This is a genomic window from Clostridium paridis, assembly GCF_016765615.1.
Lineage (GTDB): Bacteria > Bacillota > Clostridia > Clostridiales > Clostridiaceae > Clostridium_T > Clostridium_T paridis.
This window is the reverse complement of record NZ_JAESWA010000027.1, coordinates 1-57,671: the sequence shown is the minus strand read 5'-3', so window position 1 is coordinate 57,671 and position 57,671 is coordinate 1. Positions and strand designations below refer to the sequence as shown.

The following is a 57,671-nucleotide window of genomic DNA, read 5'->3' as shown; positions in this document are numbered from 1 at the left end:
TTAATTCTCTTGATTATCTCTATGATATCAGTCTTATTTGCCCCGACGGTAGATTCATGAGATGACTTGATCCTCTCAATGTGATCAAGTCCGTCTATTATTATGACAATTTCTTTATCAATGTGATCAATTAGTGATTGAAGTTCGCTTTCGTCAACACCAAACCTGGATGTCTTTATATCCTTTAAATGCGGACAGACGAGCATAATATCATTAATCAGATTTGCCAGGAATATATTGGAGGTAATTCTTCCTGTGTAAAATATATCATCCAAACTTGTATAGCAATAATGCCTAGCAAATAGAATATTTTGTGATTTAAGGTACTCGATAAAATTAGTAACAAACCACGACTTCCCCGATCCTGGCTCACCAATTAATATAGTCTTGTTGTTCTTGCAGATGTTTGAGTAGAACTTTTCAAATGCATTTTCATCATAGATATTGCTACTTGAATCAACAGGAAATAGTTGCTCTATGTTTCCATAACCAACAACTAAACCCAAAGCACTAACTATCTGATCCGTTTTTAGTGTTCTCTGGTTAGCCCTTGCATTCTTAACTATATTCATCAACTTCAGAAGAACACCCTCTGGAGATATTTCATGGTTCGGATAAGTTCCTACTCCAAAATCCTTTAGGCACTCTATGGTTATTCTTTCCATTTCGCCTTTATTTACTATATCTAAACTTGCTTTTGGTAGGCATAGCTCTACTTTCAACTCTTGTAGAAATTCTTTAAAATTATCTCTAGATATATTTGCCACGTTATTTCTTAACCGTCTCCAAGAACTTATGGGCTTTTCTTCGCCCATAACCCAAATTTTATCTATATTAATCTTGTATTGTTTCACATTTGGAGATGTAAAATCATTGCTTGCGCCTACCTCTTGAAAAAAATCAATATCATCATTATAATCCCATGCAAGTAGTATTTTTATTGATACCTCTTTATCACGATCCAATTTTTCCCATGAATTGTATAGTACATCTAGTGCAAGGTCATAATCTATAGATGAGAAATCACCTTTTGCTACCGTTTTATCATCACTATACTTGATTTGTCGTTTGACTATCTCATTATTATTAATCACGGTAAGATCATCGAATTTATCATCATCATATTCCTTGATGTCAACCTTGAACTCTGAAGAATTGCCTTTGAGAAGGTCATTGATAATAAAATATGAAGTTAGTAAGTCTTGGTATTCATACCCCTTATGTGCATCTGATAGTCCCATATGATCCCCCCCTTTTATATTTTCATCAGATATTCATAATTATTAAAGTCTTGGCTCCCTACGAACTTCCCATTATAGATATAGTTACACCAAATAATAACTGACTTTTTAATTAACTGAGCAGCCTTATTATCACTTCAATATAGACTAAATTCTACAAATTTACTTAAATCCCTCCTATTGTTAATAACTTTACTATTACTTATATTTTATTATAAATAAAAAAGGTAACAAAACCTTCGTTACTTTAATTAATCAATATTTATAGAAATAATGCATATTGTATGTAATTTATTTTATTTGTAATAAATCAATTTTTCTAAAATTGCCCTAACCTTAGATATATCAGTGCTTACCAGATAAACCTCATTTACTTATGATACGGTACCGTTTATAATCCTATAACAAATTCAAAAAACCAAGTATTAGCTTAAATAATTGCTTTGTTCAGCGACCCTGGCACCACTGCGCATACCGGTCAGTACACAGTAGTTCATTAAGTTGATATCTTATAGGAATGTCATAGTTAAGTCTTAAAATTACTTATTTTTAAAACTGCGCTAAGAATTGGGTTGTTAGATATTTCCCAGCAGTCTTTCCTATTATGCATATGCCACTAAATAAATTTTTTAAAGATTTACTAATAAATCACAATAAACCCTTATATATGATCTCAATAATAAGTAACAATCAATTAACGATTCATGAAAACTCCTCTTTACTTATAACATGACTTATCATACATAATTCTTAAATAAAAATCCCTACTCATTAGAATCTCCAAGGTCAACTTTTAATAATGTCTACTCTATGGGGTATATCTTAATCTTTTACATACAATATTTATCCACTTCCCTGAATAAAAAAAAGCTTAACCTCTACGGCTAAGCTTTTTAATAAACAACTGGTACCCCCGGCGGGAATCGAACCCACAACGGTCCCTTAGGAGGGGACTGTTATATCCATTTAACTACGAAGGCTTATATATAGTTTAACTGTGAAACTTAGTTTATACATGTTAAAAAATTGTGGTTTCTAACAATTTCTTTAACGTGAATAAACTGTAGTTGAACTTAAACTATAATTTGTACGTGAAACTTAATTTATACCTGTTATAAAATTGTGTCTTCAAACAATTTTCTGGCACGTGTAAATTCTAGTTGAACGTAAATTTTAAATATGAAATTTTTATTTAGTGGTCTAACTTCGTTAAACCACTTAAAATCACTATTAAATTTTAATATATTAGGGTTTTACTGTCAACTTACAAATTATATCTCAGAAAGCTCTAATAACTCAAATTCCTCCATAATTAGCTCTCTCATGAAGCTTTCTAGTGGTAAGCCTTCTCTTATATCCTTAACCTTGCCATTGCTCTCAGTTATCATCTTATATATAAAGCTGCAGGACTTACGCAAGCTTTCCTTAAAGCCTTCTTCCTTAAGCATATATCCAACCACAAGTGAAGCAAAGGTATCTCCTGTTCCTGGGAAGGATACATCTACATGAGGATTTTCTATTTTATAGAATCTTTCCTCTTCTCCATCATAAGCCAAGGTTAATACCTTATCATTACCCTCTTCCTTAGCAGAAGTTAATACTACCTTTTTTGCACCCAGTTTTGATAGCTTTATTAATATTTCCTTCCACTCAGCTATATTTCTACAGCCTTTATATTCTATATTCAGCAGCATTTGCGCCTCTGTAACATTTGGAGTTATTATGTCACCATGAGCTATAAGTTCTCTCATTTCTTTAACCATATCCTCAGTTATTGACGGATATAGCTCCCCATCATCCCCCATTACGGGATCAATTAACACCAAGTTATCTTTTCTTTCAAAATACTCTATAAAATCCTTTATAAGTTCTACTTGTTTGTAAGAACCTAAATATCCTGTATATATACAATCAAAATCTAAGTTTAGCTTTTTCCAATGTTCTATATGTTTCCCCATATATTCTGTTAAATCCTCAAAGGCAAAACCTTCATATCCACCAGTATGCGTTGATAAAACTGCTGTAGGTAATGCACATACCTGAACTCCCATAGACGATAATATAGGAACTATTGTATTTAAGGAAGCTTTTCCAAAGCCACATAGATCATGTACTGCTGCTACTCTTTTCATAAATTATTCCCCCAAATAAAAAGTGAGCTTTTTATTATATAAGCCCACTATTTAAATTTCTATATTAAATTATATCATAGTTAGTGATTTTTAGAAGGCACTACTTCCTCCGCCACCTCCAAATCCTCCCCCATCTCCTCCTGTGAAGCTGGAGCTTGAACTTGTATTAGGTGCACTTTGGCTAAATTGATCATTAAAGTTATCCTGATAAGACATGCTATAGAAATATAAGAATCCGTAATTATACATAGGATTATATGCATCATTATATCCTGGAGTTTTTCTTATATGCTCTGATATATTATCAAATACTTCTAATGAAATAGCGTAAGGAAGTATTCTTTGCCATACATCTAACTTTTTTAGTCCTTCCTTATCATCTAGATCTACTAAATATCTCTTAAAGGCTTTCCATTTAAGTCTTTCATTTTCATATTCATTGGTTAATCTATCTTTTCCTGCTAGATGGACATACATATTAAGGTCATAAGCATCTTCATTTACTCTGCTAACCCATTCATTATATCTATCCCTAAAGCTTTTCTCCCCTGCATCTTCCATTAGCGTAGAAAAATCTACTCTACCATTTTCAGATAACTTATTTAACCAGTATAATAAATACTTTTCACTCTTTAATAAATAAGATTTATCTACTCCATTTACTAGGTTAAAAGCAACTTCCTCATAATTATCTTCATCTATCTTTTCTTCAAATTTAATAAATCCCTTATTAGCTAAATATAATATACTTGCTAAGAAATCCTTCATCTCTAGCCTATCATCAAGTAAGACAGTTACTAAGGCTGGAGTTATATCTGCTGGTATATCCTCATAATGATTTCCATTAAAGAATATATAGTCTTCTCTATACTTTGCTATTTCTTTTTTTCTCTTATTACTAACAGCATATATTGAGCCACCTATTAATATCATTCCTAGAGTTATTGCTACCATTATTGCTATGTTTGTTTTATTTTTTTCTTTAAGTGATTCATTCATATATTCATCATAGTTTTTATCTATAATTTTTGAAGTGTTTACCCAAGCCACTGGAAAGTGTATAGCTGCTCCTATTACTTCATTTTTCCCCATATCACTTAAGCTTAGCTTAATAAACTTATTATCACTATTCTCTGCTACTCCTCTATTAGGTCCTTCACCATTGAAGCTAACCTCACCTGTAATACCTTTTGGCAAAGTAATATAAACATTTATACTATCTATCTTAACATCCTCTTCATTTTTATAAAAAACCCACTTAAGCTCAGACAAATCCTTATATTTTGTAACTACATTTTTTACTGTATAGCTAATATTAAATACCTTTTCTTCGTCTTGGCTCTTACTAAAAATTTTAACCTCTTCACTATTTCCTGACTCACTTAACTTATAGGTATTATTATTTTCACTATCACTTTGGCTAACATCTTCTTTGTCATTAATATTAACCTTAACATTTTCTATCCCGTCTGAACCATTGGTTTCTATATTTCTCTTTATTCCATTAAAGCTTCCCGTAAAGTTATATTTATAAGTTTCCTTAACCTGCATATTTCCTTTATCATCTACTGTTGCTTTAATATCAATATTAGATATATAATATTCCTTCGATGCCCCAAAGGCATGAATTGGATTTATAAACAAAATGCATATAAAACTTATTGCTAAAACCTTAAATACTTTACCTGCTTTTCTCATATTCTCCCCCTATATATCTTAAGAACTTGATGCTGCAGAAGATGCTGCCGCTGCTGAGGCTGCCGCCATCATAGCTTGCTGCTGCGCTACCGCTATTAGTTGCATTGATAACCCTGTAGATATATCTGCCATCTTATTTTCTCCTTCAGTATACATACTTGTAGCTAATATACAACTAAACATGGTTTTTATATAGCTTTGAACCCCATACTTATATCCTTTCATACGTTTAAGCTCCTCATATATTTCAGAAACTTCACTACATATAAGATTTGCATCATCAGTTATTAATGCCATTAAAGCTACTGATGGAAGTGTATAAGTTTTAACTTTGACCTTCTTTTCCTCTAATTCTGATACCATATGATCAAATAAACTTATTCTATAGTCAAAATCTTCACTTAAGGCTAAAACATGAGATACTGTTTGAAGTCCATTGCTTTTGCTATATCTCATTTTACTTAACTTATTATAGATATATTCTATTCTTTCAGTAGTCTCTTTAACATCTAAATCCGTACATCCAAGAAGTGCTGCATATACATAATCATCCTTGGAGGTTAAAAACATATGGTTTCTTTTCATATCTTCATAAAAAAGCTTAGTTCTTTCTATTTTTTCTTCTCTATTATCAAAGCTTGTGTTCTTTAAAATGGTATAAGCTATCATTGGACTATATTCATAAGAAGATATTCCTTTATCCTTAAGCTTTTGTGTCCATTCTTCTATATCCTTAAATACTTCCTTATAGTTATCTTCAAAAGATAATAATAAAGACATCAAAGATAGGTTATTTCCTCTAAACTTTGAAAATACTCCTGTTGTATCTTTAATGAAGTCTCTTATTTCTTTAATTTTTTTAGCTTCTATTCTTCTGTTTCTTGAAGCATAACTCAATGCTATAAAGTGATTGAGTATAGCCATATCCCACTTAAATTCTTTTTTTGCTTCAAAATAATTATAGGTCATTAATTCTAATTTACCTTGTAATTCTACTCTCATTAAATCCACCTCAAATTATTATATGGTATCAAATAACCTTTTATACGTTAATACTATCATTAGGGTTCACCTATGTCAATATTTTCCGGGAAATTTAAAATGAACTAGCTTTCTTCTTTTTAGCTAGTTCATTTCAATCTCAAACGCTATTTTTACTTTAATTCATATAGATATAACCAACATCATTAAATTGTCCAAAGCTATCAATACATATTATATTAATATATCTTCTTATTTTTCCGTCAGTTCCTACTACTTCTCTTAAAACTTTCATATAATAGTCTTCAATATACCATTCTCCGTATGGTGAACCTTCAGGAAGTCGAGTTTCTCTATGAATATGATAGTACTTACCATCATAAGGAAGTTTATGTTCATTTATCATACCACCATCAATAATAGAATTATCCGCTGTTACAGAAATTGAATTCATATATTCTAAGGAAGGCTTACCTATCACTGGTTGATATATTGGACCTGTTGAATCTGCATTTATAAGTTCTTTTTCTGCTGCTTGACTTACAGCCCCATAACTACCTAGGAATATTAATCCTGTAATATGGGTTGCATCATTATCTAAATAATTTTTAGTAGTTGTTGTATCATTTGAATTAACTAGTAGAATTGGAGCCCTTAGCTTTGATGCTAGTACACTTCCACTTAATGCATCTGGAAAATCAAAACCAGTTGCAATAAGTAAATTTGTAGAATTTAGTCCAAATGACTTTGCAATAAGTGTTGAAGTTTCAAATCTATCCTTTCCACCAAATCTAAAAACATTAGAGCCTACAGATGGTGTTGCTGATTTAACTTGATTAACAACATTATTTGAAACAACACCTTCACTTCCTATTATATAAACATTACTTGGTTGTATATCTTTAAGTGTTTGAATTGAAGCAGATGGTAAACTATCTTTATAAGATAGCACAATTGGGTATTGATAAACTCCTGCTACACTTGAAATAGATAATGCATCTGGAAAGTCAAGCCCTGTTACTACTACTACAGTAGTTCCCTTTGGTACGTTTAGATTTTGATTTATAATTCTTGCAGTTTCTTCTCTATTATTTCCACCTAATCTAGTTATATTGTTATATCCATTTGCCTTAATTTGATTTATAAGCTTATCAGGTATTACCCCCGAACTACCTAAAACATATATATTCCCTGACTTAGGTAAATTCTTATTTATAAAATCTAAATCCTTAGCATTGTTGCTATCATCTCCAGTAAGTAATATCGGAGCTTTTAATTTGGCTGCAAGTACACTTCCTGTTAATGCATCTGGAAAGTCACTCCCTGTTGCTAATATTACATTATTTACAGTTGAATCTTTAATAACTTCATTACTTATGGATATAGCAGTCTCATACCTATCTTTTCCTTCAAGCCTTTTGTTAGCCAGTGTCTGAGCTTGTACTTTTATTAAACTATTTGATACTAAAATACTTGAAACTAATGCCAATCCTAATAATATTCTTAAAATTTTTCTTTTTGACATATTAAATCATTCCTTTTTTACTCTTAATCTTAAGATTTATTAATATATAAATACCATTAAACTTTACCATATTATTTCATATATTTGAAGTATATTGAAATAAACCTAATATCCTACAAAATATTTTTATATAAAAAAGAGGCTGTTGCACTTAAATATAAATGCTCAGCCTCTTATTAATTACTCTTCTATGCTGCTTGTTTTACTTCTTCTATCTTATCTGATATAAAATCGCCTTTTTTCTTAAATACTATAGTTAGTGATACAAATACTACTGAAATTAATGCAAATACACCTGAACACTGAGCTATTACAGATACGTCTGTTCCTGAAATAGCTTCTCTTAATGCTTTTACTGCATAAGTGAATGGCATATATGGATTAAGTACTTTGAAGAAGTTTGGTACTACTTCTAATGGGAAAGTACCTGCACAAGCTGTTAATTGAAGTATTAATAACACTATTGCTATTAATTTTCCTCCATCTCCTAGTGTAGTTATGAAGAATTGAATCATAGCTACAAAAGTTAATGACATTAGCATATTAAACAAGAAATATAGTGCCATGTTTTGAGGACTTAAGCCTAATGCTAATACTATTAAGCTTGCAAGTATTGCTTGAACCATACCTATAAGTCCTAGTGTCATATATTTACCTAAAACTACTGAAATTGAACTCATCTTCTTTCCTTCTCTTTCAGCCTTTGACTTAGGTGAAAGTACAAAGAACATCATAAGAGCTCCTACCCAAAGAGATAATGGTATAAAGTATGGTGCAAAGCCTGTTCCGTAATTTTTTACCTCATCAATTATCTTATTATCCATGTTTACTGGATTTGAAATAAATGTACCCATTTCATCTGGAGTATTAACTAATCCTTTATCTAAGTCACTTGCTCCATCTTTAAGTTTAGAGGAAAGTTCATTAGAACCATCAGAAAGCTTAGTTACCCCATCTTTTAATTCAGGAACACTTCCTTTAAGGTCTCCAAGTCCACCTTTTAGCTGAGTTGATCCATCATATAATTGACTAACTCCACTTGTTAAGGCAGGTAATCCATTAATTAATGCCTTAGCTTCCTCAATCTTTCCTTGACTTATTGCTGTATTTGCCTCAGCTAATATCTGATCATTTGTCTTAAGATCCTTTTGAAGTCCCTTTACCATACCTACATATTTAGGACTGTTTTGTAATAACTCCATAGTTTGTGGAGAAGATAAATCACTTAATATAGGTTTTGCATTATTAATATCAGTTTGAACTGACATTAATTTTGGAATTAGAGCCTTTACACTTGGATCCTTTGATACTCTTGATACATCCATTAGTAGATTTAAGTTGTCTTGATTATTTGCTATATCTGTTTTTAGTGTTCCTACGTTTGCCATAAGTCCATTAATTTCTCTAATATTATCTGGTGTCATTAACTGACCTAGTGAATTTAATAATGGAACCTCATTATTTATAGCAGTCATTGTAGGATTATAATTGTCTAACAAATTCTTTAAAGCTGTTACGCTATTTGGGTTTTGAGCCATTACGTATGCTTTTGATTTAACTAAAGTATCTAAGCTTGTTAACTGAGTTGATGCATCAGTTAATAAGGCTTTATTAGATAGTAATCCTTCAGTTAAGGTTAATGAACCTGCAATTAATGCTGCTGAGCTTGTTGGAACTTGTATAGTTGGTGCATTTGTACTTGCTGCAGCTGCTGCTTGAGTTCTTATTGAATTTATTAATCCTTGAATATTAGTATTTAATGCATTTATAGCTTGGTCATCTGTCATGCCTGCATCTTTTAAAGGTTTAAGCATTTGATCTAAACCAGCATTTATATTTTTTAGTTGATTATTTGTTGTTTCAATTTTTGTAATTAAAGCTTGCACAGAGCTTGGATTACTTAAAAGTGCAGATAGTTTAGTTATATCGTCATTAGTGATAAGCTTACTTGCACTTTGTAGATTGTTTGCTGCAACAGTTAATACTTTTAAGTTCTCTAATTGTGCATTTGCATCAGCATTTAATAATTCCTTTGGAATCTTTCCTTGTAGATCTGCTAGGGTTCCTTGAAGAGTTGTTGCATCTGCAAGTAGTTTATCAACATTTTGCATTCTTAAAGCTATCTGCTGATATCCATCTGGATTATTAGGATTCATTTGGACTACTAACTTTTGTATTGATGGCTGACTAAGAATTACCTTTAATCCATTTGAATTAGTTACAGCTTGTAAATCAGTAAAGCTCTTATTAACCTGATTTATAGTCTCTGGTGTTATTTTATCTAAAGAAGATAAATCCTTGTTTTCAAATTGTCTTGCTGTAGCTATTATATTTGTGATTTTGTCTTTATTTTCTGGAGTCAAATAACTTGAGATCTTGACTAGCTCAGCAGGATTTATAGTTGAAACATTTTTATTAAGTTCAGCTAATCCTCCATTTAATTGATTTGATCCATCATAAAGCTTATTAACTCCATCTTCTAAGGCTGGAATATTTCCTTTTAGCGTGGTTAATCCATCTGCTAACTTACCGCTTCCATCCGCTGCATCATTCATTCCAGATTTTACAGTATCAAGATTTTCATAAGTAACCTTCACATATTCCTTAGAAATCTTTTCATTAATTGTTGCCTTTAGCTTATCCTCTACCTTACTTCCTATTTGAGATGCTAAGAAGTTTTTTCTATTGTTTGATGTATAAATGATATCTGCTTTTACTGGTGTAGAGTCCTTTGCAGTAACTATATTCTTTGAAAAATCCTCTGGGATTACAAACATGGAGTAATACTTATCTCCCTTTGTTCCGTCTACTGCATCCTGGTAACTAACAAATCTCCACCCCATATCCTTGTTATCTTTAAGTTCATCTGTAATATCTTTACCATAGTTTACTTCTTTTCCATCCATTGTGGCTCCCGCATCGAGGTTTACAACTGCAACTGGAAGTTTATCCATTCTAGAATATGGATCCCAGAATGCCGCCAAGTAAAGTAAGCTATAAAGTAACGGTACTATAATTATTCCTGCGATAGCAAATCTTAAGAATCTATTCTTATAAATTGAAGAAAGATCCTCCTTTGCAACTTTTAAAAATTTCATAACTTCACCTCATTCACCACTTTTTGTACTGACTAGTCAGTTCTATTTTGAAGCTATTTTTTGTTTTTGTAAAATATTTCTTTGTACTGTGTAGTCTAGTTTTAGGTGAAGTATAGGATTTCATGTATATTTTTCTCTATTTTTCATTGTTTTTCATGGTATCTTAATTTTTTGTAAAAAAATAAGAGTTTATATGAAAATCTCATATAAACTCTATATTATTTATTTTGCACTTAAGCCGTGAAAAGTATATTCAATTAAGTTATTTACCACTTCATCTATCTCTTTATCTTGATTTACTAATTCATAAATTGCAGCAGAAACTAAGCTTCCAAAAAAGGTATAAGCAATAAAATATGAATCACCATTCTTAATAAATCCTTTATCCATTGCATCTTTTATATAAACTTCTATATTCTTTATATACTTTTGCAAATGTTCTCTAAGCTCTATTTGTCTTATTTCTTGTCCCCAAAGCTGACTCATTAAGACCTTGAAAAAGTCTTTATTTCTATATAAAACAGTAAGCTGTGTTATACATATTTCCCTAAGATTATCTTCAGGGTTATTATCTATATTTGCTACTACAGATATTTCATCAGTAAGAACACCAATACCTTCGATTATTATAAATCTAAATATCTCTTCCTTACTTTTAAAATGGTAATATAAAGTTCCTTTTGCAACTCCAGCCTCTAGAGCTATTTCATCCATAGTTGCTCCCTTATATCCATTATTAGAAAATATTTTTATAGCTGCCTCAAAAATTCCTTTTTTCGTCTTATTCATAGTTATCCTCTCCATATGTTTTTTGACTAGTCAATACACTTAAACATACAAGTAATTAAATTATAGCACTATATCCTTTTAATAACTATCTCATTTACTTACAATTTAAAAATTTAACATATAAATGTTAATATTTTAATCTCTTTGTGCTAAAATTAATCACGTAATTATAATTCAAAGTGAGGATTATTTAATGATTAAAATATATAATAGAAAAACAAAAAGCTATGAAGTAGAAAATGTTGCAGGAGGAAAATACATAGAATGGTCCTATGGTTCTCCTATTGGAAAGAGTATAACTGAACTTTTCGTAAAGAAAAAATTATTTACAAAAATATATGGAGCTCATTGCGATACTAGAGGCAGTATAAAAAAGATTCCTGCATTTATTAAAGACTTCGATATTGATATGAGAATTTCTAAAAAGAGACCTGAAGAATTTACTAGCTTCAACGACTTTTTTGTAAGAGAATTAACTGAAGATGCTAGACCAATAGATAAAAATCCTGATATTTTAGTATCTCCTGGTGATGGAAGATTAAGTGCCTTTGAAAATATTGATATGGATAATGTTGTTCAGATAAAAGGATTAACATATTCCTTAAAAGAACTTCTTTTAGATGAAAAAGTTGCTAACGAATATAATGGAGGAACTTGTTTGATTTTAAGATTATGCCCAGTTGATTATCATAGATATCATTTTGTTGATAACGGGGTTTGCTTAGAATCTAAAAAAATAGAAGGCCATTACTATTCAGTTAACCCTATTGCTTTAAAGAATATTCCTAAACTATTCTGCCAAAACAAAAGGGAATGGAGTATATTTAAATCTGAAAACTTTGGCGACATAATTCATGTTGAAGTAGGTGCTACTTGTGTTGGAACAATAATTCAAACCTATAAACCTTTAGAACCAGCTAAAAAAGGGCAAGAAAAAGGCTACTTTAAGTTTGGAGGATCTACTACTGTATTATTCTTCAAAAAAGGTATGGTAAAGATAGATAAGGAAATCGTAGAACAAACTGAATTAGGTTTTGAAACAAGAGTCCTAATGGGCGAAACCATAGGAAAAAGAAGTGAGTAAAGTTCATGAATAATAAATTAATAAAAGTATTTACTTTAGTGATTATACCGCTAATTACTTTTACTATATTTTTTATTATCGGGAAACATCAATATACTATTTATCATCAAAATAATATATTGTATCCAACTATGACAGGATCACTTATATTGTTCAAATACATACTTTTTGGTATTTATTTTAGTGCTATTTCACTTTCTTTATGTTTTTTATATTTTAGTAAGATGAAAAAACGCCAAAAAGTATTGTTTTTATTTATTGCAATCTCTTTATTATTAATAGGTTATATTATCTTTTCATTTTTTTCAGTATTCCTTAATTAATAACTTTTTAACTTTAAAGGTGTTGTCGAGATTTTTAAGAATCTTATAATGACAACACCTAAGTTTACATATTTATTAGCTACATTCTATTTTAAGCTTTTTTCTAAAGCTTTCTTAAACTCACTTCTATTTCCGTCAAAAATTATAATGTCTATATTCATTTCCTTTGCTCTTTCTAAAACAGAAATCTTTATAGGTGCCTTAGTTGCAACTAAAACTTTTTTAACCACCTGCCCTGCAGTTTTATTACTATATACATCTAGTTCATTTAAAGCCACATCATCATATTTTGCGCTATCCTTACAGGAAATACATATTAGCTTTGAATCCTTTATTGCCATAACATCAATTTCATTTTTAAGTCTTACTTCTTCATCTCCCCATAAAAATAAAACTCCCGTTTTCACCTCTTCAATTTCTTGTATCTCTTCAATAATATTTTGGGTATATAGTTCAAGCCAGCTTCCACTCTTAAATATAAAGCCTTTTATATAATTATTGGAGAACTTCACTGTAATTATGCCATCGCCCTCTTTATCATATTCCAGTTGATTTTTATCTTTTAGATATTCAATTGCCTTATCACATAAACTTCTTTCCTTATCTTCAAATAATTTTGTATCTATTCTTATCACAAAAGGGTCTTCAATATCATTAATAAATATTTTTTTATCATTTAATTTATATTTTATATCTTCCCAAAAGTTTAAATTATTAGCTATGATATTAGCCATTTCTTTTAAGGTACTATTTCTATTAATATCTGTTGTCTCGCATATTATGCTTACTCCATTGCTTTGTATTACCTCTTTAATATTTAAATCTTTAATATTAGTTTTTGTTATGCTTAAATTCCCCTTATCTAGTTTTAATAATTTTTCCCCTACTATGTCTAGGTATAAGCCTTCGATATTAAATTTTTCACATAAATGCACAAGAATAATCATTGACAAACTGTTTAAATCCTTAAGGTTTATTGCAATCTTTTCCTCTTTAAATTTTTCTATTAATCCACTAACATCTTCAAGAGATATAACTTCTAACTTTACTAATTCAACAATAACTTCCGGGAATTTTTCTTTATAAAGTTCATTTATATGATTAACTTCATTTTTTTCATTCTCTCCATGTAAAAATATAATCTTTTTAGGTTTAAAGGCCTCAGTAAGTAAGATTGCTTCTTGGTTATGTTCCTGTAATTTACTTATTAAAATATCATAACTCATTTTTCTCTTACCTTTCTTTTTTTATTAGTTTGCCACTTGATTATATTTTTATTAAAAAGAAAAAGAGTTTTAAGTCTATTCTTAAAACTCTTTTTAATATAAAGTTTATGCTATATTTCTTACATCGTCATTGCTATAGAACTTGTATATTGCAATTAGGAAGAATGCTACTGCAAAAGCTATTATTATTAATATATTCATGTATATACTTGTAATACTATTTCCATCCTGTAAACTACTTAGCCCAGTTAATATCCACTTTTGTGGCATAAAATCTGAAATTTTTTGAATATATTTTGGCATAATATCTATTGGAAAGAAACATCCTGAAAGCAAACATGTAGGTGTTATTAAAAGGTTTTGCATTGCTCCAACTCCACTTATACTCTTTGCAAAAGAAACAGTAAGTAGTGAGAAGCCTACTGCTACAAATCCAAATAAGAATAACATTCCAAACATTTGTATAAGTGGCATTCCTATATCTATCTTCACCACCTGAGTTAACACTAATAAGGTTAAAATTATTTCAATGGTTACAATGATCATGCTTAAGAAAACATTTGCCATTATATATTTTCTAGAATTTATTGGTGCACTAGATATTCTAAAGTAGGTTCTGTTTTGCTTTTCTTTAATTATTACTTCTGATAAATTTCCTGCTGACATAAGCACTATCATAATTAAAAATCCTATTGATTGTGCTGTCATGGCCTTAGATTTTGAAGTATCCTTTAAGGTATTTACTGATAAGTTAAAATCATTACTTCTATAGTTTGTATAAATCTTTTGGAAGGTTTCCTTATCTCCAGCTGATACCTTGCTTATATCACTGATATTATTTATATAATTATATAGATACGACTTAACATAGGTAGTTGCCTGAGCTCCTTTTATTGAAGTAACTTCTATATTACTTGGATTTCCACTTTCTACGCTTTTAGAAAATCCATCTGTAATTATTACCACACAGTCTAGCTTTCCTGAGGTTACTTTGTCATTTATATCCCCTTCATCTATATTTTCTATCTTAAAGTTTCCTGATTTTTGCATATAATCAACAGCATCTTTAGCTATATAATTACTATCCTTATTTAAAACTCCGACTCTTAAATTATTATCACCATTTCCACTATAAACAACTAGGGATATTAATATTCCAATCAAAGGAGCAATTATATATAAGAAGATATTAGATTTTTTTCTAAATGTGACCTTTAATCCATTTTTAACTAACCATAATATATCTTTCATCTTAAAGAGCCTCCCTTCTTCCAGCTATTACTCCGGATATTACTAAAAACAAGCAAGCTACTGCCATATTTATAACTATTGCTGGTATAACAGCATAACTATCTGAGGTATATATTAGTTTATTTATTGCTTCATTATTCCAAGAAAGTGGAGATAACTTTACTAAAAAGTTTAAAATTCCAGTGCTATTTTCTGATGTAATTGGGAAATATGCTCCTCCCAAGAAGGAAGCTACTTGTACCACAAGCATAACAATTGCTCTAGGCGCTTCTGGTTTTTTAGTTATATAACTTACTCCAAGCCCAAAACTTGTAGCTAATATAACTTCAGTTAAAAGAACTAATATAACTAATCCTATATTTGATCCCCAATTTGCCTTAAAGGCATATTTACTTACTAACATTACTACAAGCACACAAAGTAAATTAGCTCCTATTCCCCCTAGCACTTTTCCTATTAATATCTCACTTTTTCTTACAGGTGCCGCAATGAGCCTAGTGTCTGTTTTATTCATTCTCTCTCCTCTTATTAAGAAACAAGCTGAGATTGCTCCATATAGTCCTATCATAGTTGTCATTGCTATTGAATAATAATCTATAGCTCCAGGGGCGCTTTTTGAATTTAGTGAAGTTTCTTTAATATAGCTACCTTCACTATTATCATTAACTACTACTCCTACTCCCTGTGGTTTTACTTTTACCACTTCAGAAATTAGTTTATATTTATCAATAAAACCTTTTAACATTCCTTCTACGATATTTCCTTCAATAGACGTTCTATCATTCTCATATAACTTAACACTATCATTATTAATTTCAATAAATCCTTGATATTTTCGTTTTTCTACTTTATTCTTAGCATCTACTACATCATCAACCTTTTCAAACTTTATTCCTTCCCTTTCAGCTTGTTTTACAAATTCCCCAAAGTACTTAGAAAATTCACCTGTACTATTGTCTTTATATACTATACTTATCTTATCTAGTGATACTGTGTTATCACTGCTAAAAGCTCCAGATAAAGCTGTACCTAATATTAAGATTAATATTATTGGAAAAGCTAACATAAAGGTAAGTGTTCTTGTATCTCTTAATGTAGATTTTATCTCATTAATAGCAAAATTTATTATATTCACTTTTTCATCCTCCTATATTAATCCCTTAATGTTCTTCCTGTTAAAGTTAAAAATACGGTTTCTAAGTTAGGTGTTTTTGTTTCAACATTTCTTATTTCTATATCATTATTTATAAAATATTGAATTATTTTATTTAGGTTATTAACTTCAACTTCTGAATTTATTGTTACTGAATCTTCTTCAAGTGTTACTGCTTTTACTCCAATTATCTTCTTTATTTCTTCCTTGTTTAATTTATCTGTAGACTTAACTTTTATTAAATGCTCACTTGTATCTGTTACTATAAGCTTTAATTCTTCTTTTGTTCCGTCTGCAATTATTTTTCCATGATCAACTATTGCAATTCTTGAACAGATTTCTTCAACTTCCTCCATATAGTGGCTGGTATAAATAATTGTGCAACCCATTCTGTTTAATTCCTTAACTGATTCAAGAATATAATTTCTTGATTGAGGGTCTATACCTACTGTTGGCTCATCCATTATTATAAGTTTAGGTTTATGAGCTATAGCGCAAGCTATATTTAGTCTTCTTTTCATACCACCAGAAAAGTTTTTTGGATATTCCTTCATCTTGTCAGTAAGTCCAACAAATTTTAGTGCCTCTTCTGACTTTGCTTTAAGGACTTCTCCTCTTAAACCATATAACCCTGCAAAGAACTTTACATTCTCATAAGCAGTCAAATCTTCATATATTGCTATATCTTGAGGAACTATTCCTAGATTCATTTTTGTAAATCTACTATTCTTTTTAATATCTTTTCCAAGTATGCTTATGCTACCTTCATTACTTTTTAAAAGTCCAGATATCATATTTATAGTTGTACTTTTTCCTGCTCCATTAGAACCAAGAAATCCAAATATCTCTCCTTCCTCTACGGTTAATGACATATTATCTACTGCAATAAAATCTCCATATTTCTTTGTAAGATTTTTAATTTCTAACGCTTTCATTTAATCACCTCAAAAATTCATTTCTTTAACTTATGAGTTTATTATATAGAAAAAAGGTGGACTTATTTAGTATATAAGTTCACCTTTCATATATGAGAATATTCACTTTTTATATATGAGATTTTACATGGTCTATTTTATTGGTAGTAGTGTAGTTACAGAAAATCCATTGCTTCCATCAACAATTATCTTGCCGTCAATAGTTGCAGTTCTCTCTTCCATACCAACTATACCTAGGCCCTTTTTGATAAGAGTTGCTCCCTCTCCATTATCTTTTACCTCTGCTTTTATGAATTTATTTAATACATCAATATTAACTAAAATATTATCTGCATTAGAATATTTCATAGAATTAGTAAGGGCTTCAGATATATTCTCAATTATTATCTTCCACTGAATATAGGATATTTTATCAATATCACCTTTGTATATTAATGTAGTTTTAATTCTGCTTTTTTCAATAAACTCATCTATCATAAGCTTAAGCCTATTAATTCCTATCTGCTCTTTTGGTGGCTTTAAGTTTTTAAGAGTAATTCTAATATCCTCTATTCCTTCTTTAGATATATTTATTGAGTTTGATAAAAGCTCTTTTGCCTTTTCTTTATCTCTATCTATTAATGACTTTGCTGCCTCCATTTGAATTAAAGCTCCAGTCATAGAATGTCCTATCTTATCATGTATTTCCTGGGATAATCTATTTCTCTCCTCAAGCTTAAAGGTATACTCTGATTGTCTTAAATATTCCTTGTTCTCATTAAAGTTCTTTGTTAATCTATGCATATCTTTTCTCATACTATCTGCCTGATCTTCTAAGCTATCTAATCTACTTGTATAATTTCTTGACATTGTAAAAACAACAAAGCTAAATCCTAATATAAGAACATATATAGATATTATAGCCTTATCTAAAAACAATCCCGGAACTAAGGCTATTGCTAATGAGAAAATTCTTTTTTCTACATAATAATCTAATAATTCATATATATTTACGGGCAAAAACACAATAAATAGAGGGTTTATATATATGTAACCAAGAATGATAAATATCATAGAAAGCCCAATAAATACTTTTTTATATTTTTCCGGTTTTATTATATAAATGCTGCTATTAATAGAACAATATATAAGTAGCCACAATACTACTAATGCTCTGCTTTCCTTGCCATTATTAATATGCTCTATAATAATATATAAGGTAACAATAAATTTATTAACTATAATCCACTTCTCCATTACTTCACCATGCTATTCTAGCTTGCCTTTTAAATAATATATAGCTATCTGAGTTCTATGCTCAAGAGAAGTTTTATTAAGTATTGAGGTTATATAGTTTGCAACTGTACCTTCGGATATAAATAAATTTTTAGATATCTCTTTATTTGAGTATCCCTTAGCGATTAAACTCATAACATCAAGCTCTCTTTCTGTAAATAAGCTTCTATCTATTTTATCTTCTTTTTCACCTTTATCCTCTTTTAGATTTTCCTTTATCTTATCAAGAACCACATCCTGCATAACATTGTTTCCATTATAAACACTTATTATGGCATCCTTGATTCTTTCAGGCTCATTATTTTTAAGTAGATACCCTTTTGCTCCATTTTTTATAGCTTCAAGTATATACTCATCGTCATCAAAGGTTGTTAAAATTAATGGTTTTGTTTTAGTCTTTTCAGTAATTAGTTTTGTTGCCTCTACACCATTCATATTAGGCATTCTAACGTCTAGTATTGCAATATCCACTTCGTTGTTAATGCAGTAGTCTAGCGCTTCTTTCCCGTCATTTAGCGTCTCTACTACATCAAATTCTTCATAAGTATTTAAAATTATTTTCATTCCTTCTCTTATAAAGGAGTTATCATCTGCTATTATTATCTTTATCTTCATAGCTTAAGCCTCTCTTATCCATCTTATTATCATTAATTATATTTTACTATATAAAAAAATAAAAGCCCTAATAATAGGGCTCTTATGTATCAACTTAGGCTCATTTTCTTTAGCCTACTTCACCTTCTGAATTTTCATTTGCTAATACTATATCGCACGCTTGTCCATGATATGCAAGCTTAACTCCAAATATATAAATAAATACTCCTAGTACTAAGAAATAAAGAATTATATATAGTGGGCTGATCATCCATGCAGGTGCTATGTTATATAAGGTTAAGGTACCAAAGAACATAAATATAACTCCTGCAACCCATTTTATATATATTTCAGGTATATGTCTGCACATCCATGCTCCACCAATGATACCTATACCATCAGCAATTAACATACCTGTTGTTGTTCCCATTAATATAACTAATGGATTGCTGTTATCTGCTGCTATAGCTATTGTCATTAACTGAGTCTTATCTCCCATTTCTGCTAAGAAAAATGCTATTGCAACTGTTACAATTGGGCCAAACTTACGCTTTTTCTCATCATCTTCATCTATTTTATCTCCTCTTAGTGTCCAAAGACCAAATATCAAAAATGATATAGCTGCAACCATCTTAATTATTCCCATAGGTATTAATGAACCTATGTAACTTCCTACTGCTACTGCAAGGGCATGATTAAATACAGTAGCAACTAAAACTCCTATCATTACTTGCTTTACTTTGTATTTGCTAGCCATAGCCATTGCAAGTAATTGAGTTTTATCTCCCATTTCTGCAACTACGACTAAAAACAATGCCTTAATAAACTCCGCCATTTTTGTCCTCCTCTTAATTAATAATTAATAATTATAAAAATAAAAAAGACCTCTAACACAACGAAATCTCATTACTAGAATTAAAAACCTGTACATTAATATAAAGGTCTCTAATTCTAATAATAAAACCATTGTGCTAAAAGTCTCACTTGACTAAAATAAGCCACGATAAAGCCAGACCAAAGGTCAGTATGTTGACTTTATCACCAAAAAAGGCAGTTACTCCCTCTTAACATCTATAAAATATTATCATAAATTATATATATATACAATAAGTATTTTCAAACGCGAAAAGTGAATAAGTAAGCCCCCTTTGCAAACTTATTCACCTTTGTAAATCTGATTAAATATAAATTTCTCCCATTTTCTCTGCAGTAAATTCTAATGTCATATAAAATTATAGCACTGCACTTTTTAGTTTTTCAAATATAAAATATCGCAAATTAGTGTATAATATTACATTTTTTTATTATATTTTTCATTGCCATGTTTAAAGTTACCTGTTACCTTTGCCATGATTAATTGAGCTTCCTTAGTGTCAACATTCTTTATTCTTTGTAGAAATTTCTCACTTTCTTTACCTTTTAGAATCTTAATTAATTTCCCGCTCCAATATATAAATACTTTATTATCCTTTGAAATATTAAAATTAAAAGGTTCTTCATCTAACTTATTTCTTTTATCTATTTCACCCATTTTTCTATACTCCTCTTCCAATCAATATAATATAATTTCTTAATTAGGAATTGCAAGCCATACTACAATCAACATTACTACAGACATAACTCTAGTCATAATAAGATACAATGTGCTTGGCTCCACGCCTTTAAACTTCCATCCTTCAGATATCTTCCATGAAAGTCTAGGATTAATTATTCCAATAATTAAAATTATACTAACGATAACTTTTATAAAGATCATACTTTACCCCCATCACTAAAAAGCTTATCTAGATAAGTAAATGTGTTCATGAATTCTCCCATTTCTATTGCTTCCTTAATTTCTCCATCTGTGGCCCACTTAACTCCGCATACTTCTTCTGGCTGACAAGTAACACCTCTAATATCTATTTCGTGGTTAAATAACCATACATCTATGAAATCCATATGCTCTGGGCTATCTCTTTTAATTCTAAATAAATATTTCCCCTTGGATGGTGATAGTGTAATTCCTAACTCCTCTTTTACTTCTCTTAATGCAGCAACGAGACTCTCTTCGCCAGTGACTACTGCACCTACAGTAGTTTCCCACATGTTAGGGTATTTCTTATTTGGTGCACGTTTTGAAATCAAATAATCACCCTTACTATTTTTTATCCAAACATGTACTAAAAGATGATATTCGTCCTTCTCCATAACATCTCCGCGTTTAACTAATCTTCCAGTCTTTTCTCCATTCTCATCAAGGGCATCCAATAACTCTACTTCTTTAACCTCTTGCTTATTTTTCTTCTCACTAATTCCGACTAATACTAAAGCTAGTCCAAATAATGCTACAGCCAATATACAACTGAACATAAAAACTGATACTACCATATCTGTAGATATAGCATAGCCTACAAAACCACTATAAACAGAAAATAATAAAGTCCCAAGTACTGGGCTTAAAATTATTAATACTAATCCTATGGTTATTTTACTTAAAGATGGTTCTTTTAGCATCTCAGTAAATATATCTAAGTTTTCTTCTTGACTAAGGGGTTCTCTTCTCATTTAGCACCTCTCAATATTTTAACTATTATGGAAATTATATCATAATTGTGTAGCGCATAATAACATTATATAAACATTTTTTTCTAATATTGTTATATGATTGGTTTATATTTATTGGAGTGCATATCTGTAGATTATCTTTAGTGAAATTTTTACTTTTATGTTACTATTAACAATAATAATTCTGTTATTATTTTAGAGGGGGTCATTACATGAAAAAGCATCCTTTCATGACTACACTTTTATTTATTTTAGTAATTATAATATCTTTGATAATCTACAATAATTCTTTAAATACAGTTAACGTACCTAGTAATGTTATAGAAAATATAGTTAAAAATGATTTAGAACCTACAGCAGGTGTAAAATCCTTTGGTGGAAAAGTATTTTGTGATTATTCTATAGTTATATCTGAAGAAAAATATGGAGAAATAAATGTTTATCTATGGCTTTACAGTCAGGAACTTTATGTTGATTCTAATCAAATAAAAAGTGGAACTGGAACTATAGATCCCGCTGTTCTTCATCTAAAGAAAGAAAATAGCACCTATGCATTAAAGGATTTTTATATATCCACTGAAGCAGCTGGTTCAGATTCTATGAGAAAGTTTCCCATAAGAGTGAGAAACAAATTTAAATCAAATAACTATAACTTTTCATATGACACTAAGCTTTATGATAGAGCTAAGGAATATTTCAAAATTTAATTAAAATTAAAGGAGTGAATTTTTTGAATAAACGCTTTGCAATACTAATGTTAGTTTTGATTTTCTCTATATCATTATTTGTTGGCTGCTCATCGCAAAAACCTAATACTACGAATACACCAACTAATTCTAGCAAAAATGAGACTGCCGAAGATACTCATAGTTTAGCTGTGCCTGAAAAAATAATCTATTATGGTAAAGGTAATACAACCACATTTACAAAAGATGATAATAAATTTAATGCCCTAGTTAATGAAATTAACGCACGAACTAAGGGAATTAAAGGTTCATACTCAAGTATTTTTATGCTAGATGATGACTTAAAAAAGAAAGGCACTCTTCTAGAACTTGATTATACTGAAAAACACACTTTTGAATACACTAGAGATAATGGTGATAAGGAGACTTTCACTTATACCAAACTTTACTTTGATTTAGATAAAAATGATGACATTAGCAATGAAATGTCCTTTGAAGGTGATGGATATGGTCCTGTTGGTCCATTACTACCTGGTGATAAGTTGCTAGACATATTAAGTGCTATATGGGATTAGACTTTATGGAGGATTTTAAATGAGAAAAATTTCCCTCAAAAATAACTCACTTTCTGAACAATATACATCAATATTCCCAGTATCTATTTGTTAATTAAGTCCTTTTAAAATATCAGGTAAATCACCACCAGTTGGACTAAAACTTCCTTCTTTAATCCCCCAGCTTGTAGATTGGAAGTTTTTATTATCTATTTTTATATCTACATTTTCAATGGAATTAGATTGTACAGTAGCCTTTACTACTCCAGAATTTCCCCATCCGTCACCAGAAAACTTTGCTGTTACTGTACCATCTATAATTTGTCCATTTATATCAATCTTAGCTAATTTATCTATTTTATTATTCAGAACATTCACCCTATAAAACTTCGCAGAAAAATAATTGCCTTTTATTTGTTTCTTTAATGGAAACATGTACTCTCCATCTTTATTAAATTTCCCTAACTGGCTTATTTCTTCATCACTTGTAAGTGGAACATTTATTTTTAAATTTCCTGTAGCCTTAACACCTATAATTTTTATTACAGATTTTCCAGATGGTATTTTATCATTTATACTTCCATCTCCATTATTTTTTACAATATCAGTTACTTTTCCATCTGGCTTAACAAGTATAACTCTAACATCCCCACTATCAAACTTAGAATTATAAAGTATTGTAATGTCATTTCCATCTACAGAATATAAATTCATAACTTCCATACATCCATTTAAATCTCTATAATCCCTGTCTACACCTTCATAGTTTTGTTTACTATCTATACTAGCTAAATTGAACTTCTCCAATAAACCACTCAAACTATTTACATCTGCACTTATGTATTTTTGATAATCTTCACCAATGCTTTTTGTGCAACTATTTAAACTTAATGCTACAGAAATAATACTAATTGTATATAGAATATTGAGTTTTCTCATTTCTCCCCCATAAATCTATCTTTAAGTTAAATATCATTACAAAATTATCCTTTGTTTTGATAAAATTCCTTAAAATTATATTTAAGTTTATTTTATCATGTTAACCCATAAAAATACATATAGTGGGATTCTATAGATAATAAAAAAAGGCCTGCAAAAGCCTCATTTATCCAAAATAAAAAAGTGGATAAACAAGCACCCCTTTGCAAGCCTAACCACCTTTGGTTTTGGTGCGGCGAAGAAGATTCGAACTCCCGACCCTTTGATCCGTAGTCAAATGCTCTATCCAGCTGAGCTATCGCCGCAAATATTTAATTCACAAGTTTTATAATATCATATATAATTTTATAAAGTCAATACATGAAGCTAGTAAATATCTGAAAATTCGATTTCTAATACTTGCACCTTAGTATTTGCTTTTATTTTTCTGCTGCATCCGCATTCTTCGTCAATGCACCTAGGTAATGTTACTACAAAGTTACATCCCTTATCTGTATTATTATATACAGATATATTTCCATTGTGAGTTTTTACTAAATTATATACTAAATTTAGCCCAATTCCATTTCCCTCATACTCTGAAGTAATATTTTTTACAACCTTGTGGAATCTATTAAATATTAACTCCATTTCCTCTTTTGGAATTCCAGGCCCTTCATCCTTAAACTCTATCTTTACCTCTTCATCACTAACAGTTAGATTAACTAGAATTTCTGAATTTTTTGGAGAAAACTTAATTGCATTTGAAAGTAGATTCATAACTATTCTGTCAATAACTTCAGGGTCTACTGACATTTTGCATTCCTCTTCATTTGTATCGAAAATTATAGATATATTTTTACATTTAGCATATTCGTTAACAGAGTTAACTATGCTCTCTACTAAACATATGATATCTAGATTTTCCTTATTACATATAAAATAGTCATTTTCTAATTTCGTCACATCAATAAGATTATTCACAAGCTTTAACATCTTGTAACAACTCTTTGTAATAGTTTGTGTATACTCTTCCCATTTTTTGTCGCCCTCATTTACTGATTTATGTTTAATTTTAAGTAACTGAATAACACTTAAAACTACATTTAAGTGAGTTCTTAGGTCATGTGCTATATTTAAAATAAAATCTTCTCTTACCCCTTGAAGATCCTTGCACAAGTTTACTTTCTTTTCATAATCAGTTAAGGTATTTCCCAAAATTTCATAAAAATTAGTCTCTTCCCTTAATTCAACCATGGCATATACTCCTCTATCATAGTGCATACACTTTATATAATTTTCTCCCCTTACAATTTTACAGTAAATTGGAAAATTTGTCCATATATTTGTGTCTTCTAAATTATTCCCTTTATTTATAAAATATATGCAGTTAAAGCTTTTCAATAAAATTAGTGCATTGAATAATTAATTCTAATACATTAGAATTAAATAGATATTATAAATGTATTATCCTAAGTTTATATTTTATACATATACTTTACTAAAAAGTATATATTAGGTTTATAAGCTAAAATCCTATATATTAAAGGAGAGTAGATATGAAAGATTATGTTATCATAACTGATTCACCTAGTGACTTATCAGCAGATTTACTTAATGAAATTGAAGTCACATCACTTGGATTAGTTTGCTTATTTAAAGGGAAAGAGTATGTAGACGATGGCGGTATAACATTAAAATACAAAGACTTCTATGATGGTATAAGAAATTTAGAGCAACCAACAACTGGACAAATTAACTCATATAGATTCGCAGAAGAATTTACTAAACATGTTAAAGAAGGAAAAGGAATTATATATATAGGCTTCTCCTCTGCCTTAAGCGGAACTTTCAATAGCTCAGTTATGGCAAAAAATGAAGTATTAGAAGAATACCCTGATGCAGATATAACCTTAATTGACTCCAAAGCTGCCTCTGGTGGTGAAGGTCTTTTGGTTTACTTAGCTGCTAAGAAAAGACAAGAAGGATGTTCAAAGGAAGATTTGGTTTCTTGGATAGAAGCTACTATACCTAAGGTTAATCATTTCTTCTTTGTTGATGATTTAAACCACTTAAAAAGAGGTGGAAGAATATCCTCAACAACTGCAGTTGTAGGTGGAATATTAAATATTAAGCCTATTATGTATATTAATGATGCGGGGTCCCTTGTTCCTTTTGCTAAGGCTAAAGGTAGGAAAAAAGCTACTGCTCACTTATTAGATGATATGAAAAAAAATATTGTTAATCCAGAAGAGCAAACAATCATGGTAACTCATTCTGATTGCCCTGAAGATGCTGAAGCTTTAGCTAAGTCTATAAAAGAAATTTTTAATGTAAAAAAAGTAATAATAAATTATATTGGAACAGTAATAGGAAGTCATACAGGTGCTGGAACTCTAGCATTGTTCTTCTTAGGTGAACATAGAGAGCCTTAATATCATAAAAAACCCCTCTAGTCTTGAACTAAAGGGGTTTTTTTATATTAAATATTTAAATTTTAAACCCAGCCTTACTACCTTCCTTAGCAGGTGTTATCTCTAATCTAGCATCTATTCTCTCTTTTAGTTCTGGTACGTGAGATATTATTCCTACTAATCTTCCATTATGCTGAAGTTCTATCAAACAGTTTATTGCATTATCTAATGATTCAGGATCTAATGTTCCAAATCCTTCATCTACAAACATAGTATCTACCGTTACCCCTCCAGCATAGCTTTGCACCACATCTGCTAAGCCTAATGCTAATGATAATGAAGCCTTAAAGCTTTCTCCTCCTGATAAAGTCTTTACATGACGTGCTTTTCCAGTGTAATTATCAAACACCTCAAGCTCCAAGCCTTCCTGCTTTCTTCCCTTACCCTTTTCTTCTTTTCTCTTAAGTAAATATCTGTCTCCAGTCATCTTGGTAAGCCTTAAGTTAGACGCTTTTATTATGTCATCAAAATATGCTGCAAGGACATATCTTTCAAAGGTGATTCTTTGACGATTATCTCCATTTGCTACTCTTGCTATCTCTCCTACAATGTTATACTTGCTTTCTTCCTTTTCGCACTGTAGATTGATTGCTTTTACTCTTTCTAATATAGCCTCATTATTTGATATTCTTGTATATAATTCTTTTTCATTATTAAATATATCTTCTTGTACCTTTTTCTCCTCTTCAATAATTTCATTTAAGACCTCTAAGTCTTCAAGCTTTAAGCCCTTACATTCTTCAATACTTTTATTTAATCTATCACTTAAGGATTTTATATTCTGATAATAGATTTTTATTTTTTCTTCTAGTGAATTTATAGTTTCTTCTGCTATAAAACATTCTCTATATTCCTCTTCAGATAAAAATCTATTTTCCTTAAGTTTATTTTCAAATTCACTAATTACTTCCTTTAGTTCTTTATCTGTATCCTCTATTTGCTTTTGCTTTAATACTAAACCCTCATTCGCAGCTGACAATTTAGCCTTTAAGGAAGTCACCTTTTCTCTTGCTGACTTAATTTCTTTATCTATATTATCTATCTCAATATTTAGCCTATTAATACTTTTATTTAAACTCTCTAAGGATCTTAATTCTTCTGGAATTTCTTCTTCAATGGATTTAACTAATTTCTCTTCTCCTTGAATCCTTCCAAATAGATTTAATATTATACTTTCTCTTTCCCCTTGTTTTTTCTTTAACTTCTCAACTTCTTCAGATAATAGTGTTTGACCCTTTTCTAACTTTTCTTTATTTGAAATCTTAAGCTTAACTTCTTTAAGTTTTTCTTCTAAGTTCTTCGCTTCTTTAGCTAACTCCTTACCTATAACAGCAATTTCTTTTAAGGCCTCTGTCCCCTCTAAGTTCCATATCCCCTCTTTAAATAAAGCTTTTAGATTTTGTTTTTTACCTTCAATATTTTCTCTTTGCTCTTTTATTGATGTAAATACAACAGTTGTTTTATTTAGCTTTTCTTTTAGTCTATTATTAATTAATTCTAAGCTTTCCTTTGACTCTTTGAGCTCCTTTTCAGATGGAACCCCTTCATGTATAATTGCTTTTTTAGGATGATCAGTAGACCCACATACTGGACATGGTTCCCCTTCAATTAATACACTAGCCAATAGTCCAGCTTGGCCCTTTTTGTAGGCTTCATCAAGCATGTCATATCTATTCTTAGATTTTTTATATTCTTCCTCAACTTTAGAATACTCTTTAGCTAGTATATTGTGTTCTTCTAATAGTTTAGTTACTTTATCCTCTGCTGAATATAACTCTCTAACTTCTTTTAGTGAGTTGTTTATTTCTCTATATTTACTTTCTAATCTCTCTTTTAATGTTTCAGCTTTTAATGCTTCTTTAAGTTCTTCATCTATTTTAAGAATCTCTGCATTATTTAAATCTAGCTTCTTTTTTAATGCTTCATTCTCTTCTTTTTCTTTTGCTAAATTTATATTAAGACTTTGAAGCTCCTTCTTTTTCTCTCCATAAGCAACTATCTTTTCCTTAATAGAATTAAGATTAGCTACTTTTTCTTGCATTACTTTCTTATTCTCTTCCTTCTTTTCCTCTATTTCTAGAACTTTTGCTGCATTGGTTAATTCTATTTCTCCGTCCTTAACTCTATTGGTATTTAAAATAAGTTCTTCCTTTAACTTAGCTAATTTTTCTTTCTTTTGATTCCTATCTTTCTCTATGAAACTTACTTCTAGTGCTTTTTTAGCTAGGGATACTTTCTTTTCTATATTTACTATTTCTTCTTTTTGATTTTCTAGAACTTCTTTTTCTTTTATTAGATTTTCTTTCTCTCGTAGTTTTAAATTTCCTTCTTGAGCTTTAATATATTTTTCTCTTAAGTTATTAAGCTTTTCATTAATGTTATTTTTATCTTGGGATATCTTTTCTAAGCTTTCTTTATCCAGCACTAACAATGTATCTAATAAACCTAATATTTCAGTTATATTAAGTTCTTTTTCTTTAATTTTTTCCTTTAAGAAAATATCTTCACCTGGATTTATATTTCTTAAGTTAGTTGCTCTTCTTTCATTTATAGCTTTTAATTCTTCCTCTAGTTCTTTTTTCTTTATATTTAATAGAAACTGAATTCTATTAAACTCCTCTGTACCAAATATTTCTCTAAAAATCTTTTCTCTTTCTTTTGATTCTGATTCTAGTAGCTTCCTAAATTCTCCCTGAGGAAGCATTACTATTTGTCTGAATTGATTTTTATCTATTCTTATTAATTCTATTACTTCTTTAGTTACATTTGTTGCTCCAGTTACTATGGAACCATCAGGATAAATAAGTTCAGCAGAAGTAGTTCTCTTTTTAGGTTGAACAGGAACTCTCTTAACATAGTAAACTTTTCCTCTTAGTGAAAATTCAAGTTCAACATAGGTTATATCCTCTTCTTTTGCAAAGTCACTTCTTAAATTATCTATAGTTCTACTAGTTCCACTAGCTTCTCCATATAAGGCATAACTAATTGCATCAAAAATAGTAGTTTTTCCTGCCCCTGTGGGGCCTGTAATTAAGAATATATTTCTTCCTTCAAGTACATTAAAATCTATAACTTCTTTTGATGCATAAGGTCCAAATGCACTAATTGTTAACTTTAAAGGCCTCATTATTTATCCTCCTTCCATAAAGTATCCAATGCAACCTCCATATAAGTTCTTTGTTCTGAGGTTAATTTTCTTCCTTCTATACTTTCAAAGAATTCATTAAATAGTTCTAGTTTATTTTTTTCTTTATACCCTTCTTTTGCAGATGTTATGCTGGAATCTTCATTAAAATTATTTTCTTTTGCTAGAGCCATTATATTCGGATATACAGCTCTTAATTTAGATATTGGGTCATATATTTCTCCTTGATCTGTAAGTATTGCCTGAATATAATCTTCTTTATCACCAATTTCATATACTTCAGGAGAAATTAAATCTTTAATTGGCCCCTTTATTATTCTCATATCCCTTAATGGTCTAACTTGTTTAAACTCTATTTTTACTTCTCCCTTGTCATCTATTTCAACAACAGTTACTCCCTTTCTTTGATTAACCTCGGAGAAAGAGTACTTAAGTAGTGATCCTGAATATCTTATTTTATCAGAACCTACTTTTTGCGGCCCATGCAAATGACCTAATGCAACGTAATTGAAGTTTTCAAATATACCTGCTGATATTAAATCCGTTCCCCCTATGGATAAAGGTCTTTCTGATGAAGATGTTATAAGCCCCGCTCTCATAAATTCATTCTCATCTTCATCCTCAATATTTTTCATATTTGTAACATAGCCATGAGCTATTAAAACATTTCTTTCTTCTTCATTTAAATCTATATTGTTTAATATCTTTTTAACAGCATCTTCATGAGTTTTTATTTCACAATCCCCATATAACTCTCTTACATAGGCTGGGTCTCCATAAGGCATAAGATAAAAATTTACATTCCCATGTTCATCCTTTAATGTTACTTTCCTGATTTTACTTTGTAGTATTCCCTCTAGATGTAGTCCACTATCCTTAAGTAATGAGCTTCCAAATGATAGTCTTTCTGGACTATCATGATTTCCTGCAATAGCTAATATAGGCACCTTTAAATCCATTATAATTTTATTAAATATCTCATCTAACAGCTCTACTGCGTCTGCAGGTGGAACTGATCTATCGTATAAATCACCCGCTACAATTAATGCTGACGGTTTTTCCTCTTCAATTATATCTACCAATTGATTAAGCATAAATCTTTGGTCTTGTAGCATACTGAATTCATTTACTATTTTTCCAATGTGCCAATCGCCTGTATGAATGAACTTCATGTTTCAATTCCTCCTCTTAATTATGAGCTTTACATAATTAATTCTATAATTTAATTCTAACATATAGATTTTTTTATATGAAACTTAATTTAGAGTTAAGGTTTATGTAAACATCCAATTATTTACATTTAGCTATAGCTATAGTATAATTATGGTAGTAATAGATACTAAGGGGGAATCAAAATGCCACATAGAAAAAAAGTTCTTGATGAAGTAATAGATAGCGTAAATACTGCTGCAAAGGTTACTTCAAAAAAAATATCTACTACTCTTAACAAAGAAAGTGTAAAAAAAGCTGTAGATGGAGTAAAAGATACAGTTGGTGGATTAGCTGAAGAAGGGGAAAAAGTAGTTAAAACCACTGCAAGAAAAGCTAAGAAAGTTACATTAAAACCTGAACTATTTATAGAATATCAAGGAAATCAAATATCTCAAGAAGATCTTATATCTAGAGTTTATTCTTCCCTAGAAGGAAAAACTGATTTATTAAAAGTTAAAAGCTTAAAGCTATATTTCAATGTTTCAGAAAACAAAGTTTATGTAGTTATTAATACTTCAGATACCTATATTGTTGACCTTAACTAAAAAAAGTTATCGGATAATACTACTATTATCCGATAACTTTTTATTTTGCATAAACATTAACGATATTTAAAATTACTTCTACAGCCTTTTCCATAGACTCTATTGGAATATATTCATATTTACCATGAAAATTTTCTCCGCCTGTAAATATATTTGGTGTTGGTACTCCCATAAATGAAAGTCTTGCTCCATCTGTTCCCCCTCTTATTGGTCTTATGTTAGGAACTACACTAGACATTTCCATAGCTAGTTTAGCATTTTCAACTACAAACATTACCGGCTCTATTTTTTCCTTCATATTTCTATAACTTTCTTTTATTTCAACTTCAACTAACTGCATTTTATATTTTTCATTTAGTTCTTTAGCTTTTTCTTTCATTAGATTCATTCTATTTTTATATCCTTCAAAAGAAAAATCTCTTATTATATAGCTTAAAGTAGTTTCTTCTACTTCTCCTTTAATATCTGTTAAATGAAAGAATCCTTCATATCCATTAGTTTTTTCAGGCACTTCCATTTGAGGTAAAAGTGCATCAAATTCTAATGCTATTTTCATAGAATTTATCATCTTGTTATAAGCATACCCAGGATGTACATTTCTTCCCTTAACTATAACCTTACCACTAGCTGCATTAAAGTTTTCGTATTCTAATTCTCCTATAGTTCCACCATCTATTGTATATGCATACTTTGCTCCAAATTTATCAACATTAAAGAATTTAGTTCCTTCACCAATTTCTTCATCTGGAGTAAAGGCAATTCTTATTTCTCCATGCTTAATTTCAGGATGCTCTACTAAATACTCTATTGCAGTCATTATTTCTGAAATGCCTGCTTTATCATCTGCACCTAAAAGGGTTGTTCCATCAGTTGTAATAAGTTCTTTTCCCTTATAATCCTCAAGCTCAGGAAATTCTTTTGGTGATAACACTATATTTTTTTCTTTATTAAGTATTATATCTCCGCCATCATATTTAACTACTTGTGGATTTACGTTTTCTCCTGTCATATCGGGAGAAGTATCCATATGAGATATAAAACCTATAACTGGTATTTCTTTATCAGTATTAGCTGGAAGTGTTCCATAAACATATCCATGTTCGCATACTTCAACATCCTTTAAGCCAAATGCCTTTAATTCTTTCTCTAAAACATTTGCCAAATCAAATTCTCCCTTAAAACTTGGAGTTGTTCCTGTACTTTCATCTGCTGTTGTGTTTATTTTAACGTATTCTAAAAATCTATCCTGTACTCTTTTCATTTAATTTCTCCTTTTTCTTTATCCAATAATAAATAATTCTTCTTCTGAAACTTCTTCTTTTATATGCTTCAACGCTAAAATTAAATATACGAAAGCTATAACTATATATATAATATCAAAAAATGGTATAACTACTCTGGTTAAAAATATAATGGTATCTAAAATTATAGATGTAGTTAAAGCATATAATGAAATTCTATATAAGCCTTTAAATCTAATCTTAACCTTAAACCAATAAGCTGCGCTTAGTCCTGCTAAAGCTAGTACCACTGCCCATAATATATTTCCAATAAATACTTGAATTATTGTAAATATAGTTAAAATTATCATTACAAGTGTAGTTGCTGATAATATATTTATTATCATATTAACATCTAGGTTAAATCCAAGTTCTGAAAACTTCTGAACTGTTTGTTTTCCATTATTATTTACTATAACTCTATCTCTAAATATAAGAGTAGATGTCATATACTTCTCTATGTTTAATTGAGCAAGTTTGTTTTGATCATATTGATCATAATCATAACTTGTATCTATAAATAATAATGTATTCTGTTCTTCTTTTAGAATTGGTTTTGTTCCTATAGTTAATTTTCCATTCTCAAGTTTAAAGTTATTTTTATTTTCTTCTAAATATGTTCTTGCATTATCAAAATAAATTTTTACATCTCTTGATAAATCATAACCTTTAATTCCACCAAAAATCACGCTTAATAATAGTATATATAATACTCCCTTAGCAGTCTTTTCTCTTAAAAATACTAGATAACCTTTTATATTGGTGATACTATATATAAACTTTTGAAAAATGTTCAATTTTTCCACTATATAATTCCCCCTTAATTTTCCATGTAATTATTATTATACATTATTTACATGCAAATACCTATAGAATTATGTGTTTTCCACCATTTTCTTTAACCCTCTAGTCATTGAAATCATTACATATACTCCTCCAATTATTATATAAAAATAATATCTATAGCTTATTGATATTCCTGTTACTCTAAGAATAGCGGCTATAATAATTGGAAGTGTTATAGAGTAAATTGATATTTTATAAATATTTTTATATTCTAACGGCCACTTGAGTACTGCATTAATTAATGTTCCAATTAATGATATCATAAGTGCCAAAAATAAATTTAATATAACAATTAATAAGGGTGTTAAAAATACTATTAAGTATACTACGTATTTTAGCCTAGGAATAAATTGTTGTGCTTTTTTCTTATCTAAGCTCATTCCATCTAAAAAGTCATATGTAGCCCTATCTATTTTATATCTATTTCTCTTTGATATGGCCCTATCTTTTAATATAAGTATACATTTATCATACTTATTAAGTACATTCTCTGAAGTATTTCCAGACGTGTCAATTATAATAGTAGGCTTATTTTTCTTTGATATTACTATAGGTTCTCTTTCTTTTACATCCAAAATTCCATCCTTAAGAGTAAATTCAGGAAATCCATTATTTATTTCATTTTCCATTAGCGATATGAACTTATAATACCCCATAGCAGGTACTATAAAGCTTATAATTCCTGTTATTAATGTTAGGATCATCATATATAGAATAGCCTTAATTACTGTTTCTCTAATTAAAATATAGTAATCCTTTGGCTTAATAATGCTTATGTAAATCTTTTTAAAAAAATTAATTTTCTCCATAACTTAATGCCAAATTACATACTTGGCTAAATCTCACCTCCTATGGAATAAGTAATACTTTAGTTATTATTCTAACCATTAAAAAAATTTATAATATCTTTCTTTTGTTTATTCTTTAAGTTTTTGGTCAATAATCATAATAAATTTTTCCAATCAGGAGGGCTTTATATGAATAAAAAATTTTCTATTAAATCACTTATAAATAAAAACAAAGTTTTTATATTCTTCTACATTTTAATATTATCCATATCTACCTCCTTAGTTATTTTTTCAGTAGTAAATTATACATATCTAATTCAAAACTTCAAAGCAAAGTTTAACAATGGGGATTATACTGAAGCAAGTAAAATAGCCATATCTAGTCAGATATATAATCCTATTAAGCTTTTGATGTTTAAAGGAGATTTAAAAAACTTCTTAAGTGACTCTCTGAGTAGCACTATTAATTCATATAAAAATGCTGATATCTCAGAAAGTGAAGCACTTTACTTAGTATCAAAAATTGATTATTATGGACTTTTTTCAAAAGAGATTGAAGACTTTAAAGCAACATTACCTACCATTAAGGAGTCAAATAATAATTTTCAAGCGGGCTTAAATGCTATAAAAAGTGAAGATTACAAAGCCTCAATTACGAATTTTTCAAAAGTTTCTGAGTATGATTCAAATTATAAATTAGCATTAGAATATGAAAAAAGTTCCTTAGATAAGTTTAAAAAGGCTACTCTAGATAAAGCAAATGATTTGGCGAGCCAGAAATATTATACTGATGCCATAAATCTCATAAAATCTGATCTTAAAGATTATTACAATGATGATAAGGAAATATCAGATACTATTGCATCCTATGAAAAACAGAAAGCTGATTACTTAGCAAGTAAAAATACATCTAATTCTTCAAAGGCTGCTTCAACAGTTCCCTTATCATTAAGCCTTAGTAATATTAATACTCTAAATCTTACTAGCTTAACCTCTTATATGCTTTATGTTAATATTACTAATCAAAAAACTTATGTTTTTAAAGGAACAAAAAACAATTGGAAATTATTAAAAACTCTTTCTTGTTCAACAGGTAAAGATGATACAGATACCCCAAAAGGAGTTTATCAAGTTCAAGAAAAAGGTGATTGGTTCTATTCTGACAAATATAAACAGGGTGCTAAGTACTGGGTTCAGTTCCAAGGTAACTATTTGTTCCATTCAATTCCTTTCGAAGAAGATAAAAAGACAGTTATAGATCCTTCATTAGGAGCTCCATTATCACATGGTTGTGTTCGTTTGTCTTTAGATGATGCAAAATGGCTATATGATAATATAAATAAAGGAACTAAAGTAATAATTAATTAACAATTCGTGGGATGTATTAAAATAATTTGATACATCCCTTTTATTTATAGTAGAATAAGTTTAAATATTTATTTTAGAATATTTGAGGTGATATTTATGTTTATCTCTTACCCCAATGAAGTTAAGTATATTATAGGTAAATTAAAGGATAATGGCTTTGAGGGCTTTTTAGTTGGTGGTTCAGTTAGAAATTCCTTATTATCATTAGCTCCAAAGGATTTCGATATAACAACAAATGCTCTTCCGGAGGATGTTATAAGAATATTTGATAAAACAATTCCTACTGGTCTAAAGCATGGAACTGTAACAGTAATGGAGAACTCTATTCCTTTTGAAATTACTACCTATAGAATTGATGGTGAATATAAAGACAATAGAAGACCCGAGGACGTAACATTTGTTTCCTCTCTTAAAGAAGATTTAGCTCGAAGAGATTTCACTATAAATGCTTTTGCATACAATGAAACGGATGGATTAATGGACTATTTCAATGGTATTAATGATTTAAACTCAAAGCTTATACGAGCTGTTGGAGATGCAAACAAAAGATTTCAAGAAGATGCATTAAGAATGCTAAGAGCTATTCGTTTTTCTTGCCAATTAGGTTTTACCATTGAAAAAAGCACTCTAGACGCAATTAAAAAAAATTCTGAACTCATTCTAAATATAAGTTCAGAGAGAATAAGAGAAGAATTCCTTAAGATTATAACTTCGCCTTATCCAACTAGTGGGTTACGGTTGTTAAATTCTACTGGTATTCTAAATCATATACTACCTGAACTTCAAGCTACTGTTGATTTTGATCAAAAAACTCCATATCATAATAAGGATGTTTTTGAACATACACTCTCTGTTGTTGAAATGGTTCCTAATAAAGTTCATTTAAGGCTAGCTGCCTTATTCCATGATATAGCTAAGCCACCTTGCTTCTTTATTGGAGAAGATGGTCACGGACACTTTTATAATCATCAAAATATTGGAGCAGAAATGTGCGTAAGTATTTTAAAAAGACTAACCTTTGATAATGATACTATTAATAAAGCATCTATCTTAGTTAAGGAACATATGAATATTTTATTCAATCCTTCAGATGCTGCACTCAAAAGACTAATTAATAGAGTTTCTATAGACTTAGTTTTTGATTTATTTAAACTACAACGAGCTGATATATTATCATCAGCACCTCCATTTAAAGTTTTGTCTGACTTAGACTATATGGAGAAGAGAACTAAAGAAATACTAGAGTCCTCTGAACCTTTAAGTAAAAATTCATTAAAGGTAAATGGTAAAGTAATCATGGACTCTCTAAACTTAAAACCTAGTAAAGAAGTCGGCGTTATTTTAGACTACTTAATGGATATGGTTCTTGAAGATCCAAATCTCAATAATGAGCATACACTAATATCACTTGCAACTGAATATTATAAAAAAAGGAATGACAATGACTTATGAAAAAATATATTTTTATCTTTATAGGTGGAATGCTTGGAGCTATTTTAAGATATTTAATAAAAAATATTGATATTACAAGCTTCTATTCAGGAGTAATTCCACTAAATACATTAGTTATAAATATTTGTGGAAGCTTTATTTTGGCATTAGTCTTAACAACAGCATTAGAAGTTTACGATTTTAATTCAAATATACGACTAGGTATAGCAACTGGTTTTCTTGGTGCTTTTACAACATTCTCTACATTATGTAAGGAATCTGTTAACCTTATACGTCAAGGACACTATTATTCTTCTATATTCTATTTATTTTCTTCAGTTATTCTTGGACTAATAGCAGCTTACTTAGGAGTCCTTTTTACTAGAAAGGTTATTTCTAAGCTTATACTTAAGAATACCACTTTAAATGAAGTAGATGCTGAAGCTTCAATAGATGAGGAGGTTTAATATATGTCGTATATTTTAGTTGCATTAGGTGGAGGTGCTGGAAGCATCGTAAGATATGTTCTTGGAAAATACATAAGTGAAAAATCAAATAAACCTTTTCCTTTAGGAACTTTTATTATAAATGTTACAGGTGCTATTTTATTAGGAATTGTTAGTTCTATAGGTGTAAATACTAATATGCTGCTGCTTTTAGCTGATGGCTTCTTAGGTGCATACACAACTTTTTCGACCTTTATGTATGAAGGTTTTAATTTATTTAAAGACAAGGAAAAGCTAAATGCTTTTATTTATATATCAGGCTCTCTTATTTTAGGAGTATTAGGATTTTACTTAGGCTCTATAATTGCTACTATATAAAAAAATAGAAACCAATGGTTTCTATTTTTTTATACCTTAATTTCTCTATCTATACCAAATAGATATAAATATCTTTCTTTTACTTTTTTACCTGTAATTTTCTCCAAAGCTCGAGTATAGTAATCTAATTGAAGTCTATATCTATCTACTATTTTATCTATGGTTCCTTCTTCTACATAGTCTGTTTTATAGTCTAATAAAACTATACCATCCTCTTCTTCAAAATAAGCGTCAATTACTCCTTGAAGTCTTATATTTTCATCCTTATATTCTTCTCCAAGCTCTTTATTAAATTCTAATGCACTTATTTCTGTATAAAAAGGAATTTCTCTAACAACTTTTTTCCCTTGACTCGCTGACTCAAGCATTCTTTTTCCTAAACTGCTATTTATAAAGTTTTTTACCTTATTTATATTTATTACCTTTGCCTCATCTTCTCTTAGTAATTCTCTTGATACAAGTTCCTCTAACTGTTCTTTTATTTCACCAAAAGTATTACTTTTTAATAAATCAATTTTTTGCATGAAAAAGTGAATAACTGTCCCTCTCTCTGCTGCAGATAATCCTCTTTCTTCTTGCAAGAATTTAGGCTTAGCTATAAAATCAGTTTTAAATAAATCTTGAGAAACTTCTTCAATTATTTCACTATAAGCCCTTTTCTTTAGTTCTGAAACGGATATGTTAGATGGTAGTATTGAAGATTCTATATATTCATACTTGAACCCTAATCTTCTTTCAATCTCTTCATCTACTTTATTTATTTTCTTATCTACAAATAATTCTTTTTCTTCTGTTTTATCCACATCAGTTGAAATTTCATCCCCAACAAGCTGAGATTTTATCCACAATTTAATGTTCCAATTAGATTTATCACCATCAATTATCTTAGATACTTCGTTAGAACCCCTTAGAACATCTCCATCCTTATGTCTACAAAGAGCTATCCCAATCCAATCTAAAAAACTTCTCTTCTTTATTAACTCTGCTGCTGGTATCTTTTCATCACCCATTGATGCTGAAGAATTCCATTTTTCTGCTGCTTTTTCAAAATTACTTACTGAGCCAGTTAAAATCAACTTTTCCTTTGCTCTAGTTAATGCAACATAAAGTATCCTCATTTCTTCTGATAAGGTTTCTAAAAGAATTTTTCTCTTTATAGCATTCTTAGCTATGGACGGATATGTTATCCTATGCTCTAGATCTATAACTTGTGGCCCTAAACCTAATTCATCGTGGAACATAACCTCTTTATTTAAATCCATCAGATTAAATTTCTTACCCGTACCACTTAAAAACACAACAGGGAACTCTAACCCTTTACTTTTATGAATGCTCATTATCCTAACTACATCTTCATTTTCACCAAGTATCTTTGCACTTCCCATATCTCCTGAAGACTTTCTTAGCTTATGAATAAAATTTATAAAATTAAATAATCCCTTAAAACTTGTGGTTTCAAATTGCTTTGCCCTTTGGAATAAAATCTTCAAGTTAGCCTGCCTCTGAGCTCCATTTGGCATAGCCCCTACAAATCCATAATAAGATGTGTCCATATAAAGATACCATATGAATTCATCTATAGGCGTATAGGCAGCCCTTTTTCTCCACTTGCTTAAACTCGTGATAAAATAATTACACTTTTCCTTAAATTCCTCAGATGCCTTTATTCTACCTTCTACTATATCTTCAATAGTTTCATAAAAATATTTATTTTCTCCAAGTATTCTTAGCTCTCCTAATTCATTTGCATTAAATGAGAAAATAGGACTTCTTAAGGATGCAAGCATAGGTACATCTTGAAGTGGATTATCTATTATTTGCAATAGTGATAATATAGTTCTTATTTCTATAGTTTCAAAATAACCAGTGCCAGTATCAGAATATACGGGAATCCCCAAAGCTCCTAATTCTTCCGAAAAAACAGTTGACCAATTTTTAGTTGCTCTTAAAAGGATTACTATATCCTTAAACCTAACTTTTCTATAAGTTCCCGTAGTCTTATCCATAACCATGAAAGCTTTATCATCTTTAGCTGTCATAAGTTCCTTTATTCTTTTTCCCACTATTCTTGCTTCTAATTGTACACCTGTTAAATCTTCATCCTCTTCCTCTATTTCTTCACTTTCTTCTTCACCCACTTGAGCCTCTTCTGGAGTTTTTTCTCCTATATGAAGTTCAAGTGCTCCACCTATGATTGCTTCATCTATATCTGTTTCTGGATAGGAAGCCCCTAGATTTAGTGCTTCTTCCTCAGTATATTCTAATTCTCCTAGAGTTTCAGACATAAGCTCTTTAAATACAAAGTTTACTCCGCTTATTACCTCTTCTCTACTTCTGAAATTTTTATAAAGCATTATTTTTCTGTTTTTACTTCCTACTTCAGCAGAATAACTATTATACTTCTGTAAAAATAGTTCTGGTTTTGCCTGTCTAAATCTATAAATACTTTGCTTAACATCTCCAACCATAAATAAGTTTGGATTTTCAAGTTCTTTCCTTGATACCAATGATACTATGGTTTCTTGAACATTATTAGAATCTTGATATTCATCAACTAATACTTCATCAAACTTTTCTCTAAAGCCTAGAGCAACTTGTGATGGTTCTACTGATTCTGATTCTTCATTTATGAGTATCTTTAAACAAAGATGTTCTAAATCATTAAAGTCTAATATCCCTCTTTCTCTTTTCTTTTCCTCATAAGCATTTTTAAATTTAATAACTAGTTTAGTTAAAGATTTCATTAATGGATAGGTAATTCTTAAGTCACTAATTATATCCTTTGGAGGGGCATTAAATATTTCTTGGGAAATAGCTCCCAGGGACTTCTTAGCTTCATCTCTTACCTTCTTTATTCTCTCTTGAACTTTTGGCTCCTCAACATTTTTTGCTAACACTCTTTTAAGTTTAGAAAATTCTATGGAACTAATTGCCCTATATAACTCTTCTAAGCTGCCAGAATATAGCTTTTCACTTATATCCCTTATAAGTGATATATCTTCCCTAAGGTTTTCCCCATAAGGCTCTAATCCAGCAGAGTTTTCTGCTAAATCTAAAGCTGCTTCTAAGTTCCTAATTACTCCTTGTAATTCTGTACTAATTGATTCCTTTAATACTCTTACCCAACTAGAACTTTCTAGTTCTGCTTCGCTAGTTATATTAAATTCTTCTGCCTTTTCACTTAGCCACTTTTCAGGCCATGGCCCACTCATAGAAAATTCATATAGATTTAGTGTTAAATCCTGAAGCCTTTTATCATCTTTTCCCCCTCCATAAGCATCTAGTAAGTTTAAAAATTCCTTATCTTCTGCTTCATAGAGTTCTTCAAATATTTCTGTAATAGCCTCAAGCTTCATTAGTGTTCCTTCTGTTTCATCACTAATTCTAAAGGATGGATCTAAATCTATTTCATGAAAGTTATTTCTTATTACATCTAAACAGAAAGAATGCATTGTAGTTATATTAGCTCTACTAAGCAATGTAAGCTGTTTCTGTAATATCTTAGAATTAGGATCTTTCTCTAATTCCTTTGAAATAGCATCTGCTATTCTTTCTCTCATTTCTCCTGCTGCTGCAGAAGTAAATGTAACAACTAGAAGTCTATCTATATCCACTGGATTTTCTTTATCAGTAATAATCTTTATTATTCTTTCAACTAGTACAGCAGTCTTTCCTGAACCTGCTGCTGCTGCAACTAATAAATTACAGCCCCTAGTATCAATAGCCATAAGCTGCTCATTGGTCCACTTTGTTGCCATTTCTATTCCCCTCCTTTCTCCTCTGAACTTACAACCTTATTCATATCCTCCCAAACCTCATCCTTCTTTTTAAGCTTAATTAACTTATACTTATTATCTTTAAGGTTAGGATCAAACTGACATACTGATGAGTAATCACAAAACTCACAATAAGTAAATGTATTTTCCTTTGCGGGATTTATCTTTATATTTCCTTTAAGCATTTCTGAACATAATTCTTTAATTTTATGGTTAACATAATTTCTTAAAACCTCAAACTGCTCTTCTGTTGCTACTGAACTACTTGAGGATACCTCTCCATCCTTCTTTATTCCTGCTGGAATAACTACTGAGTATAGTCCTGGATCATCATCCATAGCTTTAATTATCTTAGGATCCTTTAAAACTAACCCATCCATCTTAAATGAAGACAACACTTTCTTCTCTATCTCTTCCTCAGCTATTCTTTTATCAACTGAAATTAGTGGATCATCTATCCTAAAGTATAAAATAGCTCCAGGCAAAGTATTTTTATTCAAAAAGTATTTAGAGTTTTTAATCAATGCATCTAAGTATACTAAAAGTTGAATTTGAAGCCCATGATAAAGCTTTGTTAAATCAAACTTTTTGCTTCCAGACTTATAATCTATGACTCTTATATAACTTTCCCCGTCTATTTCTGCCACATCAACTCTATCTACTCTACCTACTAAGAAGACCTCTTCTCCATCATTCACCTTAATCTTTATTGGCTCAGCATCCTTAAAGCTTGAGAATTCAAACTCATTTTTATATATTTCAAAGGTACTTCTTTTCATGTGTTCTGAGACTGCTGAAACTGATTTTGATAGAATTCTCTTAAATCTATCTGTAAAATACTTATATCTTTTTGAACTATTTAGTATAAATCCTTGATTCTCTTCTAATTTCTTGTCAACTAAAGTAGAAACTATTTGCGTGCATCTTTCTTTATTTAATTCGCTCCAATTTAACTTTTCATTTTTAACGTAATTAGTAAATCCATCTAGAATCTCATGCATAAATGATCCTAGATCTGGAGCTGAAAATTCATATATTTTTCTATCCTTTGCCTTTAATCCATACTGAACATAATAAGAAAAAGGACATTGCGCATATTTCTCTAGTCTTGAAACAGAAAACATCATTCTTCCATTTGCAGTGGAATATAATTTTCTAACCTTATCTTCATCTATGTCATCTTCCATATTGGTATATGATAAAGCCCTTTCAACATTCTGGGCTTTTTGATGCCATTCTTCATGATTTTTATACCAATTATAAACCTCTCCCCAATATTCCTCTACTTCTTCATCATCATAATTTCTTCTTAAGGCCTCTATCATATTATTGAAGGTTGGAGTTGGAGATATAACTTTATTATATTTTTCTTGATTTCTACTAATATCACTTTCTTCAATAAGTTTTGGAAAAATCTTTTTAAGTCTAGGTATTATTATTGACGCTCTAAGAGATTTTCCTTCAAAATCAGCCATAGGATAACTAATTATTAGTTTTTCACTTGCAAAAGATAGTGCAGTATACACTAATAACTGCTCTTCGAAGGCTTTAACTTTTGTGTCTGAAGCTAGCGGTATACCTCTATTTTTCATTGTATCTCTATCTTTATCAGATAGTATTCCCTCATCTTTTATGGCAGCAGGTATAACTCCATCATTTACTCCAACTAAAAACAATATCTTAATTTCCTTACTTCTAACCCTTGCAATATCCCCTATTGTAACCTCATCTAATGATAATGGTATTAATCCAAGCTCATATTTTTCTAAACCTCCATTAATGATTATGGAGAACTTCTTTAGATCCATCTTTTCCTGTGACATAACTTGAACTGCTTGATCTAGCACTTCCATTACTATTGAAACAATTTGTGAATATTCTTTTTCCCTCTCCTTAAGTCCTCTCTCTGAAAACTTATCTATCCAACTTTTTACCGTATCTATTGCTTTAATTTCTATTAGAAAATCATAAACACCTTCGCAAAATTCTCTAACTGTCCTTTTCCCATTAGTCTTTTTATAGAAATTAATTAAAGGAGTTCTTATCTCATCTCTTATCTCATTAATTAGTACCTTCATTTTGAGATCTTCCTCAGTGACTTCGCCAAAGCTTAGTGGATAGTACTCCCATTCATCTTCTGAAAGCCAATTAGCCTTCTTAATTCCATTAGCCAATACATAGTTTTCTATTATATCAATGTAGCTTTTATCTATTCCTGTTAGTCCTGTCTTTAAATATTTAAACATACTCTCATAATTCCAATTTTTATTTTGTAGTTCAAATAATGATGTAATTAATATAACAAATGGATTATTTAATATATCTTTTTTCTTATCGATATAATACGGAATTTCATATTCATTAAATATAACAGCCGTTATTTTCTCATAGTCCTCAATATTCCTACATACTAAAGAAATATCCTTATACCTATATCCTTCATCTCTAACTAATTCTTTAATATTTTTAGCGATTTCCTCTATCTCTTCATAACTATTAGCTGCTTTATATATTGTTAGATCTTTATTTTCTTTTGGGTATGCCTTAAAAGGGTATGAATAAAAGTACCTCTCTAGATGAGCTAACTCTTCTGAATTTCTTAATCTATAAGGAATTCCATTATTTAAGTCAATTACTCCATCAAAAGGAATTCTATTCTCCTCCATTAACCTAAGAATTCTCTTTTCAGTATTCTTTGTCACGTTAAATAAATCAGTATTATCAATATCGTCTAAGTTGTTCCATTGCTCCCCTACTAATGTTATGTAAACATTCTTAGCCTTCTTAGCTAATATCTTTATTACTTCATACTGTTGAGGGGTAAATGTTGTAAACTCATCTATCCAAATCTCTGTTTTATCATATATAGTGCACCCAGATAGCTTCCCAGCAAGCATTGTAAGTTCATCATCACTATCAATGTAGTTCTCATGCAGATAAGTATCAAACTTAGAATATATGAGTTTTAAATCCTCAAGTTTGTATTTAAGTTCTGTATCCCTATCCTCTAAAGACTTTGACAAATCTTCTAATATTTCTGGTGTTACATTATATTTCTTAAATTCTGTTATTAGGGTTGATATTACTTCAATAAATCCATTTTGTTTTGAGGCCTTATTAAATATCTTTAATTCTTTATCTAATTCCTGCAGAACCTTATATATTATCATACTTCTGCCAGACTCATTTATCTTAATGATTGAAGCTCCACCGCACTCAGAGAATACTCTATGGGCCATTCTCTTGAAGCTCAAAACTTCAGTTTGTAGCAAAGCTTTTTCTGTGGCAAACTTAAGAAGATTACTTTCAGTTCTAAACGTAAACTGCTCTGGTACTATTAATATAAATTTTCCTTCTTTTTTTTCATCAATTCTTTTTTTAATTGATTGAAGACAAAAATAGCTCTTACCTACTCCAGCTCTTCCATATATAAACTTAATGCCCATAAGCATCTCTCCTTTTAAATAATTGCTTTTCATTATATTCTAATTATATATATTATAAATTAAAAATAGGGCGTATCAAAATAATTTTGATACGCCCTATTTTTTTCATAAATATAAAAAATATTTAATTAATAGTTTCTTCTAGCGAAATCTACAAATTTAAACTTATCTGGTCTATGTCGTGATTGCGTATACTGAAATAATGTTCCATCTTGTAAATACACTACTGTATCTACTACAACCATCATATCAAAGCCTTTTACATTAAGATACTTTCTATCTTCATCTGAGCATGGTTGAACTGTTATCTCTTTTTTAGCAAATCCAATCTTAAGACCTAATTCATTTTCTAAATAATTATATATGGAATCTTCACATATTTCCTTAGTTAATTCATTTACGTAGGCACTATTTAAATAATCTTTATCTAATATTATTTTTTTATTACCTATTTCTCTTACTCTAAAGACTTTCCAAATTTTATCCTCGGTGTTAAGTTTTTTACTAAGGAAATCATCTCCATCTATAAGTTCAAGTTCTTTAACATATGTTCTAGTTTTCTCACCCATTTTTTCAGACATTTCCTTAAAACTAATCAATCCAGACACTGAAAAATTGTGTCTATTAATATCTAGCACAAAAGATCCTTTACCCTTTACCTTATTAATATATCCGTTCTGCTCTAGCATATTTAGAGCCTTTCTTACCGTATCCCTAGATATATTAAACTTATCCATATATTCACTTTCTGAGGGAAGTTTTGAACCATGATCCAAAGTTCCATTTTCAATTTCTTCAACAATTTTATTATACAATGTAAAATATTTACTATTCATTTTCAATCACCATAAATATTTTAACATGTACTTTTCTACTTCTCAAGAAGGTATGCTATTGATTCATAAGGTCTAAGTAATATACTATTCATATTTAATGTTGAATCCATATAATTTGATACTAATATATTTTTAGTATTATACCCTCCTAGCCTTTCCTCATTGTTTAAATCTATTGTTATTTCTTTATCATAAAAATTACTTACTACAACTAATAGTTGATTTTTATAACTTCTTGTATAAGCAAATACTCTATCATTATCTAATAATAAAGGCTCATAACTTCCGTAAGCTATGATATCATAATTTTTTCTTAATTCTATTAACTTTTTATAATGATAATATACTGAATTTTCATCTCTAAGCGCTGCTTCAACATTTATAGTTTTGTTTTTCCCTATTGGTATCCATGGAATTCCTTTTGTAAATCCGCAATATTTATCATCATTCCATTGCATCGGAGTTCTAGAGTTATCTCTTGACTTAGCTTGAAGAATCTCAATAATTTCTTCTTCACTTTTTCCATTGCTCTTTAAAATATTATAATAGTTTATAGATTCTACATCTCTATAATCTTCAATATTATCGAAATAAGCATTAGTCATTCCGACCTCTTCACCCTGATAAATATAAGGAGTTCCTCTTAACATATGTAGGGTAGTTGCTAACATTTTAGCAGATTCTTTAGGATATTTTTTATCATCTCCAAATCTAGAGACTATACGTGGTTGATCATGATTACACCAAAAAAGTGCATTCCATCCATCGCCCTCTTCCATTCCTATCTGCCAAGTATTAATTAAACTTTTTAATTCAAAGAAATCAAATTTCATTAATGTCCACTTATCACCATCTTTATAATCAACCTTTAAATGGTGAAAATTAAATACCATAGATAATTCTTTTTCCTTTGGATTTGAATATTTGATACAATTATCAATTGAGGTAGAAGACATTTCCCCTACTGTTAATATATCTTTATGCTTACCAAAACTTTCTCTATTTAGTTCTTTTAAATACTCATGTATTTTAGGTCCATCAGTATAAAATCTACGTCCGTCACCTTTATAATCATTTTCAAGTGTTTCTGGTTTAGATAAAAGGTTAACAACATCAAGTCTAAACCCTTTTACTCCCTTTTCAATCCAATAATTAGCTATATCATAAATTTCATTTCTAACTTGTGGATTTTCCCAGTTTAAATCAGCTTGTGTTTTATCATAAAGATGTAAATAATATTCATCAAATTTCTCTACATACTGCCATGCAGAACCACCAAACTTTGATATCCAGTTTGTAGGTTCTTGTCCATCCACTGGAGCTTTAAAAATATAATAATCCTTATATTTTTCATCTCCATTTAAAGCCTTCTTAAACCATTCATGTTCAGTAGAAGTATGATTAAATACCATATCTAACATTATATCTATGTTTCTTTTCTTAGCTTCTGATGCAAGCTCTTCAAAATCCTCCATGGTTCCAAATCTCGGATCTATGTTTTTATAATCTGCAACATCATAACCATTATCCCTTTGAGGAGATATGAAAAAAGGTGTTAGCCATATATAATCTACTCCTAAGTTCTGCAAATAGTCCAATCTATCAGTTACACCTTTTATATCTCCAAAACCATCTCCATTTGAGTCACTAAAGGACTTTGGATAAATCTGATAGACTACACTTTTCTTGAAATCCTTCATATAAAACATCCCCTCTTTACAATGTCAAAAATTTCTTAACGAGGTCAATTCAAAAACCATAGATGAGAAGGTCTTTAGATTAACCTCGTTAATATTATTTATCTTATTTAGCTACTGCTTCTTTTCCTGCTAAAACTGTTGCTGCTTTTCTTTTACTTATTATTACTGTTAATATGAATGGAACTACTACTGCGATTAACATTGATATTGCAAACACTGCCATAAATTGAGGTTTTATAGATAGTATTCCTGGAAGTCCTCCAACTCCTATTGAGTTTGCCATTACACCTGATCCAACTGAAACAACTGCTGCAAGTGCAGATCCAGTCATAGCACATAGGAATGGATATACATATTTTAAGTTGATACCAAACATAGCTGGCTCAGTTACACCTAAATAACATGATATACATGCTGGTATTGATACTTGTTTTTCATCCTCGTCTTTTCTATTAACATAAATCATACCTAAAACAGCTGATCCTTGAGCTATATTAGATAATGCAATCATTGGCCATAAGTTTGTTCCTCCAAATTCAGCTACAAGTTGCATATCTATTGCATTGGTCATGTGGTGTAATCCAGTAATAACTAATGGTGCATAAGCAAAACCAAAAAGTGCTGCAAATAACCATTTTAAACTTGATGTTAAACCTGTATAAACAACAAATGAAATTGCTGATCCTATCTTCCAACCTATTGGTCCTAAAATTGTATGTGCAATCAATACAGTAGGAACCAATGCGAAGAATGGAACTACTATCATTGATATATATTCTGGAACTATCTTACGTAATTTTGTCTCTAAGAATGCTAATAAGAATCCTGCTAACATAGCTGGTATAACCTGAGCTTGATATCCTATCATTTGAACTTTAGCAAATCCAAAATCCCAAAATGGAATTTCTTTTGCTCCAGCTACTGCATATGCATTTAATAACTGAGGTGAAACTAATGTAATACCTAATATAATACCTAAGATTTGAGTTGTACCCATTTTTTTAGAAATAGACCATGTTATACCCACTGGTAAAAAATGAAATATTGCTTCACCGATTAACCATAAGAATGAATGCACTCCTGCCCAGAATTGAGATACCTCTACTATAGTCTTTGTCCCATTTTCTAATAATTTAATATCTCCAATTACATTACGGAAACCTAATATCAAACCTCCAACTACCAATGCTGGTATAAGTGGTGTGAAGATTTCTGCTAGTCCAGCAAGTAGTCTTTGAATAAAACTCATATTACCTTTTGCTGCAACCTTTACTTCATCTTTGCTAACCCCATCAATTCCAGCAACAGCTACGAATTCATTATAGAATGTTGGAACCTCATTTCCGATTATTACTTGGAATTGTCCTGCTTGTGTAAATGTACCTTTAACACTTTTGAGTGCTTCTATAGCCTTAACATCAGCTACTTTTGGATCAGCAAGTACAAAGCGCATTCTTGTTGCACAATGGGTTACTGCTGATATATTTAATTTTCCACCAACCAACTTAAGTAATTGCTCTGCGTCACTTTTGAATTTTCCCATGATTGTTATTCCCCCCACAATATTTTTGTAACTTGATAAATTTTAGTAAACATTATCATTCAATACCTATACGTACAAGTTCTTTATATTTACATTATAGTTGTACGTACAAGTTTAGTCAATACGTTTTCAAAATTTATTTTTTAATTTAGAAAAAGCCATTAAAATTGGCTCTTTCGCTAATCTTAATGGCTTCTATAGTCCTTTTTTAATATACTCATGACTAATGTATCATAATATTTTTTATTATTATAATACTTTTCTCTCTTTCTGCCTTCCTCTATAAATCCACACGCTTTATAACAGTTAACAGCTCTCTCATTGTTAACCACTACCTCTAATTCAATTCTATGAGCTGATTGAGTCTCAAACAAATATTTAATTAATGTTCTTACAGAATCCTTCCCATAACCTCTTCCCCAATATCTGCTCCCGATGGTTATTCCTATATCATATACTCCAACTGTATTTTGAAGTTCTTTATAACTAATGTATCCTATTATTACATTCTTTTCATTTATTATTGTAAGGCTTTTTCTATCAATAATCATGAACTTATCGTAATTCTTCATTATATCCTTATATGGAGGCAATTCCATACCACCACCATCATATAATCTTACCTCTTTCTCTGAACAAATATTATATATTATGTTCATATCCTTTCTTTCAATAGCTTTTAGATATACCATTTCACCCTTCAACACCTTAACTTACCCCCTGTCAAAATAAGTAATCTATAATTATTATATACTACTATATTATGTTTTAGACAAAAAAAAATAGAACGATTATATCGTTCTATCTTGGCGGAGAAGGCGGGATTTGAACCCGCGCGCCGGTTGCCCGACCTACACCCTTAGCAGGGGCGCCTCTTTAGCCACTTGAGTACTTCTCCAAGCTAAAAATAATTATTTATATAAAATGGCGGAGAGATAGGGATTCGAACCCTAGGTACCCGTGAAGGTACGCCGGTTTTCAAGACCGGTGCCTTAAACCAACTCGACCATCTCTCCTAATTAACACAAAATTTATTATATCAACCTATTCTTAAATAGTCAATAGCTATTTGTAATTATATACATAATCAAAAAAACACCTAGATTTAATCTAGATGTTTTGGCGGAGAAGGCGGGATTTGAACCCGCGCGCCGGTTGCCCGACCTACACCCTTAGCAGGGGCGCCTCTTTAGCCACTTGAGTACTTCTCCAGGCTAAAATAATTATTTTTCTATAAAAAAATGGCGGAGAGATAGGGATTCGAACCCTAGGTACCCGTGAAGGTACGCCGGTTTTCAAGACCGGTGCCTTAAACCAACTCGACCATCTCTCCGTTTATCAGAACAATTAGTATTATATCAAGCACATTATGAATTGTCAACAACATTTTATCTATTTTTTATTTAAATAGTTTTATGTTTCTTTTTAGCTAAAAATATGATTATTAAAATTGATAAAGTTAGTACTATTGTAACGACTAAACCTCCCTCAGGTCCAAAGGCTGCGCCATTTATTATATTTTTACTATTACTAAGAGTATTAAATATACTACCCACCATTATTGGATTTCCACTTACTAAAAAACCATATAAATTTCCTTGGGCCATATTCCAAGCACTATGTATAGCACATATACCCCAAATATCCTCAGTATAAATTGTATAAAATGCTGCAAAGATACCAAAAAGAATAAGATTTATTATTGAAAGCCTATCTACTCCATTATTAGCTAAATGAAGAAATGCAAAATAGCATGAGGTTATTATAATTGCAATTAGCACATTATATTTTTTCCCAATAACAGGCATCATATATCCTCTCATCATGATTTCTTCCGATGCGCCTTGAATGATCCAAGCAAATATAAGAATAATGAATGACGGTATTAATTTTGATGATAATTCTCCTTTATATATTTGTGCATTTCCTGACATAATTATTATTACAGTAATAAAGCTCATCATTAATAAACCAATAAGTATTCCAAACAAATATCTATTAAAGAATCCTTTATTTATTTTAAATCCAATTTCTTGAATCTTTCGCTTTTCAATAAATAAAACTAATATTATATACAGTCCTATTACAATTATCCTACTAGTTAGTAAATAAATTGGATTACTATCAATAAAAGCAATTTTACCTAAAATAAATTTATGTGCTATAACTATTGAAAAAAATTCACTTATTATTTCAATAAAGATTGGTATCAATAATACTAATATAATTGGTAGCGTTTTTTGTTTTTGTACTTGCTTAAATATACTATTTTCATTGCTAAACAAATACTCCATTCTTACCTCCATTCCAAAATATTTATAATACATATTTAAATAAATATTAATAGACTTCGGATTGTAGAATAAATTGCATAAAAAAAGATTATCTTAACGATAATCTTATATTATAACTAAATTTCTTTTTTTATACTTTTAGTACATATAATATCAATTCCTGTATTTAAGATATTAGAGCATATTACATCTCCACACTTTATAGGTGTATTTGCATAAATTCTGCTAAGCATCTTAGATAATTCTTGCCATAACTCTATATCTATTTCTTCGCTACTTCTTACAGGAATTAGTTTATGCTTGCTATTATCTTTTGTTCTTACTACACTTGTAAAAATATCTTTCCTTACCATTTATAAATCCTCACTAAACCTCATCAAATTCTTTTATTCTTGATACTAAAAGATTAGAATTTTTTGAATCCTCTACAATATCAGTAAGCTTTTTATCCATTTCCCTCGCTAATATGTTTATAACCTTATCTATACAATAAGATCCATGACAATTTCCAAAAGTAGCACCTGTTCTTCTTTTAATACCTTCAACTGTTCTAGCGCCTAATGGTCTTCTTATTGCATCAACAATCTCTCCTTCGGTAATAGTATTGCACAGACAAACAACTTTACCATATCTATCATCTATCTTTATAAGCTCATTCTTCTGCTCATCTGATAATTCTCTAAATCTAAAGTATTCTCTCCTCTTATCTATAAAATCTCTCTTTAAGGTACACTTTAAATTATTAACTAATGATTCACAAAGTATTTGAGACAATGCTGGAGCTATTGTTACTTCTCCATAATGATCTCCTGTAACATTAATATAACCCTTTGATATTTCACTTTCATCTATTAACATTGAGTCTACATTAAACTCATCCGAAAACATGTAATTTATATCCCTCTTACTTAAGTTAGGTAATATACTATTTGAAGTTTTTATAAGCTCTTCATATGATAATGCTACATCACTCTTAACTGCAACTAAAGTTCCTAATGAAAGTGTTGGAGTTTGGAATACAAATCCATTGCTTTCTTCCCTTTCATTAATTACTAGCGTATCATTACATTCTTTAAAACTGTCATCCACTAAGAGATAATATAATTTTTTATCAACTTTAGTTTCTTCTTCATTCGTAGGATTTAAGTTATATTGCTCTCCAGGTATTGTGTTGACAACAACTTTACATGTGAACTTATTCTTGCTTGTAGTTACTCTAAACCCCTTAGAAAGCTTTTTAATGTCTACTACATCTTCCTCTAATCTAAATATTACTCCATTATCAGCAGCCACTTCTGCATAGGCTAAAGCTAAATCATATGGACTTATTACTGCAGTATTTTGAGAATACAGTGCTTTTTTCACAGGAATATTCAAGTTTGGTTCAACTTCTTTTATATGTTCTTCATCTATAAGGTGTATATCCTTTATTCCTCTTCTTTTAGCTCTATTATACATTTTATATAACTTATCAACTGCAACATCTGTTTGAGCTATTCTAATCGATCCTATTCTTTTAAATGGAACATTAAATTTTGTTGCTACTTCCTCTATTAAGCTATTTCCCATATTCTCTAGAGATGACATTAAATCATTTGAACATTCAGCTCCATCATAAATTATAGCTGTATTAATAAAGGATAGATCATCTGCAATATCATAATCTTTTTCAATTAATGCTATATTCAGATTATATTTTGAAAGTTCATAAGCAATGGAACAACCAATAATTCCACCACCTAGTATTAATATATCATAATCCATTTTTTTAACCTCAACGCACTTTATTTCATTATCTACTTAATTATATCATATTTATTCTTTAAGCTTATTTATATCTTCTCCAAGCTTTTTAATATATTCTCCATATTCAGCCCAATTTCCTTTTGTTTGAGCATCCATAGCTTTATTATACAATTCCTTTATTTCCTTTGTTAGCTGACTATTTTCATTTATTTTTTCTATTTTACTAATCTGCCCTTTATAATCAAAAAGCTTCTTTAATCCATTTTCTATATTATCCTCTATTACTATTCTTTTACCATCTGATAAAATTATCTTTTTCATCTCTGGTATAGTTTTATCCACATCTGCTTTTAAATATATAGGAAGTAAATACAGTAAAGATTCTTCTACTGGAAGTATTACTGTCTCACCATATTCAACTTTTGAACCTTTTCCTTCCCATAAAGATAATTCCTTAGATATATCTGGGTCCTGTAAAATTTGATTTTTAAATAAATAAGGTCCATAAACAGTTTTATCTGTTGGGAACTTAAATAGAGTAATTTTTCCATAATCGCTCTCATCCATCTTTACACTAATCATTGATACCATATTAGGTTTGTTTTTCACATTAAAGTAATCAAACAGCATCATTTGCTGCTTATTTTCTCCTGGCAAACTTGTAACAAGGTATAATCCTTCATTAATATTCTGTTGACCAGACAAAGCACTTAAATTATTTGAAATCTCCCAAACATCTTCTGATGTAAAGAATTCCTTCGGATCAGTAGTATGATATTTTGATAATACTTCACATTGTAAATCAAATATCTTTTTAGGATATTTTAAATGTTCTTTAAGCCCAGTAGGAATATCATTCTTATCCTTAAATAACCCTTTGAATATCTTCGAATAACTTTGAATTATTGGATCTGAATTATCTACAATGTAATAATTTGTTTCTCCTGATGATGCATCTATTGTAACTTTAACTGAATTCCTTATATAATTAATCCCATTATAAGGTTCAGAGTAAGGAAAGCTTCCTGAAGTTGTATATGCATCTATAATCCAATATAACCTTCCTCCACTTATTACTACATATGGATCATCATCATAAGTTAAAAATGGAGCTATTTTATTTACCCTCTCCATAATATTTCTATTTGTAAGAATCTTACTGTCATTATTAATTGCGCCTGAAAAAACTATTTTAGGATCCTTTTCAGCCAAACTAAAAATTAATCTATTAAAAATATTTAATTTTATTCCACCTTTATCATCATACTTATAGGAAACCTGTTCCTTTTCGTTAGGATAATCAAATTCTTCTTGAGATGTATCTACTATAGCATATTCGTTTTTTGCTTCACCATAATAAATCCTTGGGTTTTTTATTAATATACTAGATGAATTATCTAAAGGTATATTTTTTATTACAAAATCCGGTTGTCCTTGTTCTGTAACCTTATTAACCCTGCTCATAGCTACTCCATACCCATGAGTATAAATTAAGTGCTTATTTTGCCATGTACTCATTGAATCAGTACTTATTTCTCTTGGAGATATAAATACTTGAGTATACTTTCCATCTATATTGTATCTATCTGTATCTATATCATTAAAGTAGTAATAGCTTCTAATTTCCTGAACCTGATTATAAAAATTTAGAACTGGCGATGGAGAATTAATTTTTAAATTAGAAATTGTATCTTGATTTCTAATTATTTTTTCTGAATTCAAATTAGCTTGAGGTTCATAACTTTTTATATTTATATTATTTATATTGAAAGCTCTTGTTGTTGCGTCTATATTATAACCTATATATTTGCTCTCATATTCCATTTCATTCGGCTTTACCATAACCTTATAGACTACCTTATAAGTAACAGGTTCTAAAATCATAAGAAAAAGTACAAGAATAAATGGATACATTGATACTTTAAACCTATTCTTTCGTATACAAAAATAAGTAATAATAGATGAAACTATAGCTATCACAATAATAATTTTATAAAACAATAGCGTAATATTTATATCTGTATAACTTGCCCCAAATGAAGCGCCTCTATTGCTATATAGTAAATCAAAGCTTTTTACTACATATTTTATTGAAATAAGAACAAGAAATATAGGTAGAAGTATTCCTATTTGCTTTTTTGAAAACTCTTTAAGATAATCTAATAATTGCTTAAATGATTTGAATTTATTATTTATAAAATATTTCTTTATTGATACTAATGTATAAAAACAAATTGAAAATAAAGTAGTAATTATTATTACTTCTATTAAAAAGTTGCTTAATATTTTAAGTAAGGGGAGCTTAAAGACATAAAAAGAAGCATCTAAATTAAATATTGGTTCTCTATAATTAAAACTAACAGAATTCGAAAATAAGACTATTTCGTACCAATACTTAGTAGATGTATATATAGAAATTAGAAAAGAGATTATTATATTAGTTATTGAAACACCTTTTTTTATCTTTTTTAAACTGTTTTCGTCTATTTCATCTTTAATATTATTAAGAAGTTTTTTACTAAATAAATTTACAATAATAAAGCATATTAAAAAAAGTGGAATCAATATCTCAACTATTGAAATCAATCTAGTAAAATATAATTTAATGTAACCTAACTCTATAAACCATTCTATATTTATAATTAACTTAGCAGAGAATAGAAGTGCACTCATTATTAGAATTAAAATAAGAATAAATACTGCTAATTTCTTATTTCTCATAAATTTCACCCCGTATTAATCTTTTAGCAAATAGCCTACTTTCTCTAAATCCCTTATAATCATATCCATATCATCTTTGTTTTCTGTTGAAATAGTATGTAAATGAATCCCCTCTGTTAATGCAGATAAAGGTTTTGCCTTAAACTTCTTATACTTATCAAGAAAATTATTTAAATCATTTAAATTTCTTATCATTAGATTTCCTTTAAGCTCACCATAAATAGGATGTTCAATAATTACATCTTCAATCATTCCACCATACTTTATTACTATTTCTAATTCATTTGTCATTTCACTTGAATTATGACATAAAGCTAAAATTCTCCTATATCTAGAATTCTCCTTATTCATAATATATCCCTCAGGAGTTGCGACAATATTACTTCCAGCTGCTCTTATTATTGCTATATCTTTTACTATTACCTGCCTAGTTACACCAAATATTTTAGCTATTTCGCTGCCTTTTAATGGACTCTTGCTATTTACTATATAATTAACAATTTCCTTTCTTCTATCTTCACTATTCATATTCCACCTCATTAATTTTTATTATCACAATATTTAATTATTTCTAATATTTCATTTGATGTTTTTATTTTATGATGATGTTCTTCTATAACCTTAAGAAATTCTACATCATACTTTTTATTTAGTTTTAATATCTCATATCCTTTTTCAGGATGATTATAATATATATCTATTATTTTGAAATTACTATATCTACTTATTTTTCCGCTCGTAACTTTATCCAAAATAACTACAAGTGATTTTTCAAATACATTTAATGGTCTCTCAATTTTACCGATATCATGTAATAAAGCAATTTTAACGATTTTCTCTTTATCTATTTTTTGTATGACATTATTTGAATCTTCTATATACTCTAATGCATCTTTTGCTACCCTTATACTATGCTGTTTATCAGATTTCTTTAATAACTGAAACAAATTTTTTTCATCTTCATCTAAGTACCTTTTTATATATTCATCATCAATATCCTTATAGATAGCTTCTATCGCCCACATAAATTGTTTTATCCTATAAAACATTCCTATCTCCTCTCACTTGTATCTTACATTATAAGCGTATAATCACATTCTAATACATTTAAAAATTAATTTCTATATTTTCACATTGTTGTTATTATAAAAATAACTTTCTATATAATAAAAAAACCGTAAACTTTATGTTTACGGTTTTCTTTGGTGGAGATAAAGAGATTCGAACTCTTGACCCCCTGCGTGCAAGGCAGGTGCTCTCCCAGCTGAGCTATACCCCCAGAAATGGTGGACCTTCAGGGACTCGAACCCCGGACCTACCGGTTATGAGCCGGTTGCTCTAACCAACTGAGCTAAAGATCCATGTATTAACCTGGCAACTCCCTACTCTCCCACACAGTCTCCCATGCAGTACCATCGGCATCTCAAAGCTTAACCATCCTGTTCGAAATGGGAAGGGGTGTTACCTTTGTATCATCATCACCAGATTTACTACTTCGTTACATGTTACATTGATTATTATATAGTGCCAACCTTGGTTTGTCAACACTTTTTCTGAAGAAATTATTCCTTCAAAATTGCACACAATATCCAGTTGTTTTTATTTGGTCAAGCCCTCGATCTATTAGTATGAGTCAGCTAAATATGTTACCACACTTACACCCCTCACCTATCAACCTTGTGTTCT

At 29.8% G+C, this 57,671-nt stretch carries 45 protein-coding genes, 8 tRNA genes and 2 rRNA genes (1 of these 55 running past the window's edge); 9 read left to right on the top strand and 46 right to left on the bottom strand.

The window, feature by feature from the left end; translation table 11 throughout:
* The 8 genes from JK634_RS17840 to JK634_RS17805 all read right to left on the bottom strand — a co-directional run.
* Positions 1–1,241, bottom strand: partial view of a P-loop domain-containing protein gene (locus JK634_RS17840; RefSeq protein WP_202769080.1) — the 5' portion only. It extends 4,555 nt beyond the left edge of the window; 1,241 of the gene's 5,796 nt are visible here — the first part of the coding sequence; it begins with the start codon at positions 1,239–1,241; its stop codon lies off the left edge, out of view.
* A gap of 905 nt (positions 1,242–2,146) precedes the next feature.
* Positions 2,147–2,221, bottom strand: a tRNA-Arg gene (locus JK634_RS17835).
* 291 nt (positions 2,222–2,512) lie between these two features.
* Entirely contained in the window at positions 2,513–3,373 is an 861-nt protein-coding gene (locus tag JK634_RS17830) for a pyridoxamine kinase (RefSeq protein ID WP_202769079.1), read from the bottom strand.
* 90 nt (positions 3,374–3,463) lie between these two features.
* Entirely contained in the window at positions 3,464–5,071 is a 1,608-nt protein-coding gene (locus JK634_RS17825) for a DUF2207 domain-containing protein (RefSeq protein ID WP_202769078.1), read from the bottom strand.
* 18 nt (positions 5,072–5,089) lie between these two features.
* Positions 5,090–6,073 carry a DUF4003 family protein gene (locus JK634_RS17820; RefSeq protein WP_202769077.1) on the bottom strand — a complete coding sequence of 328 codons (984 nt, stop codon included), beginning with the start codon at positions 6,071–6,073 and terminating at the stop codon, positions 5,090–5,092.
* Between the two features lie 157 nt (positions 6,074–6,230).
* A complete protein-coding gene (locus JK634_RS17815; protein WP_202769076.1) occupies positions 6,231–7,577 on the bottom strand; it encodes a cell wall-binding repeat-containing protein in 1,347 nt (448 codons plus the stop codon).
* Positions 7,578–7,765: 188 nt separating this feature from the next.
* On the bottom strand, positions 7,766–10,675 hold the full coding sequence (locus JK634_RS17810) for a YhgE/Pip domain-containing protein (RefSeq protein ID WP_202769075.1): 2,910 nt from the start codon (positions 10,673–10,675) through the stop codon (positions 7,766–7,768).
* A 222-nt stretch (positions 10,676–10,897) separates the two neighbouring features.
* Positions 10,898–11,464, bottom strand: a complete 567-nt coding sequence (locus JK634_RS17805) for a TetR/AcrR family transcriptional regulator (protein WP_202769074.1) — start codon at positions 11,462–11,464, stop codon at positions 10,898–10,900.
* Positions 11,465–11,657: 193 nt separating this feature from the next.
* Between JK634_RS17805 and JK634_RS17800 the strand changes: the two genes are divergently transcribed.
* Positions 11,658–12,548: a phosphatidylserine decarboxylase gene (locus tag JK634_RS17800; RefSeq protein ID WP_202769073.1), complete on the top strand. Its 891-nt coding sequence runs from the start codon at positions 11,658–11,660 to the stop codon at positions 12,546–12,548.
* Positions 12,549–12,957: 409 nt separating this feature from the next.
* On the opposite strand, the gene JK634_RS17795 is transcribed toward JK634_RS17800, so the two are convergent.
* The 10 genes from JK634_RS17795 to JK634_RS17750 all read right to left on the bottom strand — a co-directional run bounded on the left by JK634_RS17795 (position 12,958) and on the right by JK634_RS17750 (position 21,852).
* Positions 12,958–14,097, bottom strand: coding sequence for a Card1-like endonuclease domain-containing protein (locus JK634_RS17795; protein ID WP_202769072.1), 1,140 nt, complete (start codon positions 14,095–14,097; stop codon positions 12,958–12,960).
* Positions 14,098–14,202: 105 nt separating this feature from the next.
* Positions 14,203–15,348 (bottom strand): ABC transporter permease, encoded by a 1,146-nt coding sequence (locus JK634_RS17790; RefSeq protein WP_202769071.1) that lies wholly within the window; start codon positions 15,346–15,348, stop codon positions 14,203–14,205.
* A gap of 1 nt (position 15,349) precedes the next feature.
* The gene (locus JK634_RS17785; RefSeq protein ID WP_202769070.1) at positions 15,350–16,483 is read right to left on the bottom strand and encodes an ABC transporter permease; all 1,134 of its coding nucleotides are present in this window, start codon (positions 16,481–16,483) and stop codon (positions 15,350–15,352) included.
* A 17-nt stretch (positions 16,484–16,500) separates the two neighbouring features.
* Entirely contained in the window at positions 16,501–17,436 is a 936-nt protein-coding gene (locus JK634_RS17780; protein ID WP_202769069.1) for an ABC transporter ATP-binding protein, read from the bottom strand.
* A gap of 132 nt (positions 17,437–17,568) precedes the next feature.
* Positions 17,569–18,672 (bottom strand): sensor histidine kinase, encoded by a 1,104-nt coding sequence (locus JK634_RS17775; protein ID WP_202769068.1) that lies wholly within the window; start codon positions 18,670–18,672, stop codon positions 17,569–17,571.
* A 12-nt stretch (positions 18,673–18,684) separates the two neighbouring features.
* The gene (locus JK634_RS17770; protein WP_202769067.1) at positions 18,685–19,326 is read right to left on the bottom strand and encodes a response regulator transcription factor; all 642 of its coding nucleotides are present in this window, start codon (positions 19,324–19,326) and stop codon (positions 18,685–18,687) included.
* A 109-nt stretch (positions 19,327–19,435) separates the two neighbouring features.
* Positions 19,436–20,140: a TMEM165/GDT1 family protein gene (locus tag JK634_RS17765; RefSeq protein WP_202769066.1), complete on the bottom strand. Its 705-nt coding sequence runs from the start codon at positions 20,138–20,140 to the stop codon at positions 19,436–19,438.
* A gap of 456 nt (positions 20,141–20,596) precedes the next feature.
* A complete protein-coding gene (locus tag JK634_RS17760) occupies positions 20,597–20,836 on the bottom strand; it encodes a hypothetical protein (protein ID WP_202769065.1) in 240 nt (79 codons plus the stop codon).
* A 39-nt stretch (positions 20,837–20,875) separates the two neighbouring features.
* Positions 20,876–21,061, bottom strand: coding sequence for a DUF6199 family natural product biosynthesis protein (locus JK634_RS17755; protein ID WP_202769064.1), 186 nt, complete (start codon positions 21,059–21,061; stop codon positions 20,876–20,878).
* Complete coding sequence (locus JK634_RS17750) at positions 21,058–21,852, bottom strand: NUDIX hydrolase (RefSeq protein ID WP_243425647.1); 795 nt, start codon at positions 21,850–21,852, stop codon at positions 21,058–21,060. The genes JK634_RS17755 and JK634_RS17750 overlap by 4 nt, the downstream gene beginning before the upstream one ends.
* Before the next feature lie 212 nt (positions 21,853–22,064).
* Here JK634_RS17750 and JK634_RS17745 point away from each other — a divergent pair, with 212 nt between their 5' ends.
* Entirely contained in the window at positions 22,065–22,559 is a 495-nt protein-coding gene (locus JK634_RS17745; RefSeq protein ID WP_202769063.1) for a hypothetical protein, read from the top strand.
* A 23-nt stretch (positions 22,560–22,582) separates the two neighbouring features.
* Positions 22,583–23,113 carry a hypothetical protein gene (locus tag JK634_RS17740; RefSeq protein WP_202769062.1) on the top strand — a complete coding sequence of 177 codons (531 nt, stop codon included), beginning with the start codon at positions 22,583–22,585 and terminating at the stop codon, positions 23,111–23,113.
* A gap of 90 nt (positions 23,114–23,203) precedes the next feature.
* On the opposite strand, the gene JK634_RS17735 is transcribed toward JK634_RS17740, so the two are convergent.
* The 3 genes from JK634_RS17735 to JK634_RS17725 form a co-directional block, all read right to left on the bottom strand.
* Positions 23,204–24,031: a hypothetical protein gene (locus JK634_RS17735; RefSeq protein WP_202769061.1), complete on the bottom strand. Its 828-nt coding sequence runs from the start codon at positions 24,029–24,031 to the stop codon at positions 23,204–23,206.
* A gap of 228 nt (positions 24,032–24,259) precedes the next feature.
* Positions 24,260–24,336 (bottom strand) — tRNA-Arg (locus JK634_RS17730).
* A 61-nt stretch (positions 24,337–24,397) separates the two neighbouring features.
* Positions 24,398–25,267 carry a sensor histidine kinase gene (locus tag JK634_RS17725; protein ID WP_243425646.1) on the bottom strand — a complete coding sequence of 290 codons (870 nt, stop codon included), beginning with the start codon at positions 25,265–25,267 and terminating at the stop codon, positions 24,398–24,400.
* Positions 25,268–25,569: 302 nt separating this feature from the next.
* Here JK634_RS17725 and JK634_RS17720 point away from each other — a divergent pair, with 302 nt between their 5' ends.
* The gene (locus JK634_RS17720) at positions 25,570–26,445 is read left to right on the top strand and encodes a DegV family protein (protein ID WP_202769059.1); all 876 of its coding nucleotides are present in this window, start codon (positions 25,570–25,572) and stop codon (positions 26,443–26,445) included.
* Positions 26,446–26,500: 55 nt separating this feature from the next.
* On the opposite strand, the gene JK634_RS17715 is transcribed toward JK634_RS17720, so the two are convergent.
* Both JK634_RS17715 and JK634_RS17710 read right to left on the bottom strand, forming a co-directional pair.
* Positions 26,501–29,611: an AAA family ATPase gene (locus JK634_RS17715; protein WP_202769058.1), complete on the bottom strand. Its 3,111-nt coding sequence runs from the start codon at positions 29,609–29,611 to the stop codon at positions 26,501–26,503.
* Positions 29,611–30,801, bottom strand: a complete 1,191-nt coding sequence (locus tag JK634_RS17710; RefSeq protein WP_202769057.1) for an exonuclease SbcCD subunit D — start codon at positions 30,799–30,801, stop codon at positions 29,611–29,613. The genes JK634_RS17715 and JK634_RS17710 overlap by 1 nt, the downstream gene beginning before the upstream one ends.
* A 183-nt stretch (positions 30,802–30,984) precedes the next feature.
* On the opposite strand from JK634_RS17710, the gene JK634_RS17705 reads away from it, so the two are divergent.
* Complete coding sequence (locus JK634_RS17705; protein WP_202769056.1) at positions 30,985–31,386, top strand: DUF6465 family protein; 402 nt, start codon at positions 30,985–30,987, stop codon at positions 31,384–31,386.
* A 40-nt stretch (positions 31,387–31,426) separates the two neighbouring features.
* Here JK634_RS17705 and pepT read toward each other — a convergent pair whose 3' ends face one another.
* The 3 genes from pepT to JK634_RS17690 all read right to left on the bottom strand — a co-directional run bounded on the left by pepT (position 31,427) and on the right by JK634_RS17690 (position 34,321).
* Positions 31,427–32,647 carry a peptidase T gene (pepT, locus tag JK634_RS17700; RefSeq protein WP_202769055.1) on the bottom strand — a complete coding sequence of 407 codons (1,221 nt, stop codon included), beginning with the start codon at positions 32,645–32,647 and terminating at the stop codon, positions 31,427–31,429.
* Positions 32,648–32,665: 18 nt separating this feature from the next.
* Positions 32,666–33,472, bottom strand: a complete 807-nt coding sequence (locus tag JK634_RS17695; protein ID WP_202769054.1) for a DUF1189 family protein — start codon at positions 33,470–33,472, stop codon at positions 32,666–32,668.
* A gap of 69 nt (positions 33,473–33,541) precedes the next feature.
* Entirely contained in the window at positions 33,542–34,321 is a 780-nt protein-coding gene (locus JK634_RS17690; RefSeq protein ID WP_202769053.1) for a DUF1189 domain-containing protein, read from the bottom strand.
* A 168-nt stretch (positions 34,322–34,489) separates the two neighbouring features.
* Here JK634_RS17690 and JK634_RS17685 point away from each other — a divergent pair, with 168 nt between their 5' ends.
* The 4 genes from JK634_RS17685 to crcB (JK634_RS17670) all read left to right on the top strand — a co-directional run bounded on the left by JK634_RS17685 (position 34,490) and on the right by crcB (JK634_RS17670) (position 37,923).
* Positions 34,490–35,668, top strand: coding sequence for a L,D-transpeptidase (locus tag JK634_RS17685; protein WP_202769052.1), 1,179 nt, complete (start codon positions 34,490–34,492; stop codon positions 35,666–35,668).
* Between the two features lie 96 nt (positions 35,669–35,764).
* Positions 35,765–37,120, top strand: a complete 1,356-nt coding sequence (locus tag JK634_RS17680; RefSeq protein ID WP_202769051.1) for a CCA tRNA nucleotidyltransferase — start codon at positions 35,765–35,767, stop codon at positions 37,118–37,120.
* Positions 37,117–37,566, top strand: coding sequence for a fluoride efflux transporter CrcB (crcB, locus tag JK634_RS17675; protein WP_202769050.1), 450 nt, complete (start codon positions 37,117–37,119; stop codon positions 37,564–37,566). Before JK634_RS17680 ends, crcB (JK634_RS17675) begins: the two co-directional genes overlap by 4 nt.
* Before the next feature lie 3 nt (positions 37,567–37,569).
* Complete coding sequence (gene crcB, locus JK634_RS17670; RefSeq protein ID WP_202769049.1) at positions 37,570–37,923, top strand: fluoride efflux transporter CrcB; 354 nt, start codon at positions 37,570–37,572, stop codon at positions 37,921–37,923.
* A 29-nt stretch (positions 37,924–37,952) separates the two neighbouring features.
* Here the strand turns inward: crcB (JK634_RS17670) and addA are convergent, their stop codons facing one another.
* From addA to JK634_RS17570, 20 genes are all read right to left on the bottom strand, one after another.
* On the bottom strand, positions 37,953–41,681 hold the full coding sequence (gene addA, locus JK634_RS17665) for a helicase-exonuclease AddAB subunit AddA (protein WP_202769048.1): 3,729 nt from the start codon (positions 41,679–41,681) through the stop codon (positions 37,953–37,955).
* Between the two features lie 2 nt (positions 41,682–41,683).
* Positions 41,684–45,145 (bottom strand): helicase-exonuclease AddAB subunit AddB, encoded by a 3,462-nt coding sequence (gene addB / locus JK634_RS17660; protein ID WP_202769047.1) that lies wholly within the window; start codon positions 45,143–45,145, stop codon positions 41,684–41,686.
* 128 nt (positions 45,146–45,273) lie between these two features.
* Positions 45,274–45,981 carry a trehalose operon repressor gene (gene treR, locus JK634_RS17655; RefSeq protein ID WP_202769046.1) on the bottom strand — a complete coding sequence of 236 codons (708 nt, stop codon included), beginning with the start codon at positions 45,979–45,981 and terminating at the stop codon, positions 45,274–45,276.
* Between the two features lie 35 nt (positions 45,982–46,016).
* Entirely contained in the window at positions 46,017–47,681 is a 1,665-nt protein-coding gene (treC, locus tag JK634_RS17650; protein WP_202769045.1) for an alpha,alpha-phosphotrehalase, read from the bottom strand.
* A gap of 103 nt (positions 47,682–47,784) precedes the next feature.
* Positions 47,785–49,224, bottom strand: a complete 1,440-nt coding sequence (gene treP / locus JK634_RS17645; RefSeq protein WP_202769044.1) for a PTS system trehalose-specific EIIBC component — start codon at positions 49,222–49,224, stop codon at positions 47,785–47,787.
* Positions 49,225–49,409: 185 nt separating this feature from the next.
* Positions 49,410–49,931 carry a GNAT family N-acetyltransferase gene (locus tag JK634_RS17640; protein ID WP_202769043.1) on the bottom strand — a complete coding sequence of 174 codons (522 nt, stop codon included), beginning with the start codon at positions 49,929–49,931 and terminating at the stop codon, positions 49,410–49,412.
* Between the two features lie 100 nt (positions 49,932–50,031).
* Positions 50,032–50,122, bottom strand: a tRNA-Ser gene (locus tag JK634_RS17635).
* Between the two features lie 27 nt (positions 50,123–50,149).
* Positions 50,150–50,240, bottom strand: a tRNA-Ser gene (locus tag JK634_RS17630).
* Positions 50,241–50,344: 104 nt separating this feature from the next.
* A tRNA-Ser gene (locus JK634_RS17625) sits at positions 50,345–50,435 on the bottom strand.
* 31 nt (positions 50,436–50,466) lie between these two features.
* Positions 50,467–50,557 (bottom strand) — tRNA-Ser (locus tag JK634_RS17620).
* Between the two features lie 70 nt (positions 50,558–50,627).
* Positions 50,628–51,518, bottom strand: coding sequence for a CPBP family intramembrane glutamic endopeptidase (locus tag JK634_RS17615; protein WP_202769042.1), 891 nt, complete (start codon positions 51,516–51,518; stop codon positions 50,628–50,630).
* Between the two features lie 116 nt (positions 51,519–51,634).
* Positions 51,635–51,871, bottom strand: a complete 237-nt coding sequence (locus JK634_RS17610; RefSeq protein ID WP_202769041.1) for a DUF1667 domain-containing protein — start codon at positions 51,869–51,871, stop codon at positions 51,635–51,637.
* 13 nt (positions 51,872–51,884) lie between these two features.
* Entirely contained in the window at positions 51,885–53,282 is a 1,398-nt protein-coding gene (locus JK634_RS17605) for an NAD(P)/FAD-dependent oxidoreductase (protein ID WP_202769040.1), read from the bottom strand.
* 51 nt (positions 53,283–53,333) lie between these two features.
* Entirely contained in the window at positions 53,334–55,985 is a 2,652-nt protein-coding gene (locus JK634_RS17600; RefSeq protein WP_202769039.1) for a UPF0182 family protein, read from the bottom strand.
* A 15-nt stretch (positions 55,986–56,000) separates the two neighbouring features.
* Positions 56,001–56,513, bottom strand: a complete 513-nt coding sequence (locus tag JK634_RS17595) for a transcription repressor NadR (protein ID WP_202769038.1) — start codon at positions 56,511–56,513, stop codon at positions 56,001–56,003.
* 11 nt (positions 56,514–56,524) lie between these two features.
* A complete protein-coding gene (locus JK634_RS17590; RefSeq protein ID WP_202769037.1) occupies positions 56,525–57,034 on the bottom strand; it encodes an HD domain-containing protein in 510 nt (169 codons plus the stop codon).
* Positions 57,035–57,188: 154 nt separating this feature from the next.
* A tRNA-Ala gene (locus JK634_RS17585) sits at positions 57,189–57,264 on the bottom strand.
* Positions 57,265–57,269: 5 nt separating this feature from the next.
* Positions 57,270–57,346 (bottom strand) — tRNA-Ile (locus tag JK634_RS17580).
* 8 nt (positions 57,347–57,354) lie between these two features.
* Positions 57,355–57,471: ribosomal RNA gene (rrf, locus tag JK634_RS17575) — 5S ribosomal RNA — on the bottom strand.
* Positions 57,472–57,588: 117 nt separating this feature from the next.
* Positions 57,589–57,671: ribosomal RNA gene (locus tag JK634_RS17570) — 23S ribosomal RNA — on the bottom strand; the annotation flags it as partial.

Excerpts from the sequence above, each read along its gene's own strand:
- JK634_RS17690 (WP_202769053.1), bottom strand. The coding sequence starts at position 34,321 with ATGGAGAAAATTAATTTTTTTAAAAAGATTTACATAAGCATTATTAAG.
- addB (WP_202769047.1), bottom strand. The coding sequence starts at position 45,145 with ATGGGCATTAAGTTTATATATGGAAGAGCTGGAGTAGGTAAGAGCTAT.
- JK634_RS17795 (WP_202769072.1), bottom strand. The coding sequence starts at position 14,097 with ATGAGTTATGATATTTTAATAAGTAAATTACAGGAACATAACCAAGAA.
- JK634_RS17810 (WP_202769075.1), bottom strand. The coding sequence starts at position 10,675 with ATGAAATTTTTAAAAGTTGCAAAGGAGGATCTTTCTTCAATTTATAAG.
- JK634_RS17815 (WP_202769076.1), bottom strand. The coding sequence starts at position 7,577 with ATGTCAAAAAGAAAAATTTTAAGAATATTATTAGGATTGGCATTAGTT.
- JK634_RS17820 (WP_202769077.1), bottom strand. The coding sequence starts at position 6,073 with ATGAGAGTAGAATTACAAGGTAAATTAGAATTAATGACCTATAATTAT.
- treR (WP_202769046.1), bottom strand. The coding sequence starts at position 45,981 with ATGAATAGTAAATATTTTACATTGTATAATAAAATTGTTGAAGAAATT.
- JK634_RS17720 (WP_202769059.1), top strand. The coding sequence starts at position 25,570 with ATGAAAGATTATGTTATCATAACTGATTCACCTAGTGACTTATCAGCA.
- JK634_RS17715 (WP_202769058.1), bottom strand. The coding sequence starts at position 29,611 with ATGAGGCCTTTAAAGTTAACAATTAGTGCATTTGGACCTTATGCATCA.
- JK634_RS17610 (WP_202769041.1), bottom strand. The coding sequence starts at position 51,871 with ATGGTAAGGAAAGATATTTTTACAAGTGTAGTAAGAACAAAAGATAAT.
- JK634_RS17600 (WP_202769039.1), bottom strand. The coding sequence starts at position 55,985 with ATGAGAAATAAGAAATTAGCAGTATTTATTCTTATTTTAATTCTAATA.
- JK634_RS17760 (WP_202769065.1), bottom strand. The coding sequence starts at position 20,836 with ATGGGTGAAATAGATAAAAGAAATAAGTTAGATGAAGAACCTTTTAAT.
- JK634_RS17745 (WP_202769063.1), top strand. The coding sequence starts at position 22,065 with ATGAAAAAGCATCCTTTCATGACTACACTTTTATTTATTTTAGTAATT.
- JK634_RS17830 (WP_202769079.1), bottom strand. The coding sequence starts at position 3,373 with ATGAAAAGAGTAGCAGCAGTACATGATCTATGTGGCTTTGGAAAAGCT.
- JK634_RS17595 (WP_202769038.1), bottom strand. The coding sequence starts at position 56,513 with ATGAATAGTGAAGATAGAAGAAAGGAAATTGTTAATTATATAGTAAAT.
- JK634_RS17685 (WP_202769052.1), top strand. The coding sequence starts at position 34,490 with ATGAATAAAAAATTTTCTATTAAATCACTTATAAATAAAAACAAAGTT.
- JK634_RS17765 (WP_202769066.1), bottom strand. The coding sequence starts at position 20,140 with ATGGCGGAGTTTATTAAGGCATTGTTTTTAGTCGTAGTTGCAGAAATG.
- crcB (WP_202769049.1), top strand. The coding sequence starts at position 37,570 with ATGTCGTATATTTTAGTTGCATTAGGTGGAGGTGCTGGAAGCATCGTA.
- JK634_RS17800 (WP_202769073.1), top strand. The coding sequence starts at position 11,658 with ATGATTAAAATATATAATAGAAAAACAAAAAGCTATGAAGTAGAAAAT.
- JK634_RS17770 (WP_202769067.1), bottom strand. The coding sequence starts at position 19,326 with ATGAAGATAAAGATAATAATAGCAGATGATAACTCCTTTATAAGAGAA.
- pepT (WP_202769055.1), bottom strand. The coding sequence starts at position 32,647 with ATGAAAAGAGTACAGGATAGATTTTTAGAATACGTTAAAATAAACACA.
- JK634_RS17710 (WP_202769057.1), bottom strand. The coding sequence starts at position 30,801 with ATGAAGTTCATTCATACAGGCGATTGGCACATTGGAAAAATAGTAAAT.
- treC (WP_202769045.1), bottom strand. The coding sequence starts at position 47,681 with ATGAAGGATTTCAAGAAAAGTGTAGTCTATCAGATTTATCCAAAGTCC.
- JK634_RS17790 (WP_202769071.1), bottom strand. The coding sequence starts at position 15,348 with ATGAAAGATATATTATGGTTAGTTAAAAATGGATTAAAGGTCACATTT.
- JK634_RS17750 (WP_243425647.1), bottom strand. The coding sequence starts at position 21,852 with ATGAGAAGAGAACCCCTTAGTCAAGAAGAAAACTTAGATATATTTACT.
- JK634_RS17805 (WP_202769074.1), bottom strand. The coding sequence starts at position 11,464 with ATGAATAAGACGAAAAAAGGAATTTTTGAGGCAGCTATAAAAATATTT.
- JK634_RS17615 (WP_202769042.1), bottom strand. The coding sequence starts at position 51,518 with ATGGAGTATTTGTTTAGCAATGAAAATAGTATATTTAAGCAAGTACAA.
- treP (WP_202769044.1), bottom strand. The coding sequence starts at position 49,224 with ATGGGAAAATTCAAAAGTGACGCAGAGCAATTACTTAAGTTGGTTGGT.
- JK634_RS17755 (WP_202769064.1), bottom strand. The coding sequence starts at position 21,061 with ATGATCTTTATAAAAGTTATCGTTAGTATAATTTTAATTATTGGAATA.
- addA (WP_202769048.1), bottom strand. The coding sequence starts at position 41,681 with ATGGCAACAAAGTGGACCAATGAGCAGCTTATGGCTATTGATACTAGG.
- JK634_RS17705 (WP_202769056.1), top strand. The coding sequence starts at position 30,985 with ATGCCACATAGAAAAAAAGTTCTTGATGAAGTAATAGATAGCGTAAAT.
- JK634_RS17590 (WP_202769037.1), bottom strand. The coding sequence starts at position 57,034 with ATGTTTTATAGGATAAAACAATTTATGTGGGCGATAGAAGCTATCTAT.
- JK634_RS17605 (WP_202769040.1), bottom strand. The coding sequence starts at position 53,282 with ATGGATTATGATATATTAATACTAGGTGGTGGAATTATTGGTTGTTCC.
- JK634_RS17725 (WP_243425646.1), bottom strand. The coding sequence starts at position 25,267 with ATGGTTGAATTAAGGGAAGAGACTAATTTTTATGAAATTTTGGGAAAT.
- JK634_RS17775 (WP_202769068.1), bottom strand. The coding sequence starts at position 18,672 with ATGGAGAAGTGGATTATAGTTAATAAATTTATTGTTACCTTATATATT.
- crcB (WP_202769050.1), top strand. The coding sequence starts at position 37,117 with ATGAAAAAATATATTTTTATCTTTATAGGTGGAATGCTTGGAGCTATT.
- JK634_RS17735 (WP_202769061.1), bottom strand. The coding sequence starts at position 24,031 with ATGAGAAAACTCAATATTCTATATACAATTAGTATTATTTCTGTAGCA.
- JK634_RS17680 (WP_202769051.1), top strand. The coding sequence starts at position 35,765 with ATGTTTATCTCTTACCCCAATGAAGTTAAGTATATTATAGGTAAATTA.
- JK634_RS17825 (WP_202769078.1), bottom strand. The coding sequence starts at position 5,071 with ATGAGAAAAGCAGGTAAAGTATTTAAGGTTTTAGCAATAAGTTTTATA.
- JK634_RS17780 (WP_202769069.1), bottom strand. The coding sequence starts at position 17,436 with ATGAAAGCGTTAGAAATTAAAAATCTTACAAAGAAATATGGAGATTTT.